Genomic DNA, 53904 nt, shown 5'->3' with positions numbered 1-53904 from the left:
ATGGGCGACAACATCTGGCTCGGCGACCGGGACGCGGTGCGCACGCCGATGCAGTGGACGCCCGACCGCAACGCAGGCTTCTCCTCGTGCGACCCGGGACGGCTGTTCCTGCCCACGATCATGGACCCGGTCTACGGCTACCAGGTCACGAGCGTCGAGGCGTCCATGGCGTCGCCGTCGTCGCTGCTGCACTGGACCCGCCGCATGATCGAGATCCGCAAGCAGAACCCCGCCTTCGGACTCGGCTCGTACACCGAGCTGCCGTCGACGAACCCGGCGGTGCTGGCGTTCCTGCGCGAGTACGAGGACGACCTGGTGCTGTGCGTGAACAACTTCTCGCGCTTCGCTCAGCCCACGGAGCTGGACCTGAGCGCCTTCGAGGGGCGGCACCCGGTGGAGCTCTTCGGCGGGGTCCGCTTCCCGGCGATCGGCGAGCTGCCGTACCTGCTGACCCTCGGGGGGCACGGGTTCTACTGGTTCAGGCTCCGCAAGGAGACCATGTGAGGCCTGAAAAGGCCTGTTGAGGCCCGATCCGCGGGACGGGCGGCAAACCCCCGCGGCGGGGCGTTTCCTCCGCCCCGCCGGGGGCACGCATCAGTAACACCCCGCCCCCGCCCGCGTGAGCCGGAGGGGCGCCGTCCGGAGCCGGCCGCAGGCGCCGGAGGCGCACCGAGAATGGGTGAAAGGACGCGACGCCATGTCGGAAGCCGTCACACGCACCGTCACCACCCCGCCCGGCCTCCTTGCCTCCCTCGATCCACTGCTGCGGGAATGGCTGCCACGGCAGCGCTGGTTCGCGGGCAAGGGACGGCCGGTCACCGGGTTCACGCTCGTCGAGGCCACCGAGCTCCTTCCGGCCACGTCCAAGCTGGGCCTGTACCACCTGCTCGTCCGCGCCCATCAGCCCGTCGTGCCGTCCCACGGGGCGCCCGGTCACCCCGGCGACTGCTACCAGCTGCTGATAGGCGTGCGCGAGGCGCTGCCGCCTCGGCTGGCGCCCGCGCTGATCGGACACGTGCCGACCGGACCGCTGGCCGGCCGGACGGTCTACGACGCCCTGCACGACACCAGGCCCGCCGAGCTGCTCCTGGAGGCACTGCGCACCCGGTCCCGGATCGGCAGGCTGCGCTTCGACCGGGACCCCGGCCAGGACATCCGCTCGGGTCTGGTGCCGCGGGTGGTGACCGCCGAGCAGTCCAACTCGTCGATCGTCTACGGAGATACGTTCATCCTGAAGCTGCTTCGCCGGATCGTGCCCGGGGTCAATCCCGACCTGGAACTGCCGCTCGCGCTGGCCCGCGAGGCCTGCCCCCGGGTGCCCGCGCCGACGGCCTGGATGGTCGCGGACATCGCCCCCACGGCGGACCCGGTCGTCCCGTCGGGCCCGGCGGACCTCGCCGCCCAGCCGTACGTCCTGGGCGTGCTCCAGCCCTTCCTGCAAGGCGCCTCCGACGGCTGGGAACTGGCGCTGCGCGAGCTGGCCAAGGGCGAGGACTTCAGCGCCGAGGCGCGGGCTCTCGGCCGGGCCACCGCCGAGGTGCACACCGCGCTGGCCCGCGCGTTGCCGACCGTCACCCTCGGTCACACGCAGCTCCGGGTCATGGTCGACGGCATGATCGAGCGGCTGGACGCGGCCGTCCAGGCGGTACCCGCGCTGCGGCCCTACGCCGGCGGGCTGCGGTCCGCGTTCACGGCGCTGGGCGATCTGGCCGCCGAGGGCCGCACCTGGACCGCGCAGCGGGTGCACGGCGATCTGCACCTCGGCCAGTGCCTGCGCTCGCCGTCCGGCGAGTGGTGGCTGATCGACTTCGAGGGCGAGCCGGCCCGGCCGCTGGCCGAGCGGCGCATGCCGCAGCCGGCCGTGCGGGACGTCGCCGGCATGCTGCGGTCCTTCGACTACGCGGCCCGCTCCGCCGACCCGCCCCAGGCGGACTGGGCCGAGACCTGCCGCGCCGCGTACTGCTCCGGCTACGCGGAGGCCTCCGGCCGTGATCCGCGCACCGACCCGGTGCTGCTGCGGGCCTACGAGACGGACAAGGCGATCTACGAGGTGGTGTACGAGGCCCGGCACCGCCCCGACTGGCTGCCGGTGCCCCTGGCCGCCATAGACCGGCTCGCCTCGACCGGCCACCTGACCTGACCGACCACCCCTCGTCCTGGAGGCTCCGCCCGTGACCCCCCGCCCTGAGTCCAGCGGTTCGCGTCCCAAGGGGACCGCCGGGGAGAAGATCCCCGAGCAGCCCACGGCCGCCCAGCAGAAGAGCGCCGCGAAGAAGACGGCGGTGCCCAAACAGGCAGCGGCGAAGAAGGCGGCCCCCGCGAAGGCGACCGCCAAGAAGGCCGCAGCCGGCAGGACCACCGTCGGCAAGACGGTGGCCAAGAAGACGGCGGCGAAGAAGGCCGCAGCCGGGAAGACGGCGGTTGAGCGGCCCGCGGCCGAGACGGCGACGGCGAAGAAGGCCGCCGCGAAGAAGACGGCCGCCAAGAAGTCGGCCGCGAAGAAGTCGGCCGCCAAGAAGGCCACGACGGTCAAGGCGACGGCGGCCAAGACCACTGCCGTGAAGACCGCCGCCTCGAAGCCCACGACCGCGGACACCGTCGCCGGCAAGGCGGCCGCCGCGAAGTCCCCCGCGGCGAAGAACACCGCGAAGAAGGCTCCGGCCAAGAAGGCCGGCACCGTCAAGAGCGCCGCTGCCACGACCACGGCCGCCAAGAGCCCGGCGAAGAAGACCACCGCCGGCAAGGCGGTCGCGAAGAAGAGCGCGGTCAAGAAGGCCCCGGCCCGGAAGGCTCCCGCCGCACAGGCGCCCGCCTTGGAGGCCGCTTCCGCGCAGGTCGTACCGCCGGAGATGGAGGTCGCCGTCTCCCCCGCCGTCGACGCGGCGGACCGGGAGCGGCTGCTCGGCGGCACGCACCACGACCCGCACTCCGTGCTCGGCGCGCACCCGGTGCCCGGCGGCATCGCCTTCCGGGCGTTCCGGCCGTACGCCCTGGCGGTGACCGTCGTCGCCGGGGAGCTGCGGGCCGAGCTGCACGACGACGGGGAGGGGTTCTTCTCCGGCCTGCTGCCGCTGCGGGAGATCCCCGCGTACCGGCTGGTCGTGGAGTACGAGGGGACGGTCCTGGAGACCGAGGACGCGTACCGCTTCCTGCCCACACTGGGCGACCTCGACCTGCACCTGATCGGCGAGGGCCGGCACGAGGAGCTGTGGACGGCGCTGGGCGCGCACCCGATGACCCACGAGGGCGTGACCGGCACCCGGTTCGCGGTGTGGGCACCGAACGCGCGCGGCGTGCGCGTGGCCGGCACCTTCAACTTCTGGGACGGGACCGGGCACGTCATGCGGTCGCTCGGCTCGTCCGGGGTGTGGGAGCTGTTCCTGCCGGACGTCGGTGAGGGCGAGCTGTACAAGTTCGAGATCACCCGCCCCGACGGTTCGAGGACGCTGCGCGCCGACCCGCTGGCCCGCCGCACCGAGGTGCCGCCCGCGACCTCGTCGGTCATCACGTCCTCGGCGTACGAGTGGGGCGACGCCGAGTGGCTGGCCCGGCGCGCCGAGGCCCCGGCGCACGAGGCGCCGTTCTCGGTGTACGAGGTCCATCTGGCGTCCTGGCGGCCCGGGCTGACGTATCGGCAACTGGCCGAGCAGCTCCCGGCGTACGTGAAGAACCTGGGGTTCACGCACGTCGAGCTGATGCCGGTCGCGGAGCATCCGTTCGGCGGCTCCTGGGGCTACCAGGTGACCGGCTTCTACGCGCCGACGGCCCGGCTGGGCACGCCGGACGACTTCCGGTACCTGGTCGACAAGCTGCACCAGGCCGGCATCGGCGTCCTCATGGACTGGGTGCCGGCGCACTTCCCGCGCGACGCGTGGGCGCTGGCCGAGTTCGACGGCCGCCCGCTGTACGAGCACGAGGATCCGCTGCGCGCCGCGCACCCCGACTGGGGCACGCTGGAGTTCGACTTCGGTCGCAACGAGGTGCGCAACTTCCTCGTCGCCAACGCGGTGTACTGGTGCGAGGAGTTCCACATCGACGGCCTGCGCGTGGACGCCGTCGCCTCGATGCTCTACCTCGACTACTCGCGCGAGCCGGGCCAGTGGACGCCCAACGAGCACGGCGGCCGGGAGAACCTCGACGCGGTGGCGTTCTTGCAGGAGATGAACGCGACGGTGTACCGCAGGGTGCCCGGCGTGGTCACGATCGCCGAGGAGTCCACCGCCTGGGACGGGGTCACCCGCGCCACCCACCACAAGGGCCCGAGCGGCTTCGGCGGGCTGGGGTTCGGGCTGAAGTGGAACATGGGCTGGATGCACGACTCGTTGCAGTACATGAGCCACGAGCCGGTGCACCGCAAGTACCACCACGGGGAGATGACCTTCTCGATGGTGTACGCGTACAGCGAGAACTACGTGCTGCCGATCTCCCATGACGAGGTCGTGCACGGCAAGCGGTCCCTGGTGTCGAAGATGCCGGGCGACTGGTGGCAGCAGCGCGCCGGGGTGCGGGCCTACCTCGGCTTCATGTGGGCCCACCCGGGCAAGCAACTGCTGTTCATGGGGCAGGAGTTCGCCCAGGGCGCCGAGTGGTCCGAGGCGCACGGCCCCGACTGGTGGCTGCTGGACCCGGGGTACGGGGCGGAGGCCGACCACCGGGGCGTGCGTGACCTGGTCCGCGACCTGAACACCGTCTACCGGGCGACCCCGGCGCTGTGGCGACTGGACACGGACCCGGCCGGCTTCGAGTGGATCGTCGGGGACGCCGCCGACGACAACGTCCTCGCGTTCCTGCGGCTGGACCCGGAGGGCGTGCCGGTCCTGGCGGTGTCCAACTTCGCGCCGGTCACCCGCCAGGACTACCGCCTGGGCGTCCCCGAGGACGTGCCCGCCTGGCACGAGGCCGTCAACACCGACGCGGCCCGCTACGGCGGCAGCGACGTCACCCACCCCGACCCGGTCAAACCGGAGCCCCAGCCCTGGCACGGCCGCCCGGCGAGCATCCGCCTGACCCTGCCGCCGCTGGCGACGGTGTGGCTGCGGCCGGCGTAGGGGGCCCGGACCCCCTGTGACGCGGCTGTGACCGGAGGAGTGGCCTCCACCACAGCCCGGCCGGTCCGGCCCTGGTGGGGTGGTCGCATGGATGTCCATGCCGTTCACCGCGCCGGTCCGGCCGTGCTGACGGGCTGCACGGTCTCGGTGGCCCGTGCGGGCGGTGCGCTCCTCCTGCGGGCCCGCAGGACGGCCGCCGCGTCATGACGCTGCTGCCGGTCTTCGCCGGGCTGGTGGTCGCGGTGGTCGCGGTGCGCGGCTTGCTGACCCATCCGCGGCTGCCGCTGTGGGTGCGCACCTCGGTCTTCTGGACGGTCCCGCTCTCCGCCCTCACCTGGGCCTCCATCATGGCCGCGGACGAGCCCGTGCTGTTCCCGGACACGGCTCCCTGCCCCAGGGAGCCGTACCAGGAGGGCGTCATCGGCGGGGGAAAGGTGGTGGGCGTCTCCACCGCCTTCCCCCCGCGCGCCTACTGCCGGTGGGAGGACGGCACCGTCCACGAGCTCACGCCCGGCGCCGAGTTCCTGTTCTGGGTCCTCTTCGCCCTGTCGGTCGTACCGCTCGGCGCCGGGCTGTGGCATGCGCTGCGGGATCCCACGTCACAGGTGCACTGAACGCGTTCCGCGCCCTACCCGAGCGCCTGTGCCAGGGGGGCGGGCAACGGCCCCGTGTGCAGCACGCCCAGCCGCTGGGTGGCCCGGGTCAGGGCCACGTACAGGTCGCTGGTGCCGTAGCGGCCGGGCTCGACCACGAGGACGGAGTCGAACTCCAGGCCCTTGGCCTGGCGCGGGTCGAGCAGGACGACCGTCCGGGTGAGGTCGGGTTCGGCGTCCGCCGTGACGCCGTCCAGCCGTGCCGCGAGGGAGCGGTGGAGGTCGCGCGGGGCGATCACCGCGAGCCGGCCCTCGGCGGGGGTGAGTTCCCCGACTGCCTTGGCGACGGCGCCGGGCAGGTCGTCGGTGGCGCGGGCCCAGGGGCGTACGCCTGTGGAGCGGACCGAGCTGGGCGGTTCGAACCCCGGCTGCTCGGCGCGCACCACGGCCGCCGCGACGTCCATGATCTCGGCCGGTGTGCGGTAGTTGACGCCCAGCCGGGTGTGCTCCCAGCGGTTCTCGACATACGGGGAGAGGATGTCCGACCAGGAGCCGACCCCGGCCGCCTCCGCCGTCTGGGCCGGGTCGCCGACCAGGGTCATCGATCGGGTCGGGCTGCGCCGCATCAGCAGCCGCCACGCCATCGGCGACAGCTCCTGCGCCTCGTCGACGATGATGTGCCCGAACGCCCAGGTGCGGTCGGCGGCGGCACGTTCGGCGGCGCTGCGGTGGTCGTCCTCCTCGTGCCGCTCGGCGAACCGCTCGGCGTCGATGATGTCGTGCGCCGACAGCACCTCGGAGCTCTCGGGGTCGTCCTCCTCCTTGTCCTCGAACTCGTAGGTGCGGGACGCGTAGGACACGTCGAGCACGCCCTGGGCGTACGCGATCTGCCGCTGCCGCTCGCGCTCCGCGCGGTCGCGGGCCAGCCGGTCGTCGTCGCCGAGGAGTTCGGCGGCCTCGTCGAGCAGCGGCACGTCCGCGACCGTCCAGCGCCGGGTCACCGGGCGGCGTACGGCGTCGGCGTCCTCGGCGGGCAGGAACTCCTCCGGCGCGGCGAGGAAGTCCGCGACGAGCCGCTGCGGGGTCAGCAGTGGCCACAGCCGGTCGACGGCCGACCACACTTCGGGGTTCTCGGCGAGGTCGTCGCGGATCTGGGTGATGTCGCTGGGGTCGAGCAGGCTGGACCCGTCGAAGGGGTCGGTGCCGATCCGCTCGGCGTACAGGTCGGTGAGGGCGTTGAGGATGTGGCCCTCGAAGTGCTCGCGGGCGGCGTTGTGCGGCAGCTTGGCGGCGCGGGTGCGTTCGCGGGCGACGTTGACCAGGCCGTCGTCGAGCATGAGGACCTCACGGTCGTGCTCGACGGTGATCACCGGGTCGGGCAGCGCCTGCCTGCTGCGCACGACCTCGGCCAGCACGTCGGCCATGCCGGCCCGGCCCTTCACGGCGGCGGCCTCGGGCGTGTCGGTCGCGGTCGCCTTCACACCGGGGAACAGCTCGCCGACGGTCGCGAGGAGGACCCCCGTCTCGCCCAGGGAGGGCAGCACCTCGCCGATGTAACCGAGGAACGCCGGGTTGGGACCGACGATCAGCACGGCCCGCTTGGCAAGCAGTTCCCGGTGCTCGTAGAGCAGGTAGGCGGCGCGGTGCAGGGCGACGGCCGTCTTGCCGGTGCCCGGGCCACCCTCCACCACCATGACGCCGCGGTGCGGGGCGCGGATGATGCGGTCCTGGTCGGCCTGGATGGTCTGCACGATGTCGCCCATGCGGCCGGTGCGTGCGGAGTTGAGGGCGGCGAGCAGTACGGCGTCGCCCGTCGGGTCCTCGTGTCCGGTGCGGGTCTCGTCGCCGAGGTCGAGGATCTCGTCGTGCAGGTGGGTGACCGTACGGCCCTCGGTGGCGATGTGCCGGCGGCGCCTGAGGCCCATCGGGGTGTGGCCGGTGGCCAGGTAGAAGGGGCGGGCGACATCGGCCCGCCAGTCGATGAGGACCGGGGTGCGTTCGGCGTCGTCGGTGCGCAGGCCGATGCGGCCGATGCGGTGGGTGACGCCCGAGGTGAGGTCGATGCGGCCGAAGCACAGGGAGCCGTCCACCGCGTTCAGCGCGGCGAGCAGCCCGGAGCGCTCGGCCACGAGGATGTCCCGCTCCAGTCTGGCCTGCATGGGGGTGTTGCCCTGCGCGAGCGCGTCCGTGACGGAGGACTCGGCGTCGCCGCGCAGCGCGTCGACACGCGCGTACAACCCGTCGATGAATTCCTGTTCCTGCCGCAATTCATCGTCCGGAAATTCGGTGTTTGACAATTCCGCTCCCGCCCGGATATACTGTGCTCACTGAACTTCACACGGCTTCAATCCACTTGAAGTCGCGAACAAACAAATATACGCAAGGAAATCCCCCGAGCGCAATTGCTCGGGGGATTTCCTGTTGTCCGGGCGGGTCGCCTGGATCACGTCCGCGAGCTCCTCCAGCAGCTTCCGCTTGGCCCGCGCCCCCACCATGGCCTTCGCGGGCTCGCCACCGCGGAACACCATGAACGTCGGCATCGGCAGCACCTTGCAGGCGTTGGTCGTCGCCGGCGAGCGACGCCGGGCAGGAGTCGCCCTCGGGGTGCCCGGCGCGCAGGCACTCCGCGAAGGGCCCGCGTCTCCTCCGGGCCGAACCCGAAGAGCGTCCGCGTCGTGGTCCCGGCCCGGTGCGGCCGGCTCGCCGATTCGCAGGTGCTCGAACCTAAGCCTTGACCCCGGCGTCAAGGCAACAGCGGTTTCCGCTCCACCGGGGAGGTCAGCACGATCGAGGTCGTGGTGCGGCCCAGCGCGGAGACGGCCTCCAGGACGTCCTCCAGATGGACGGTGTCCCGGACGGCGACCTTGAGGATCCAGCAGTCCTCCCCGACCACGTGGTGCACCTCGGTGATCTCGGGGCGTTCGATCAGCTCCAGCGTCCTCGGGTGCTTCAGGTTGTAACCGCCGTGCGGGTCGACGCGGACGAACGCCTGGATGCCGTAGCCGAGCCGGGCCGGCACGACGTGGGCTCCGTAGCCGCTGATCACGCCCGCCGCCTCCAGCCGCCGCACCCGCTCGGTGACGGCCGCGGGGCTGAGCCGGACCCGGCGGCCCAGCTCGCTGAGCTTGATCCGGCCCTCGGTCTGGAGCAGGTGCAGGATCTGCCGGTCCAGCGCATCGAAGGCCACCGATGTTTCGTCGGCGGCGGTCCGCAGATGCCGTGGTTCTTTCGGTGCGGCGGCCTGAACTCCCATGGTTCCCCCTTCAGGGCGTGGATGTACGCCGGGAGAATTATGGCCATGGAAAAGGCCCTGGAAGTACTGGTCATCGGCGGCAACCGTTACGTCGGAAAGCGTCTCATCGCGCGGCTCCTCGCCGAAGGCCACCGTGTCACCGTGCTGAACCGAGGGTCCTCCCCGCCGCCCCCCGGTGTGGAGCACCTGCGCGCCGACCGGGACGACGAACGGTCACTGACCGACGCGCTCGGCTCCCGCGTCTTCGACGTCGTCGTCGACCAGGTCTGCTACACCCCGCGCCAGGCCGCGATCGCCCGCCGCGTCTTCACCGGACGCACCCGGCGCTATGTGATGACCTCCACGGTCGAGGTGTACGAGTACGAGGACTCCGCCGCCCTGGTCCGGGAAGAGGCCGTCGACCCGTCCACCGTCCCGGTCGACGCCGGGCTGCCCTGGGAGGATCCCGCGTTCCTGGAGGCCCACTACGGGGAGGGCAAGCGGCAGGCGGAGGCGGTCCTCGCGACCGGACCGGGGTTCGCGTCCACGGTGGTGCGGGTGGCCCATGTGCTGGGCGGGGACGACGACTTCACGGGCCGGCTGGCCCACTACGCCGAGCGGATACGCGCCGGCGAGCCGATCGCCGTGCCGACGGTGAACCGGCCGGCCACGTACGTGTACGTCGAGGAGATCGCCCGCTTCCTGGCCTGGGCGGCGGGCGAGGACTTCACCGGGCCGGTGAACGCCGCCTCCTCCGGGACTCTGAGCACGGAGGAGCTGTGCGCGGCGGTGTCCGCTCATGTCCCGGGCGGCCGGACCGAGTTCCGGCCGGTCGAGGTCGGCGAGGTCTCGCCGTTCTCCTTCCGCCGCTCCTACGGCATGGACAACGCCCGGGCCGCCCGGCTCGGCTTCACCTTCGGCGAGGCCCGGCAGTGGCTGCCGCGTGCCGTCGCGGAGACGCTCGGGAAGGGCGACTGACGTGCGCTACAGGACTCTCGGCGGGCTACGGGTGAGTGCGATCGGGCTGGGCGCGATGCCGCTGTCCATCGAGGGACGGCCGGACGAGGAGGGTGCCGTGGCCACCGTGCACGCCGCGCTCGACGCGGGGGTGACCCTCCTGGACACGGCCGACTCGTATCACCTGCCGGGCGCGGAGCCCGGGCACAACGAACGTCTGGTGGCCCGGGCGCTGGCCGCCTATGGCGGTGACACCTCAGGTGTCCTGGTGGCGACGAAGGGCGGCCGCGGCCGCCCGGCGGGCACCGACTGGACGGTGAACGGCCACCCGCAGCACCTCAGGGCCGCCGCCGAGGCCTCACGCAAGCGGCTGGGCGTCGAGGCGATCGGCCTCTACCAACTGCACAAGCCCGACCCCGCCGTGCCCTTCGAGGAGTCGGTCGGCGCGCTGCGCGACCTGCTCGACGCGGGCACGATCCGGCTGGCGGGTGTGTCCAACGCGGACGCGGACCAGATCCGCCGGGCGCACGACATCCTCGGCGACCGGCTGGTGTCGGTGCAGAACCGGTACTCCCCTGCCGTCCGGGACAGTGAGCCGGAACTGCGGCTGTGCGGGGAACTGGGGCTGGCGTTCCTGCCGTGGAGCCCGCTGGGCGGGCTGGCCCGCAGCTCCCTGGACGGGCCGTCGCGCACGGAAGGGCAGCAGCGCTTCGCCGCCTTCCACGCGGTGGCGGCGGAGCGCGGGGTCAGTCCCCAGCAGGTCGGACTGGCCTGGCTGCTGGCCCGGTCCCCGGTGGTTGTGCCGATCCCGGGGGCGAGCCGGCCGCGGACGATCAGGGACTCGGCAGCCGCGGCGGACCTGCTGCTCGCCCCGGAGGAGCGGGCCCGCCTGGACGAGTCCGCCGGCCTGGTTCGCGCCTAGACCGTGTCCGCACCGTCCCGTCGTCCGCCCGGGAGGCGGGGCCCATGGTGTCCGGTGCGGCGAGAGTGGTGTGCCGACGCCGTGGGGCAGGCGGGATGTGCGGATACGGCCCAGGGGGTCTCGGCACAGGCCGGCTGCCGCCGTGCGGGGCCGCTCGTCCGGCCCGCCGGACGCGTCGCCCGGGCCGCGATCGCCCGGGCCGCCCGGCTGCCGGCCGCGACCTGAGCGTCGGGGAGGGTCAGGGCGGGCCTGTCGATCGGTCACGCCATGGACGCCTGGGGTCCGGCACACGCGTCCGCCGCATCGTCGCCGACCGCATCGTCGCCGACCGCCGGGACTCCCGAACTCCGGGCTCCGGGGCTTCCGGATTCCGGGACACCGAGACACTGGGGCTCCGAGGCTCCCGGACTCCGGGGCTCTAGGACTCCGGGACTCCGGGACTCCGGGACCCGAAGCTCCGTGACTCCGAGGCTCCGGAGCCCCGCACGGCAAACGTGCCGCGCGGAACGTGCCGTTGCCGGGACGCCCTGCGCGGTTCCCGCACTGCTCCAGGCCGCTGGAGGCACCGGCCGACCCCGGGACACTCTCGGGGCGGACCACACCCCCGGCCGGGCAGGTCCCCCGAGGCGGGCCATGCCTCCCAGGCACGCCACGCCTCCGAGGGGGCCACGCCTGCCAGCCGGGCGCCCCTCCCGCCTGAGTCATCCGACGCACGGGCACTCCCGGCCCCGGGCCCCGGGCCCCAGGTCCCGGCCCCCGGGCACTCCCGCCCCGGGCGCGTGCGTGGCGCCTGCCGCCCTTCGGCGGAGGCGCCACTCCCGCAACCGGCCCTAGCGGGTCCCGGCCGACTCCAGCTCCTTGTCCTTCCCCGCCGGCTCGTCCACCGGCTTCGCCCTGCCGGGCAGCAGCAGCGCCACGACCACCGTGCCGACGCCCAGGATCACGGCCCCGATCAGACTGGTGTGCGCGACCGCGTCGGAGAAGGCGGACCCCACCGCGTCGGCCATCTGCCGGGCCCCGTCGCCGAGCTGCCCGGCCTGCGCGCGCAGTCGCTCCGCCTGCTGCGGGTCGCCGGTGTGGGCGGCCTGCTCGGTCAGCTGCCGGGCCTTGTCGCCGAGGCCCCGGGCGACGGCGTATCCGGCACCGACGGAGTCCTGGGCCGTGGACAGGGCGTCGGCGGGGAGCTTGCTGCCGGCCGCGGCGTCCGCGAGGTGGCCCGAGTAGGACGTGGCCAGCAGCGAACCGAGGATGGCGATGCCCAGCGAGCCTCCGAGCTCGAGCGACGTGTCGTTCACCGCGCCGCCGACGCCCAGCTCCGACTCCGGGAACGCCCCCATGATCGCGTCCGTGCAGGGCGACAGGGCGAGCCCGATCGAGAGGCCGAGGACGACCAGGGGCGCGACGAAGTCGCCGTACGACGAACCGGAGCCGACCTGGGTGAGCAGCGCCAGGGCCGCCGTGCCGCCGACCATGCCGGCCGTGACGGTCCACTTCATGCCGACCCGGGGCGTGAGGAGACCGGTGAGGGCCGCCCCGACGAACACGGCGCCCGCCAGCGGCAGCATGCGCACGCCGGTGTCCAGGGCGTCGTAGCCGAGGACGAACTGGAGGTGCTGCGTCAGGTAGTAGAAGGCCCCGAAGACCGCCAGGAAGAACAGGGCGACGGCGAGGTTGGAGCCGGCGAAGCCGCGGTTGGTGAAGCGGCGGACATCGAGGAGCGGGCGCGGGTGACGCAACTCCCAGAGGACGAAGGCGACGAACCCGGCTCCGGCGACGACCGCCGCCGTGACGGCCTTGACGCCCCAGCCGAAGTGCGGCCCTTCGATGATCATGTAGACCAGCGCGGCGATCCACACCACCGAGAGCAGTCCGCCGCCGTAGTCGATGCGCCCGCGGTCCGCGGCCCGGGACGGCGGTACGAGGACGAGGGCGCCGACGAGACCCAGGAGTGCGACGGGGACGTTGATGAGGAACGTCGAGGACCAGCCGTGGTCCTCCAGCAGCGCCCCGGCGACCAGCGGTCCGGCCGCGATGGCGAGTCCGGCCGTGGCGGTCCACAGGGTGATGGCCTTGGCGCGTTCGGCGCGCGGGAAGGTCGCGGCGAGCAGCGACAGCGTGGCGGGCATGATCATCGCGGCGCCGGCGCCCATCACGGCCCGTGCGGCGATGACCGTCGTGGAGCTGTCGGCGAGGTAGCCGAAGACGGAGCCGCCCGCGAACACGACCAGCCCGAGGACGAGCGCGCCCCGACGGCTGTACTTGTCGCCTGTCGCACCGAGCAGCAGCATCAGCGCGGCATAGGGAACGGTGTAGCCGTCGATCACCCATTGCAGGTCGGCGCTGGTCAGGCCGAGGTCCTGGGTCATGTCGGGCGCGGCGACGGTGAGGGCGGTGTTGGCCATCACGATGATCAGCAGGCTGAGGCAGAGCACGAGGAGCGCCCACCAGCGGCGTGCGTAGGGGCGGTCCATCCTCTCGGCCGGTTCGTTCATGACGAGTCGCATGGCAGGGGTTGCCTTCCTCGCTGTCTTGCACATGGGTGTGCATTTACACAACGCTGTGCAATCTACGCCGTTGCACAGCACTGTGCAAATCGCTGCGGGAAGGGGCACAATGACGACCATGACCACGGGAACCAGCCGCGCCGACGCCAACCGCCGCCGCATCCTCGACGTCGCCCTCGCCGAGCTGCTGCGTGACCCCGACGCGTCCATGGACCAGATCGCACGGGCCGCGGGCGTCGTCCGGCGGACGGTGTACGGGCACTTCCCGAGCCGTGAGGCGCTGATCAGCACGCTCGTCGACGAGGCGGTGGAGGCGCTGTCGGCCGCGCACGCGGCGGGCCGCGAGGGCGTGCGGGAACCGGCGGAGGCGGTGGCGCGCTCGGTGCTGGCGGTGTGGGCGATCGCCGACCGCTACCGGCTGCTGGTCGCCCTCGCCCAGCGCACGGTCACCATGCAGGGCATCAGGGAACGGCTCGCTCCGGTCCGGGAAGCGAGCATCGGGCTGTTGCAGCAGGGCCTGGACGAGGACGTCTTCAGCTCGCCGCTGCCGGCTCCGGCGCTGGCGTACGTGCACGAGCAGACGCTGTTCGCCGTGATGGAGGCCGTGAACGACGGACTGCTGACAGCGCAAGAGGCGGGCCGCTGCGCCGCGGTCACCGTACTGACCGCGGCGGGCGTGCCCGCCTCGAAGGCCACCGGGCTGGTGGCGAAGCTGAACGCGTGAACTTCTCGATGGATGAACCGGGCGGCTGAGCGACGGGGGGACACCCAGCCGCCCGGATTCTGTGGGGGCGGCGCGGCCGTCAGGCCTTCGCCAGCTCCTTCTCGCCGCCCTTCTCGGGCGCCTCGACGTGGTCCTCGGCCGGGCCGTCGTGGCCCTCGTCGAGCAGCGTCTTCTCGTCGAAGGGCAGCTGACCGGCGAGGACCTGGTTCACCCGCTCCTTGTCGATCTCCTTCGTCCAGGTGCCGATCAGCACGGTGGCCACGGCGTTGCCGGCGAAGTTGGTCAGGGCGCGGGCCTCGCTCATGAAGCGGTCGATGCCGACGATGAGGCCGATGCCGTCCACCAGGGCCGGCTTGTGCGACTGCAGACCGCCGGCCAGGGTCGCGAGACCGGCGCCGGTGACACCGGCGGCGCCCTTGGAGGCGACCAGCAGGAAGAGCAGCAGCGGGATCTGCTCGCCGATGGACATCGGGGTGCCCAGGGCGTCGGCGATGAACAGCGACGCCATGGTCATGTAGATCATGGTGCCGTCGAGGTTGAAGGAGTAGCCGGTCGGGACGGTGATGCCGACCACCGGCTTGCTGACGCCCAGGTGCTCCATCTTCGCGATGAGCCGCGGCAGCGCGGACTCGGAGGAGGAGGTGGACAGGATCAGCAGGAACTCACGGCCCAGGTACTTGAAGAGCGTGAAGACGTTCAGGCCGGAGACGACGCGCAGCAGGATGCCGAGCACGATGAAGACGAAGAGGAAGCAGGTGACGTAGAAGCCGAGCATCAGCACGGCGAGGCTCTTGAGCGCGTCGAGGCCGGCGGAACCGGTGACGGCGGCGATGGCGCCGAAGGCACCGATCGGGGCGGCCCACATCACCATGGCGAGGATGCGGAAGACGAGCCGCTGGATGTGCTCGATGCCGCGCAGGATCGGCTGGCCGGCCGAGCCCATGCCCTGGAGTGCGAAGCCCGCGAGGAGCGCGATCAGCAGCGTCTGGAGGACCGACTCGTTGGTGAAGGCCGAGACGATCGTGGTCGGGATGATCCCGAGCAGGAACTCCGTGGTGTCCTTGGCCTCGGAGTCGACCTGCGCGTGACCGGCGTCCTTGACCGCGTCGGTCACCGCGAGCCCGGTGCCCGGCTCCAGGATGTTGCCGACGACCAGGCCGATGCCCAGCGCGACCAGCGACATCACCATGAAGTAGCTCAGGGCGATACCGCCGACGGCACCGACCTTGGCGGCCTTCCGCACCGAGCCGATGCCCAGGACGATCGTGCAGAAGATGATCGGCGAGATCATCATCTTGATCAGGGCCACGAAGCCGGTTCCGATGGGCTTCAGCCCGACCGCGAAGTCGGGTGCGGCCAGGCCCACCGCGATACCGGCGGCGACCGCGATGATCACCGCGATGTAGAGATAGTGCGTGCGGTCCCGCTTGGCCTTGGGTGCGGCAGGTGCCGTATCGGCTGCGCTGGTCACGGCGGCCCTCCTTGACGACGTCGTCGGCATCACCGGCGTGCGGCTCACGTCCGGGGGAAGAGGGAGCGGGGAGCTCCCGGAGATGCGTTATGGGGAATGCCGTGACTATGTCCTTCTCTGTGAGCGCGGTCACCCTTCCGTTCATTTAGTTCACAATCAGCCACGAGGCAGACTGACGGCATGCGTCTCTCCGTCCCCGGCCCCCGCAGTCTGGCGGGCCAGCTCTTCGCCATGCAGGCCGTCCTGATAGCGGTCGTCGTGGCCGGATACGCGCTGTTCTCCTACGTCAGCGACCGCAGCCAGGCCGAGGAGGCCGCGACGCGCCAGGCCAGGGCGGTGGCGCGGTCCGTCGCGGACTCCCCGTCCGTGCTGGCGGCGACCCGCACCGCCGACCCGTCGGCCGAGCTCCAGCCGTACGCGCTGAAGGTGATGCGGGACACCGAGGTCGACTTCATCACGATCATGGATCCGCGGGGCATCCGCTGGACGCATCCCGACCCGCAGCAGATCGGCCAGACCTTCCGGGGCCACACCGAGCAGGCGCTGCGCGGCCGGACGTTCACCGAGACCTACACGGGCACGCTCGGCCCGTCGGTGCGCGCGGTCACCCCGATCAAGGACGGCCCGCGGGTGGTCGGCCTGGTCAGCGCGGGCATCAGGGTCGAGGAGATCACCCAGCGGGTGCAGGACCAGCTGACGGCCCTGCTCGGCGTCGCGGCCGGCGCGCTGGTGCTGGGCGCGGTCGGCACGTACGTCATCAACGCCCGGCTGCGCCGCCACACCCACGGCATGAACGCCGCCGAGCTGAGCCGGATGCACGACTACCACCAGGCCGCCCTGCACGCCGTACGCGAGGGGCTGCTGATGCTGGACGGGCAGTACCGTGTGGCGCTGATCAACGACGGAGGACGCGAATTGCTCGGCGTGGCCGGGGACGTGGTGGGCCGGTCGGTCGCGGAGCTGGGGCTGCCGGCCCCGCTGACGGGTGCCCTGCTGGCGTCGGAGCCGCGGGTGGACGAGGTGCATCTGACGGCGTCCCGGGTCCTGGTGATCAACACCTCGCCGGTGTCGGGCGGCGAGCGGCGCGGTACGGTCGTCACCCTGCGTGATGTCACCGAACTCCAGTCACTGATGGGCGAGTTGGACTCCGAGCGTGGATTCACCCAGGCGCTGCGCTCACAGGCTCACGAGGCGGCGAACCGGCTGCACACGGTCGTCTCGCTGATCGAGCTGGGCCGGGCGGAGGAAGCGGTGGAGTTCGCGACGGCCGAGCTGGAGCTGGCGCAGGCCCTGACGGACCAGGTCGTGGCGGCGGTGAGCGAGCCGGTGCTGGCGGCCCTGCTGCTGGGCAAGACGGCCCAGGCGAACGAGCGGGGCGTGGAGCTGATGGTCTCGGAGGAGAGCAGCCTGGACGACGGCCTGCTGCCCGAGTCGCTGCCGGCCCGGGACCTGGTGACGATCCTCGGCAATCTGATCGACAACGCCGTGGACGCGGCGCAGGGCAGCGTACGGGCCCGGGTGACGGTGGCCGCGTACACCGAGGCCTCCGACGACACCCCGGAGCTGGTGCTGCGGGTCTCGGACACGGGCCCGGGCGTGGACCCCGAGCACGCCGAGGCGGTCTTCCAGCGCGGCTTCTCGACGAAGCCGGCGGGCCCGGGTGGCCGGGGCCTCGGACTGGCGCTGGTACGGCAGACGAGTCAGCGGCACGGGGGTTCCCTGACGGTGGCCGAGGCCGCCGGGGGCGGGGCGGAGTTCGAGGTGCGGCTGCCGCTGCGGGAGCCCGGGACGGCGGCCGAGGACCGGCCCTTCGGGGTTCCGGCGGCCAGAGGCGCTGGAGGCGACGCATGACGAGCAGCGAGAAGGCCATCCGCGTCCTGGTGGTGGAGGACGACCCGGTCGCCGCCGACGCCCACGTCCTGTACGTCGGCCGGGTGCCCGGGTTCGTGGCCGTGGGCAAGGCGCACACGGGCGCGGAGGCCCGCCGGGCCCTGGAACGCACGCCGGTGGACCTGCTGCTGCTCGATCTGCACCTGCCGGACGTGCACGGACTGCACCTGGCCCGGTCGCTGCGGGCGGCCGGTCACCATGCGGACGTGATAGCGGTGACGTCGGCGCGCGATCTGGCCGTCGTCCGCGAGGGCGTCTCGCTCGGGGTCGTCCAGTACGTCCTGAAGCCCTTCACCTTCGCGACCCTGCGCGACCGCCTCGTGCGCTACGCCGAGTTCCACGCGGCGGTCGGCGAGGCGAGCGGCCAGGACGAGGTGGACCGGGCACTCGCGGCCTTGCGCGCGCCGGGCCCGGCCGCACTGCCCAAGGGCCTGAGCGCACCGACGCTGGAGCGGGTGACGGTGGCCCTGCGCGACAGCGCGGAGGGCCTCACCGCAGCCGGAGTCGCGGAGTCCGTGGGCATCTCCCGCATCACGGCCCGCCGTTACCTGGAGCATCTGGTCGACGCGGGCCGCGCGGCCCGCCGCCCTCAGTACGGCACGGTGGGGCGCCCGGAATTGCAGTACCGCTGGGTCACGGGCCAGTGACGGCCCATCAGCCATGAGGTCGTGCCCGTGCGCCCCGGCACGGCCAAGGGCGCCCGGGCCGGGGTTCAGTCCGCCCTGTCCCGCGGCAGCACGCCCGCCCGGAACGGCTCGACTCCCTCCAGCCGCCGCACCCGCGTCGGCTCGATCAGCAGCACCACCCGGCGCTCTCCCGGCAGCAGCCACGGGTAGCGGTCCGCGCCGAGGTACTTCCGCGCCAGCCGGTCCATCGACCGCTCCGCGGCCTCCCCCTCCACGAACCGCACGACCTTCCCGCGGATCTCGGCGCGGTCGTAGGGGTTCGCGGGGTCGTGGTGCGACAGCGAAACGTACGGATTGCGCCGCAGGTTCTCCTCCTTCACCCGCCCCATGGAGGTGTTGACCATGACGTACTCCCCTTCGATGTCCGCCCACATGGGCGACACCTGAGGCGCCCCGTCCGCCCCCACCGTCGCGAGATGCCAGAAGTTCGGCGCGGGAAGACGCTTGCGCATATGCCCGTTGAGCTTGCCGTTCCTCTGCGTCACCGCCTTTCCGGGCCGGCGATCACCGGGCCCGGCGACATCCTCGCCCCGCTTCCATCCCGGCCGGAAGACGATCTCCAGCCCCGGTCGAACCCGCCAGTAGCCGTAGCTTCCTACAATCCGTGATCCTGGCCGAACAGACCGTAGTCAGCCCACCTTCGCCGCCCTAGCTTGTGGGCCGTGCGCCGACCTTCAGCCCGCCCCAGCCCGTCCCCTCCTTCTCCCCCGGCCGCGTCCGCCCCCACGGCCCCGCCCTTCAACGCCCCCGCCGCCCGCCGACTGCGCGCCGCCCTCGGGATGGCACCCGAGCACGTCGCCCACGGCATGCGCGTCTCGTACGGACATCCCCACATCACCCCGGACCACGTGATGGCCTGGGAACGCGGGGCCGCCGCCCCGACCAACTCCGAACTCACCGCACTCGCGGGCGTGCTGTGGTGCTCGCCCGCCGACCTCATCGGCAGACCGCGCACCCTGCGCGAACACCGCATCGCCCGCTGCCTCGCCCCGGAGGACGTGGCCCGGGCCGTGGGACACGAGGTGCAGACGTACCTGCGCATGGAGGAGACCGACAGCTGGCGCGGCACGGACCGCCAGTCCGCCGCCCTCGCCGATCTGCTCGGGCTCGGCCTGCCGGACTTCGTCAGCGTCACGGGCCGCGACGCCAAGCTCGGCGACCTGCTGCGCAGCGCCGTCACCACCCGCTGGCAGGCCTACGTACGCCCGGTGGCCCGGCTCGTGCCCCTGGACCGGCGGTTCCTGCAGGGGGCCCTCCAGGGCCTGCACGAGGACTACCAGGGGCACATGGCCGCCACCCTGAGCTGGGGCGGCGGCAGCGGTGACGCGGGCGGTGCCGGCCAGGACTTCCTCAACCGGATCGTGGAGCACTTCTGGACGAAGCTCCAGGACGACACCGACCTGGAGGCCGGCTAGAAGAACTGGGCCGCGGAGGACCGGGTTCTGGAAGACCGGGTCCTGGAAGACGGGGCCCTGGAAGACGGGGCCCGGAGGACCGGTTCCTAGAAGACCGACTCCGCCTCGTCCATCCGGTCCTTCGGCACCGTCTTCAGCTCGGTCACGGCCTCCGCCAGCGGGACCATCACGATGTCCGTCCCGCGCAGGGCGGTCATCCTGCCGAACCGGCCCTGATGCGCCGCCTCCACCGCGTGCCAGCCGAACCGCGTGGCGAGGACCCGGTCGTAGGCGGTCGGCACGCCGCCGCGCTGGATGTGGCCGAGGATGACCGGCTTGGCCTCCTTGCCGAGGCGCCGCTCCAGCTCGTGCGCGAGGGCGGCGCCGATGCCCTGGAAGCGCTCGTGGCCGAACTTGTCTATGGCGCCCTTGCCGTAGTCCATGGTGCCGTCGGCGGGGTGGGCGCCCTCGGCGACGCAGACCACCGCGAACTTCTTGCCGCGGGAGAACCGCGCCTCGACCATCTTCACGAGGTCGGCGGGGTCGAAGGCCCGCTCCGGCAGGCAGATGCCGTGCGCACCGGCCGCCATGCCGGACTCCAGGGCGATCCAGCCGGCGTGCCGGCCCATGACCTCCACCACCATCACCCGCTGGTGGGACTCGGCGGTGGTCTTCAGCCGGTCCATCGCCTCGGTGGCGACGCCCACCGCGGTGTCGAAGCCGAAGGTGCGGTCCGTGGAGGAGATGTCGTTGTCGATCGTCTTCGGGACGCCCACGACGGGCAGGCCCGCGTCGCTCAGCATGCGCGCGGCCGTCAGCGTGCCCTCGCCGCCGATCGGGATCAGCGCGTCGATGCCGAACTGGTGGATCATGTCGGAGGCGTTCTCGCAGGCCTCACGGAGCCGGTCGCGCTCCAGGCGGGACGACCCGAGGATGGTGCCGCCGCGGGCGAGGATGCCGCTGACGGACTCCAGGTCGAGGTTGCGGTAGCGGCCGTCGAGCAGGCCCGCGTAGCCGTCCTCGAAGCCGATGACCTCGTCGCCGTAGTTGTCGACCGCCCGGTGCACGACCGACCGGATCACGGCGTTCAGGCCGGGGCAGTCGCCGCCTGCGGTGAGAACTCCGATACGCATCGTGCTGTGTCTCCTGCTCGCTGTTGACACCGGTGAGCCACTGCCGATTGTTTCACGCTCCACAGTGCACTGCGGCACCCGGCTCCGATGGGCGCCTTATATACCGGCAGAGGTATTGTCAAGAGGGTTCTGCTCACCTCGGTGGGCGATTTTTGTGCCCCCGGCTGGATAGCAGTGGGGCGAGAGGCGTACCCCCACCCGAGACGAAACGGAGAGCGCGCGTGACCCGCAGCGTGTACGTGACCGGCATCGACCGAGGCGACGGGCGCCAGGTCGTCGAACTGGGGGTCATGGAGCTCCTCACCCGGCAGGTCGACCGGGTGGGCGTCTTCCGCCCCCTGGTCCACGACGGGCCCGACCGCCTCTTCGAGCTGCTGCGCGCCCGCTACCGGCTCACCCAGGACCCGGCGACCGTCTACGGCATGGACTACCACGAGGCGTCCGCCCTCCAGGCCGAGGCCGGAACCGACGAGCTGGTGTCCACCCTCGTCGACCGTTTCCACCTGGTCGCCCGGGACTACGACGTCGTCCTGGTCCTCGGCACGGACTACGCCGGCACCCAGCTCCCCGACGAGCTGGCGCTCAACGCGCGGCTGGCCAACGAGTTCGGCGCGTCCGTGATCCCGGTCGTCGGGGGCCGCAAGCAGACCGTCGAGTCGGTGCTCGCCGAGACGCGCAACGCCTACCGCGCCTACGACACCCTCGGCTGCGACGTCCTGGCCATGGTCGCCAACCGGGTGGCCCGCGAGGACCGCGACGAGATCGCCGGTCGGCTCGGCTCCAGGCTGCCCGTGCCCTGTTACGTCCTGCCCGACGAACCCGCGCTGTCCGCGCCGACCGTCTCGCAGATCGGTCACGCGCTCGGCGCCAAGGTCGTGCTCGGCGACGACTCGGGGCTCGCCCGGGACGTGCTCGGTTTCGTCTTCGGCGGCGCGATGCTGCCGAACTTCCTGGGCGCCCTGACGCCCGGCTGTCTCGTCGTCACTCCGGGCGACCGCGCCGACCTGGTCGTCGGCTCCCTCGCCGCGCACAGCGCCGGCACCCCGCCGATAGCCGGCGTGCTGCTCACCCTGGACGAGGTGCCCGGCGATCACATCCTCACCCTCGCCGACCGCCTCGCGCCCGGCACGCCGGTGCTGTCGGTGGCCGGCACCAGCTTCCCCACCGCCGAGCAGCTGTTCTCGCTGGAGGGCAAGCTGAACGCGGCCACCCCGCGCAAGGCCGAGCGGGCCCTCGGCCTGTTCGAGCGGTACGCCGACACCGCCGACCTGGCGCGCCGGGTCTCCGCGCCGAGCAGCGACCGCGTCACGCCGATGATGTTCGAGCACAAGCTGCTGGAGCAGGCCCGCTCCGACCTGCGCCGGGTCGTCCTGCCCGAGGGCACCGAGGAGCGCGTGCTGCACGCCGCCGAGGTGCTGCTGCGCCGGGGTGTGTGCGACCTGACCCTGCTCGGCCCGGTCGACCGGATCCGCAAGAAGGCCGCCGACCTCGGCGTCGACCTCGGCGAGTCCCAGCTGATCGACCCGGCGACCTCCGAGCTGCGGGACGGCTTCGCCGAGAAGTACGCGGCCCTGCGCGCCCACCGGGGCGTCACCGTGGAGCTGGCCTACGACGTCGTCTCGGACGTGAACTACTTCGGCACGCTGATGGTCCAGGAGGGTCTCGCCGACGGCATGGTGTCGGGCTCGGTGCACTCCACGGCCGCGACCATCCGCCCGGCCTTCGAGATCATCAAGACCAAGCCGGACGCCGACATCGTCTCGTCGGTGTTCTTCATGTGCCTGGCCGACAAGGTCCTGGTCTACGGCGACTGCGCGGTCAACCCGGACCCGAACGCCGAGCAGCTCGCCGACATCGCCATCCAGTCGGCGACCACGGCCGAGCGGTTCGGCGTGGAGCCGCGGATCGCGATGCTGTCGTACTCCACCGGCACCTCCGGCTCCGGCGCCGACGTGGACAAGGTGCGTGAGGCCACCGAGCTGGTCCGCGCGCGCCGGCCCGACCTGAAGATCGAGGGCCCGATCCAGTACGACGCCGCCGTGGAGCCGTCGGTCGCGGCGACCAAGCTGCCCGGTTCCGAGGTCGCCGGGCAGGCGAGCGTGCTGATCTTCCCCGACCTGAACACCGGCAACAACACCTACAAGGCCGTGCAGCGCTCGGCCGGCGCGATCGCCGTCGGCCCGGTGCTCCAGGGCCTGCGCAAGCCGGTCAACGACCTGTCCCGGGGCGCCATGGTCTCGGACATCGTCAACACCGTCGCCATCACGGCGATCCAGGCCCAGACCCCCGCACCGTCCCCGAGCGAGAAGGCGACCGCCCAGTGAGCAGCCCGACCCGTGTCCTCGTCCTCAACTCCGGCTCCTCGTCGGTGAAGTACCAGCTGCTCGACATGCGCGACAGCAGCCGGCTGGCGGTGGGCCTGGTCGAGCGCATCGGCGAGCAGACGTCCCGGCTGAAGCACACCCCGGCGGGTGGTGAGAGCAGGGAGCGCGGCGGTGCGATCGCCGACCACGACGCCGCCCTGAAGGCCGTGGCCGAGGAGCTCGCCAAGGACGGACTGGGCCTGGACTCGCCCGAACTGGCCGCGATCGGGCACCGGGTGGTGCACGGCGGCAAGACCTTCACCGAGCCGACGGTGATCGACGGCGCGGTGCTCGCCGAGATCGAGCGGCTCATCCCGGTGGCCCCGCTGCACAACCCGGCCAACCTCACCGGCATCCGCACGGCCCAGGTGCTGCGTCCCGACCTGCCGCAGGTCGCCGTGTTCGACACCGCGTTCCACACGACCATGCCGGAGTCGGCCGCCCGTTACGCGATCGACGTGAAGACGGCCGACGAGCACCGGGTGCGGCGCTACGGCTTCCACGGCACCTCGCACGCCTACGTCTCCCGGGCCACCGCCGAGCTGCTCGGCAAGGACCCCGCCGAGACCAACGTGATCGTGCTGCACCTGGGCAACGGGGCGTCCGCCTCGGCCGTGCGGGGCGGCCGCTGCGTGGACACCTCCATGGGTCTTACGCCTTTGGAGGGGCTCGTGATGGGTACGCGCTCCGGAGACCTGGACCCGGCCGTCATCTTCCATTTGATGCGTGTTGGTGGAATGTCCGCCGACGAGATCGACACTCTTCTCAACAAGAAGAGCGGGCTGATCGGTCTGTGCGGTGACAACGACATGAGGGAGATCCGCCGCCGCGTCGACGAGGGCGACGAGCAGGCGGAGCTGGCGTTCGACATCTACATTCACCGGCTGAAGAAGTACATCGGCGCCTATTACGCCGTGCTCGGTCGGGTGGACGCGGTCGCCTTCACCGCCGGTGTCGGCGAGAACGCGGCTCCCGTGCGGGCGGCCGCCCTGGCGGGTCTGGAGGAGCTGGGCCTGGCGGTGGACGACGAGCGCAACGCCGTGCGCGGCGACGAGGCCCGGCTGATCTCGCCGGAGGGAGCCCGGGTCGCGGTGGCGGTGGTGCCCACCGACGAGGAATTGGAGATCGCGACACAGACCTACGCGCTGGTAATTGGTTCGGGGAATCACACCTGAGCGGCATCCCGCCCTTTTGTATTTTCCGCCAGACGGAATATTCCGTTGCGAAACAAACCGATAGGATCGCCCCCATGCGCCGTTCGAAAATCGTCTGTACTCTCGGCCCCGCGGTCGACTCCCACGATCAGCTTGTCGCGTTGATCGAAGCCGGCATGAACGTGGCCCGCTTCAACTTCAGCCACGGCTCGCACGCCGAGCACCAGGGCCGGTACGACCGCGTTCGTGCCGCCGCCAAGGAGACCGGCCGGGCCATCGGTGTCCTCGCCGACCTCCAGGGCCCGAAGATCCGTCTGGAGACCTTCGCCGAGGGTCCCGTGGAGCTGGTGCGCGGTGACGAGTTCACCATCACCACCGAGGACGTCCCGGGCGACAAGACGATCTGCGGGACGACCTACAAGGGTCTGCCCGGCGACGTCACCAAGGGCGACCAGGTCCTCATCAACGACGGCAACGTCGAGCTGAAGGTCACCGCGGTCGAGGGCCACCGGGTGAAGACGATCGTCATCGAGGGCGGCGTCATCTCCGACCACAAGGGCATCAACCTGCCCGGCGCGGCCGTCAACGTGCCCGCGCTGTCCGAGAAGGACGTCGAGGACCTCCGTTTCGCGCTGCGCATGGGCTGCGACCTGGTCGCGCTGTCCTTCGTCCGCGACGCCAAGGACGTCCAGGACGTGCACCGCGTCATGGACGAGGAGGGCCGCCGCGTCCCGGTCATCGCCAAGGTGGAGAAGCCGCAGGCGGTGCAGAACATGGAGGACGTCGTGATGGCGTTCGACGGCGTGATGGTCGCCCGTGGTGACCTCGCCGTCGAGTACCCGCTCGAGAAGGTCCCCATGGTGCAGAAGCGCCTCATCGAGCTGTGCCGGCGCAACGCCAAGCCGGTGATCGTGGCGACCCAGATGATGGAGTCGATGATCACCAACTCCCGTCCGACCCGCGCCGAGGCCTCCGACGTGGCCAACGCGATCCTGGACGGTGCCGACGCGGTCATGCTGTCCGCCGAGTCGAGCGTGGGCGCGTACCCGATCGAGACCGTGAAGACGATGTCGAAGATCGTCGCGGCGGCCGAGCAGGAGCTGATGTCGAAGGGCCTCCAGCCGCTGGTGCCGGGCAAGAAGCCGCGCACGCAGGGCGGTTCGGTGGCCCGTGCGGCGTGCGAGATCGCCGACTTCCTCGGCGGCCGCGGCCTGGTGGCGTTCACCCAGTCCGGCGACACCGCCCGCCGTCTGTCGCGCTACCGCGCGGTCCAGCCGATCATCGCGTTCACCACCGACGAGGGCACCCGCAACCAGATGGCGCTGAGCTGGGGCGTGGAGCCCCACGTGGTGCCGTTCGTGAACAGCACCGACGAGATGGTCGACCTGGTCGAGCAGGAGCTGGTGAAGCTGAACCGCTTCAACGAGGGCGACATCGTGGTCATCACGGCCGGTTCGCCCCCCGGCGTGCCCGGCACCACCAACATGGTGCGGGTCCACCACCTGGGCGAGGCCAAGGGCTGATCCGCGAAGGGCCGTGAGGGCCCGTACACGCCACTGAGGGCGCCCCCTGGGATTCAGGGGCGCCCTCGGCGTGTGCGGCTCCCGAACGGGCTCTGAGGGGCGCTCAGTCGGTGATGAAGTTGTGCAGCCCCGGCACGTGCAGGGTCCCGCCGAACTGGCCGGCCTGCTGCACCTTCACGTTGGTGAAGTAGATCAGCGGGATGTTCAGCGGCGGCGGGTGCTCCGGGTCGAACGTGATCGGGATCAGCCCGAGCAGGTTGCCGGAGATGCTCTCCGTGTACATCACGGTGTCGCCGTCGCGGATCGTGGACGTCGAGCCCTTGGCCGCCTGCACGTGGTAGGTCTTGCCGGACTGCTTGTCCTTGACGGTCTGGTGCAGGTCACCGATGTCGGTGCCGCCCGAGATGACGTACTTCAGGACCTTCTTGACGGTGCCGTTGGCGGTGCGCACCTCGACGACACCCTTGTAGTCGGCGCCCTTCAGCGTCAGCGAGCTGGCGTTGAGGAACCACGGGTCGTCCGGCAGCGGCACCTTGTTGTCGACGCCGCCCTCGGCGTCGGTGGCGGCCGGGCAGTCGTCGGGGTCCGTGCCGGCGCTCTGGGAGGGGCTCGGGGAGGCGGTGGCCTCCTTCGCCTCCTTCGCCTTCTCCGCCGCGGCCTCGGCGGCCTTCTCGACGGCCTTGGAGGTGTCCTCCACCGTCTTGCCGGTGTCCTTCACCGCGTCGGACGCCTTGCCGGTGGTGTCCCTGACGGTGTCCTCGACCGTGCCGGCGGCCTTCTCGGCCGTGTCCTGCTCGGCGCCGGAGGGTTCCCCGGCCGGCTTCTCGGTGCTCTCCGAAGCCGAGGCGGACGGGGTCGGGGCGGGGCTCGCCTCGTCCTTGTCCTCGCCGCTTCCGCCGTCGAAGATGCCGCCGATCGCGTCGCCGATGTCCTCCAGCACGTTGCCGCGGCTCTCGGACGGCGAGGGGGACGGCGTGGCCGCCGTGTCGTCGCCGCCCGTGGCGGGCGCGCTCGTGGACGGGCTCGGCTCCGGCTCGGGCTTGTCGCCGGCACCCGGATCCGAGGAAGAGGAACCGCCGTTGTTGGCGTCCGTGCCGCCCGAGGGGGACGGCTCCGGGGCCGCGTCGCCCTGGTCGTCCTTCTCGTCCGTGGCACCGTCGCTCGCCGAGGGGGACGGCGTCGGCGAGGCCGACTCGTCGTCCTTGGAGTCCTTCTCGGAGTCCTCCAGGGCCGCCACACAGTCCTTGTACTCGTCGGCCGTCAGGCTCTTCGACGTCGGCGCGGCCGGAGAGTCGCTGTCGGCGATGGCGAGCGTCGACGTGAAGCCCATGCCCATGAGCACCGCCGTCGGCATCGCCGCCATGGCTATCGCCTTGCCGGTCGGCCTGCTGAACCTGGTGAACAGCGGCTTCTTGGGTGCCGCGTGGCGCGGCCCGGTTCTCACACGGGACGCCCCCACATCAGCCCCGTGAGTCACCTCGTCAGCCGGCACTGTGCCTCCCGTTCGCCCCGTTGGCCGGGTTCGTTCCTGACAGATCGTTCGGCTCGTCCACCCCGTCCACGGGCCGCAGCATCGTGGTGTCGTGGTCCGTTGCCTCGGGAGCCTCGCCCGTGCCGGTGCCGGCCATGGCGGCGGGCTGTCCCGCGGGACGTGCGCCCGGTGCCCAGGCCACGGCCATCGCCCCGCCCACGAGGGCGAGGAGGAAGCCGATGAGGAAGCCACCGATGTTCGACACGGGGATGGAGACCAGTGCCAGCAGGATGGCCGCGACTCCCGCGAAGACGCGGACGTGCTTCTGGAACCAGAGGCTCACGCCCAGTACGACGAGCAGCACGCCGATGATCAGGGATCCGGCACCCGCGGTGGTCGCCATCGCCAGCGTCAGGTGACCGATCTGGAGGTTCGCGTACGGGAAGTAGGCGATGGGCAGTCCACTGAGGAGGACGAACAGCCCGGCCCAGAACGGCCGCTCACCCCGCCAGGCGCGGAACTGCTGCCTCCGGACGGTGAACTGGCCGGTGGCGGCAGGGGTCTCGGCGCTCATGGAAAAACAGCTCCCTGGTACAGCGTTGCTGTGGTGGTGATGTGGGCCCCGCGTGAAGGCGCGGCCGGAAGGTGGACGGGCGGGGGCGCCACCGGCTCCCCCGCCCGTCATCGAGTGCTTAGTAGCACTCCTTGACACCCGTCGACAGCGACATCTTCAGGCCGCTGAGCTTGAAGGTTCCGGCGGTGGTCGCCCACGCCGTCTGCTTCACGTCGGTCAGGGTCGCCTTGTCGGCCTGCTGGGCGAAGCCGTACGGGTTCGCCGTCTCGCCCTTCCTCATGGCCGGACCCTTGTTGGCGTCCTTGGCGGCCACACCGATGTCGATGTTCTCGAACGTCGCGTCGGCACTGAGGTCGGCGACGTCGATGTAGAGGTTCTGAGCCTCGACCGGCTTCGCACCCTGACCCGCACGCAGGATCAGGCTGACGTTCCCGAGCACCGGAATGTTCGGGGTGACGACCGACTGGCACAGGTTCTTGATCGTCGCCTGCTTGAACGACGAGACCGCGACCGGGTGCACCGACTTCTTGCCGTCGAGCGTGTATCCCTCATCGAGGGCGCCGTACTGCGAGAAGCCCGTGCCGACGAGCTGGTCGGTCGTGACCTTGAACGACTGGCCGGAGACGCTGAACGACGCGGCGAGAGCGCCCTGCGCGAGGGCGACACCTATCGCAGCCGTGGCGGCGACGCTGGGCACCATGACCACAGCGAACCGCTTCCATCTGGTCCCGCCACGCACCTGGGACTCCATATTTCCTCCTTCTCGGACGTACATCTCCTGTCCTGGCTCGCCCCGATTGGCGGCTCAGCCGGGCAGGGATGGGAGAAGTGCTACGTCCTCGGGAAGGAGAGCGCCTGCACTCGGCGGCGCAACTGCGCCCGAATCACCGGCGATCACCCCCGAGCGACAACCACTGGTCGCGCCTGACACGCATCACGCACAACCCTGCTGGACAGGCTTCGCCGGAAGGGCGAAGACCCCCCTGTCCAAGAGCCGGCGCCACTGCCGCCGGCTCTGCTCGGTGGGGACCCAGGACGTCCCGTGACCCAACCGGCTGCCGGGGTACGGGATTGGACCGAGCGTGGCCGATCGTGGTGCATTCTCGCCGCCCGCACAAGGGGGTTCGTTACTCGCTAGTAACGGCCGGATAACCGAACAACGACCCATCGGTCTCGGCCGACGACACAGGGTGGTCTCCGGCGGCAGTACAAAGCTGTTGATCGCTGGACAGAATCCGACAGATCAACGCCGATGACTTACTCGTAGTAACAGCGGCCGCGATTACCAAGATTTGGTAAAGCGCGGCCGCAGTGACCCTCTATCGGCAAACTTTTCACGCGGGCACCACAGGCCCGCATGTTTAACGACTGGTCAGAACAGGGCGCGCGCCAGGGCCCTGCGCGCCGCGATCACCCGGGGATCGTCGGGCCCGACGACCTCGAACAGCTCCAGCAGCCGCATCCGTACGGTGTCCCGGTCGTCACCGACCGTGCGCTGCACCGTCTCGATGAGCCGGCCGAACGCGTCCTCGACGTGACCGCCCACCAGATCCAGGTCGGCGGCGGCGATCTGCGCCTGCACATCGGCCGGCTTGTCGGCCGCGTCCCGGCGTACCTGCTGCGGGTCGACGCCCTGCACCCGCTGGAGCAACTCGGCCTGGGCGAGGCCCAGCTTGGCCTCCTCGTTGCCCGGGTCCTCGTTCAGTACGTTCTTGTACGCCTGGACGGCGCCGGACAGGTCGCCCGAGTCGAGCGCCTGCACGGCGGCTTCCAGGAGCCCGTCGTGCGGGCCGGCCGGCCGCTCGGCAGCCTCCGGGGCACCCCCCGGCTCGGCGTCGGGGTCGACGGTGAGACCGGTCAGGCCGAAGCGCTGCTCGCCGACCTGCACCAGCTGGTCGAGGGTCTGCCGGATCTGGGCCTCGCCCGCCGCTCCCTGGAAGAGCGGCAGCGCCTGACCCGCGACGACCGCGAACACCGCGGGGATTCCCTGGATGCCGAACTGCTGCATCAGCATCTGGTTGGCGTCGACGTCGATCTTGGCGAGCAGGAAGCGGCCGTTGTACTCGACGGCCAGCCGCTCCAGGACGGGGCTGAGCTGCTTGCAGGGCTCACACCACTCGGCCCAGAAGTCGATGACGACGGGCACCTCGGCGGAACGCTGCAGGACGTCCCTCTCGAACCCCGCCTCGTCGACGTCGATGACGAGATCGGCCGGGGAGATCGCCCCCGTCCCGCCCTCCCGGGCGGACTGCGCGCGCGCCTGCTCCGCCTTCGCCTTGGCCTCCTGGGCCGCCTTCACCGCGGCGAGGTCGACGACTCCGCTCATGGACATGTTCCGTGGCTGCATGCGCCTATCCTCCCCCGTCCTGCGCGCGCGTGTGAAAAACGGTGTGAAAGCCGGGCCGGTCCGGTGCCTTTCGGCGCCGGGTCCCCACCCACGCCGGGTGTGCGAGGCCCGTGTACGTCCATCACGTGCTTTCGCTACGAGTCGTAGCGTAATGCCCGGCCGGGGCGACGGAACACCACCCCCCGGTGATCTCCCTCACGACGGCGACGGGAACCGCCGGGTCTATGGTCGAAAGATGCAGAGCCGCAGTCCAGCCAGCCGCACCGGGCGCCCGCGCAGCGCCACGGCGGACGCCGCGATCCTGGCCGCGACCCGCGAGGCTCTGGTGGACCTTGGCTGGTCCAAGCTCACCCTGGGGGACGTCGCGACGCGCGCCGGGGTTGCGAAGACCACCCTCTACCGGCGCTGGGCGGGCAAGAACGAACTGGTCGTCGACGCGGTCGCGGAACTCTTCGACGAGCTGGAACTCCCCGACCGGGGCTCCCTGGCCGCCGACATCCAGGGCGTGGTCCTGCAACTCGCCTCGATCCTGGCCCTCCCCGAGGCGAGGAGCGGCCTGATGGCGGTGGTGGCGGAGGCCACCCGGGACGAGGCCCTGCGGGAGCGCATCCGGGCGTCGGTCGTCGACCGCCAGAAGCGGCTGGTCCTGGAGGGCCGCTCGCGGGCCCAGGCCCGGGGCGAACTCCCCGCGGAACCGGACCCGGCCACGTCCGCCCGCACGGTCGACCTGATCTTCGACATGGTGGCGGGCGCGGTGGTCCACCGCACGCTGGTGAGCGCGGAACCGGCGGACGAGGAATGGGTCAACCGCTTCACGGGCGTGCTGCTGCGGGGGCTGGCGGGAGAGGCCGCCCACCCGCCCGACGGCTGAGCCGCGCCCCCGCCCGGCGGCCCGTTCAGGAAGGGCGGCCGCCGATGGTGATGTCGCCGTGGATGTCCCGGCTCTGGATCACCGTGGTCTGGGTGCCGCCGGAGATCTCGTTGTGGACGTCACCGGAAGGTGGGGCGACCTCCGCCTCCGCCCGCCGCCGCCAGATCTCCAGCGCCGCGGCGAACTCGGGGTCCTGCCCGGCGCGTTCGTTGAGCAGCGCCGCGAGCCGCCCGGCCCGCTCCCCGGTACGCGGGGGTTCGGCGGGCACCGCCGGCTCCTCGTCGCCGGCCCGCGAACCCCTCCGGGTGACGAGCTCGCGCAGGGACGCCCAGATCTGCTCTCCGGCCGCACCTGCCGTCCCCGAGGCGAGAGCCACGAGCAGTCCTGCCGTGATGGGCTCCACGAAGGTCCTCCAGTCGTCAGCGGATCGTGCACTGCTGCGTATGGTGCCGCACGACGGTCCGTGCTCACGGCGGCACGGCGGATCCGCCCTCCGACGACCGGCGGCATCGCCCCGGCCCGGGCGGCCGCGGCCCCGCGCGTGCGCTGGAACGAGCTGTCCGGGGACGGTCGGTTCCGGGCGTCCCCGCCGCGGACGGCAAGGCGCTCCCGGCCGCGTCCCGGTCGTGCTCCGGTGGTGCTCCGGCCGCGTCCCGGTCGCCGGAGGAGCCGCCCGCCCCGGCGGAGCCGAGGACCGGCACCGGTACCGGCACCTGCCCCCGCTCCGGATGCGACCTCAGAACCCCGCGGGCTCGGTGTACACCCCCCACTCGTCCCGCAGCACCCCGCAGATCTCTCCGAGCGTGGCCTCCGCCCGCACGGCGTCCAGCATCGGCTCGATCATGTTGGCGCCGCTGCGGGCGGCGGCCAGCATGGCGTCGAGCGCGGTGCGCACCGCGGCGTCGTCACGGGCCGACTTGCGGCCGCCCAGCGCCCGGACCTGCTCGCGCTCCACCTCGTGGCTGACCCGCAGGATCTCCAGGTCCCCGGTGACCGACCCGTCGTGACAGTTCACGCCGACGACCCTCTTGTCGCCCTTCTCCAGCGCCTGCTGGTACCGGAACGCCGACTCGGCGATCTCCCCGGTGAACCAGCCGTCCTCTATGCCGCGCAGGATTCCGGAGGTGATCGGGCCGATGGGGTGCCGCCCGTCGGGGTGCGCCCGCAGTCCGCGCTCCTTGATCTGCTCGAAGATCTTCTCGGCGTCCGCCTCGATGCGGTCCGTCAGCTGCTCGACGTACCAGGAACCGCCCAGCGGGTCGGCCACGTTGGCGACGCCGGTCTCCTCCATCAGCACCTGCTGCGTGCGCAGCGCGATCTCCGCGGCCTGCTCGCTCGGCAGGGCGAGGGTCTCGTCGAGCGCGTTGGTGTGCAGCGAGTTGGTGCCGCCCAGCACGGCCGCCAGGGCTTCCACGGCGGTGCGTACGACGTTGTTGTACGGCTGCTGCGCGGTGAGGGAGACGCCGGCCGTCTGCGTGTGGAAGCGCAGCCACTGGGCCTTCTCGGACGTGGCGCCGTAGACGTCGCGCATCCAGCGGGCCCAGATGCGCCGCGCCGCGCGGAACTTGGCGATCTCCTCGAAGAAGTCGACGTGCGCGTCGAAGAAGAAGGACAGGCCGGGGGCGAAGACGTCGACGTCCAGTCCGCGCGAGAGGCCCAGCTCGACGTACCCGAAGCCGTCCGCGAGCGTGTAGGCCAGCTCCTGCGCGGCCGTCGACCCGGCCTCGCGGATGTGGTAGCCGGAGACGGACAGCGGCTTGTACGCGGGAATGCCGGCCGCGCAGTGCTCCATGAGGTCGCCGATGAGCCGCAGGTGGGGCTCGGGCTGGAAGAGCCACTCCTTCTGGGCGATGTACTCCTTGAAGATGTCCGTCTGGAGCGTGCCGTTGAGGACGGACGGGTCGACGCCCTGCCGTTCGGCGGCGACCAGGTACATGCAGAAGACGGGGACGGCCGGGCCGCTGATGGTCATCGACGTCGTGACGTCGCCCAGCGGGATGTCCTTGAACAGGACCTCCATGTCGGCCGCCGAGTCGATGGCGACGCCGCAGTGACCGACCTCGCCCAGCGAGCGGGGGTCGTCGGAGTCGCGGCCCATGAGCGTCGGCATGTCGAAGGCGACCGAGAGCCCGCCGCCGCCGTTGCGGAGGATCATCTTGTAGCGCTCGTTGGTCTGCTCGGCGTTGCCGAACCCGGCGAACTGCCGGATGGTCCACGTGCGCCCTCGGTAGCCGGTCGCGTACAGACCGCGGGTGAAGGGGTACTCACCCGGCCAGCCGATCCGCTCGAACCCGTCGTAGGCGTCTCCGGGCCGCGGCCCGTACACCGGCTCCACGGGGTCGCCGGAGAGCGTGGTGAAGTCGGCCTCGCGCTTGCGCGCGGCGTCGTACCGGGCCTGCCAGCGGCGGCGGCCCTCCTCGATGGCGTCAGTGTCCATACCCCCGAATTTACTTGGACGTCCTAGTAAATGTCGATGGCTGACGGGAGTGACCTGGCGAACGGGTGAGAACGGCCGCCGCACGCGTGCGTGCGGCGGCGGTGACGCCTGCCGGGGCTACGCCTTGACGGGCGCGGGCGCGTCCCCGGCGATCCGGCCCTCCAGCTCGCGGCTGATCCGGCGCTCCACGAAGAACGCGGCCGTCGGAACCGTCCCCGCGAGCAGCACCCACAGCTGCTTGCCCACCGGCCACTTCGCCTTGGAGCCCAGGTCGAAGGCGAAGATCAGGTACACGACGTACAGCCAGCCGTGCGCGATGCTGACGACGCGCGTGAAGTCGGCCGCGCCGTTCAGGTCGAGCACATACTTGCCGATCATGCCGAAGGTCAGCAGGACCAGCAGCACGCCGGTGACGTAGGCCATCACGCGGTAGCGAGTCAGCACGCTCTTTTTCATGACGTCGAGCGTAACCACCCGTTCCGGCAGATCTTGCCCCGGGTCACTCCTCCTGGAAGTCGCCCGCCGACAGGCGCAGCGGCCGCAGCATCGCGAAGATCTCCGCGCACTCCTCCGCGTCGTACGCGCCGAGCCCGAAGTCCATCGCCATCAGGTCGCGGGTGGCCGACTCGACGACCTCACGGCCCTTGCCGGTGATGCCGGCGAGGGTGCCGCGACCGTCGTTCGGGTTGGGCCGTTTGGCGACCAGACCCGACTTCACCAGCCGGTCCACGGTGTTCGTCACGGACGTGGGGTGCACCATGAGGCGCTCGCCGATCTTGGACATCGGCAGCTCGCCGGACTTGGAGAAGGTGAGCAGCACCAGCGCCTCGTACCGCGCGAACGTCAGCCCGTACGGCCTGACCACCGCGTCGACCTCGGCGAGGAGGATCTGCTGGGCGCGCATGATCGAGGTGATCGCGGCCATGGACGGCACGTTCCCCCAGCGCTGCTTCCAGCGTTCGTCGGCGCGCGCGATCGGATCGAAGGAGAGACTGAGCGGCTTCGGCACGCACCCGACCCTACCGGCCGGTCACATGGCGGTCAGCCCTGTCTCGCCCTTCGGGCGGGCGGCGTCGATTCCCGCAGTGCCGTGCAGACGTCCTGTCCTTTCCAGGACGCCCCATTGCCGTGTGTAACGATTGGCGCCCTCTTCGTCACTGCACGTCACCTTCTCCAGGGAGCGGCATGCCCCGGCTGGTCCACGCCTTCGCGGCGCTCGCGGTGCTCGGTCTCGCCGCCGGCTGCTCGTCCCGCGCCGCGACGACGTCCGGCCTCGACGCCGGAAAGGCCGCCTACGCGGCCGCCTCCTCCCCCTTCTGGACCGACCCCGAGAGCCCTGCGGCCCGGCAGGCCCGGCTCTGGCAGCGGCAGGGCCGCGGACAGGACGCCGAGCTGATCCGGCGGATCGCCGACCAGCCGGTCGCGCTGTGGCCCGCGGGCGGGACGGACCCGGCGCCGACGGTGAGGGCGGCGGCCTCGGCCGCGGGCCGGGAGGGGAAGACCGCGGTCCTCGTCGCGTACAACATCCCGCACCGGGACTGCGGCGGTCACTCGGCGGGCGGGGCGGCGGACGCACACGCCTACCGGGAGTGGATCGGGCGGTTCGCCGGCGCCCTCGGCGAGGCCGAGGCCCTGGTCGTCCTGGAGCCCGACGCGCTCGCGCACGTCGTGGACGGCTGCACCCCGGGCGAGTACCACACCGAGCGCGAGGAGCTGCTCGGCGAGGCGGTCGCCCGGCTCAAGCGGCAGCCCGGCACCAAGGTGTACCTGGACGCGGGCAACGCGGGCTGGATCCCGGAGCCGGCCAAGCTGGTGGAGCCGCTGAAGCGGGCCGGGATCGAGCAGGCCGACGGCTTCGCGCTGAACGTCTCCAACTTCCACACGACCGAGGTGACCACGCAGTACGGAGTACGGCTCGCCGGGGCCCTCGGCGGCAAGCACTTCGTCATCGACACCAGCCGCAACGGCAACGGGCCCCTGCCCGGGGTGTGGTGCAATCCGCCGGGCCGGGCGCTCGGCACCCCGCCGACGACCGGCACCGGCGAACCCATCGTGGACGCCTTCCTGTGGATCAAGCGGCCCGGGGAGTCGGACGGAACCTGCGGGGGCGGCCCGGCCGCCGGGCGCTGGTGGCCGGAGTACGCCCTGGAACTGGCCCGCAACGCCACCGGCTGACCCCGGCCGCCCGGGCGGCTACTCGGCGAGGTGCCGCTCCACCGTCTCCACCTTGGACGTGAGGCCGTCCGTCACACCGGGGCGGATGTCCGCCTTGAGGACGAGGGAGACCCGGGGTGCCCGCTGCTCGACGGCGGCGACCGCGCGCCGGACGACGTCCATGACCTCGTCCCACTCCCCTTCGACGGAGGTGAACATCGCGTCGGTACGGTTCGGCAGCCCCGACTCGCGCACCACCCGCACGGCGTCGGCGACGTACTCCCCCACGTCCTCACCGACCCCGAGCGGCGTCACGGAGAAGGCGACGATCACGCGCCGACCACGCCTTCCTTGCGGGCCCGCGTCGCGATGACCGCGTCCTCGGCCTCACGCCGCAGCATGCGCTCGGCGAAGAACCCGCCGGCGGGCAGCACGGAGAGGACGAAGTACAGCCCGGCGGTCTTCAGCGACCACTTCGTCCGGTTCCACGCGTCGGCCCAGAAGATCACGTACAGGACGAAGAGCGCACCGTGCACCGCGCCCATCACCGGCACGGCGTTGAAGTCCGTGGTCCGCTTCAGCACGGAGCAGACCAGCAGGAGGAGGAAGGAGATCGCCTCGGGCGCCGATACCAGGCGGAGGCGGCGGATGGCGGTGGCGGTCTTGAGGTCCACGGGTCACCTTCGGTGGGAATAACGCGGCGGTCGGGTCGGTCTGGACGGCATGCGCGGGCCCGACGGTTTGTGAACGCGCGCACAAGCGTCCCGCCCATTGTGGCAAACCACTGCGGGCCCTCCGGCCCGGGGTCCGCCCCGCGCCCGGCGGGCCCCAGGGGTGCGGTCAGGGTCGTTCTCCACCCACGGGCTCTGTCCGCGGGGCCCGGCCTGCGGTTACCTTCCAGTCGTGGCGATGTTCCGACTTCAGAGCAGCAAGGTGCTCGCCGTCGACATGACCGGGGATGCCGTGAAGGCGAAGAACGGCTCGATGGTCGCGTACGACGGGGAGATGGCCTTCAAGAAGCTCAGCGGCGGCGGCGAGGGCATCCGGGGCATGGTGACCCGGCGGCTGACCGGTGAGCAGATGACGTTGATGGAGGTGAAGGGGCGCGGGACCTGCTGGTTCGCGGACCGGGCCTCCGAGATCAACCTGGTCAGCATCCAGGGCGACAAGCTCTACGTCGAGTCGAGCAACCTGCTCGCGACCGACGGCGGGCTGCGCACGGGCACGGAGTTCACGGGCCTGCGCGGCGCCTCGCAGGGCAACGGGCTGTTCACGACGACCGTCGAGGGCCACGGCCAGGCGGCGATCATGTCGGACGGCCCGGCGGTGGTGCTGCGGGTGAGCGCTCAGTACCCGCTGACCGTCGACCCGGGGGCGTACGTGGCGCACCAGGGCAATCTGCGGCAGTCCTTCCAGTCCGGTGTGACGTTCCGCACGTTGCTCGGGGAGGGCGGCGGCGAGGCCTTCCAGATGCGGTTCGAGGGGGACGGTCTGGTGTACGTGCAGCCGAGCGAGCGGAACACGATCGCGGGAGACGTGTGAGATGGCCTTCCGTGAGATCAACGCGAAGATGATCGAAGCGACGGTCGCGCCCGGTCAGCGGCTGTTCAGTCAGCGCGGCGCGATGCTCGCGTACCGCGGCGAGGTGTCGTTCACGCCCAACACGGCGGGCGGCCAGGGCGGGATCATGTCGATGATCGGCCGCCGGGTCGCCGACGAGGACACCCCCCTGATGACCGTCGAGGGCAGCGGCACGGTCCTGTTCGGGCACGGCGGGCACCACATCCAGGTGATCCGGCTGACCGGCGACACGCTGTACGTGGAGGCGGACCGCCTCCTGGCCTTCGAGGGCTCGCTCCAGCAGGGCACGATGTTCCTGGGCTCGCAGGGCGGCGTCATGGGCATGGTGCGCGGACAGGTCAGCGGCCAGGGGCTGTTCACGACGACGCTGAAGGGGCAGGGGGCCGTCGCGGTCATGGCCCACGGCGGCGTCATCGAGATCCCGATCACCCCGCAGCGCCCGGTCCACGTGGACCCGCAGGCCTACGTCGCCCACCACGGCGACGTCCGCAACAAGCTGTCCACGGCCCTTAGCTGGCGGGACATGGTGGGCCGCGGCTCGGGCGAGGCGTTCCAGCTGGAGCTCAGCGGCAGCGGTGCGGTGTACGTCCAGGCGTCGGAGGAGAAGCTGTGAGCACGTACGGAAGCCCCGGCGCCGGTCCCGCGGTCTTCGACCCGGCGACGCTGCCGCCCGACGACAACGTCAACGCGTACACCTTCTGCGTGGAGCTCAAGGGGAGCCAGTGGTTCCTTCAGAAGGGGAAGATGATCGCCTACTACGGGTCGATCGACTTCAACGGCGTCGGACACGGCCGGCTGGACCGTCTCGTCCGTACGTCGTTCCATTCGCCACTGCACGCGAGCGACTGGGTCGTGGCGGAGGGCTCGGGCAAGACGCTCCTCGCCGACCGGGCCTTCGACGTCAATTCGTACGACCTCGAAGACGGCAACCTGACCATTCGCTCGGGCAACCTCCTCGCTTTTCAGCCAACTCTGTCACTGAAGCAATCAATCGTGCCGGGTTTTCTGACCCTCATCGGAACCGGAAAGTTCGTGGCCGCGTCGAACGGACCGGTGGTGTTCATGGAGCCCCCGATCCGGGTCGACCCCCAGGCCCTGGTCGGCTGGGCCGACTGCCCCTCCCCGTGCCACCACTACGACCACGGGTACATGACCGGCGTCATGGGCGGTCTACGTGCACTGACGGGCCTGGGCGGGGCCTCCGGCGAGGAGCACCAGTTCGAGTTCGTCGGCGCCGGGACGGTGCTGCTCCAGTCGTCGGAGACCCTGATGGCGGAGCACGCCACGGGGGCCGTTCCGCATCAGGCCGGCGTGCCCGGCGGCGGGGCGCACAGCCCGCAGGCGGGACAGTCCGGCGCACCGCGTCTTCCCGGACAGCTGGGGGACCTCCAGCGTCGCTTCGGGCTGTGAGCGGTAGTCTGCGGAGTGTGACATCGAACGCCTGCGCACTGCTGTTCGCCAGGCGGGCGCCGTCACACGCCACCCCTCACTAGTTCGCCTTTCAACCTTTTAGGTAGACTTCATTCATGGAGACCGAGACGGCCACCCGCTGGCTGACCGATGCGGAGCAGTGCGCCTGGCGCACCCACCTGGAGGTCAACAGGCTGTTGACGTACCAGCTCGAAAAAGACCTGCAGCCGTTCGGCCTGACAATGAACGACTACGAGATCCTGGTGAATCTCTCCGAGTCCGAGGGCCAGAGGATGCGGATGAGCGACCTCGCCTCCGCCACCCTCCAGTCCAAGAGCCGCCTCTCGCACCAGATCACGCGCATGGAGAACGCGGACCTGGTCCGGCGGGAGAACTGCGAGTCGGACCGCCGGGGGCTCTACGCGGTCCTCACCGACCACGGCATGGCGACGATGCAGAAGGTCGCGCCCCACCACGTGGCGTCCGTGCGCAGGCACTTCATCGACCTGCTGTCCCCCGAGGCCCTGACCGAACTCGACAAGGCACTCAAGCCCATCGCGGAGCACCTGCGCGGCCATCGCGGACGCCCGTAGCCGGACGCCTCCTAGGCCAGCGGCAGGCGGAGTTCGAACAGGGCTCCGCCTGCGGGCCCCCGCCCGGCGGTGAGCGTGCCTCCGTGCCGGACGGCCACGTCGCGGGCGATCGCGAGCCCCAGCCCGGCTCCGCCGTCGTCGCGGCTGCGGGCCGCGTCCAGCCGGACGAACCGTTCGAAGATCCGCTCCCGGTCGCCGTCGGGCACGCCGTCGCCGTCGTCGGCCACGCCGACCACAGCCCGGTCTCCCTCGCGCCGCACGTGCACGGTCACGGCCGACCGGGCGTGCCGCTGGGCGTTGTCGAGCAGATTGGCGAGCACCCGGCCCAGCTGCCCCCGCGAGCCGGCCACGTCCACCGGCTCCGCGTCCACGGTCACACCCGTCCGTCCCTCGGCCTCCTCCCGGGCGAGCCCGGCGAGGTCGACCTTCGCGTCGTTCGGCCGCTCCCCCGCGTCCAGCCGGGCGAGCAGGAGCAGATCGGCGGCCAGCCGCTGGAGCCGGACGGTGTCCTCCACGGCCCCGTCGAGGTCCAGCAGCTCGGGGTGCGCGGCGGCCACCTCCAGCTGTGTCCGCAGCGAGGCGATCGGGCTGCGCAGTTCGTGGGAGGCGTCGGCGACGAACCGCCGCTGCCGCTCCACGGACGTCTCCAGCGCCGCGAGCGTCTCGTTGGTGGTGCTGGCGAGCCGGGCGATCTCGTCGTGCGTGTCCGGCTCCGGAACGCGCCGCGCGAGATCCTCCGACTGGGTGATCGCGGCCATCTCGCGCCGGATCCCCTCCACGGGCCGCAGGGCCCGCCGGGTCACCAGCCAGGTCACGGCCGCGACGACACCGAGCAGCAGCGGGAACCCGATCAGCATCACCGTCAGCGCGGTGCGCACCGCCCCGTGCTCGGCGGCCAGCGGGGAACCGGCGTAGACCGTGAGGTGCCCCCGGTCGTGGGTCTCGACCTCGACGGCTGCGAACCGGTAGTCCTGCGCCTGTCCGTCGATGGTCGCGGAGCCGTTGCTGAAGACGCTCTCCCCGGAGATCTCACCGGGCTCCAGGGCCTCGCCCGCCTCCTCGGGGTCGTCATCGTCGCCCCCGGGCGGTGTCGCCGCCGGCTGCGGCTTCACCCGGTCGCTGTCCGTCCCGCTGATCCGCTCCAGGTCCTCGCTGGCCGCGACCAGCCGCTTGTGCTCGTCCAGGACCTGCACCGGGCCGTCGTCGCCGTCCAGCCCGGAGAGCTTGTCGTACGGCGTTCCGGCGGCGAGCTCGGAGGCGACGGCCCGCGCGGAGCGCTCCGCCTGCGTGCCGGCCTCGCCGATCAGATTGGACCGCAGGGACAGCAGCACGGCGGCCCCGGCCGCGACGAGCGCCACCGCGACCACGAGCGTGGCTCCCAGCGTGGCCCGTGCCCGGACGGACCCGAACAGCCGCCTCACGGCGATGTCTCCAGCCGGTAGCCGGCCCCGCGCACGGTCCGGATCAGCCCGGCGCGCAGCTTCCGCCGCAGCGTGCTCACGTACACCTCGACGATGTTCGGATCGCCGTCGTACGCGAAGTCCCAGACGTGCTCCAGGATCTCGGACTTGGACACCACCTCGCCGGGCCGCAGCACGAGCTGCTCCAGTACGGAGAACTCCTTGGCGGTGAGGGCGATCTCGTCCTCACCCAGGAACACCCGCCGGGCGGCCGTGTCCAGCTTCAGATCACCGTGCACGTGCACGGGCGAGGCCCCGGCCCCCTGCCCGCGCCGCCGCAGCAGCGCCTTGACCCGGGCGACCAGCACGACGTACGAGAACGGCTTGGTCAGGTAGTCGTCCGCACCCGTGTCGAGCCCCTCGGCCTCGTCGTACTCGCCGTCCTTGGCGGTCAGCATCAGGATCGGCACCTCGTGCCCGGCGGCGCGCAGGGCGGCGCAGACCCGGTAGCCGTTCAGGCCGGGCAGCATGATGTCGAGGATGACCAGGTCGTACGTGCCCTCCGATGCCTGGTGCAGCCCTTCCCGTCCGTCGTGGACGACGTCCACGGCGTACCCCTCGGCCGTCAGGCCCCTGGCGAGCGACAGGGCCAGCCGCTTCTCGTCCTCCACGATCAACAGGCGCATGCGTAAAGAGTGGCAAAGGGAACCTGAAGATCACTTCAGGGGTCTTCAGGTTCCTCTCAGCCTCCGTCAGCCAGAGTCGAAGACATCGAAAACGAAACGACTCGGGAGGAACCCGCATGAAGCGCAACATCGTGATCGCCGCTGTGACCGCCGCCGCTCTGATCGGAGGCGGGACGGCCACGGCCATCGCGACCACGGGAGACGACCATGGCTCGGCGCGGCAGGCGGCGAACACGAAGCTGTCGGACGACGGCAACCGTGACGACCAGGAGGACCGCGACGACCGCGACGACCGCGACGACGCCGCCAGGCTCTCCTCCTCCGACGTCACCGCGCCCGAGGCCATCGCCTCCGCGCTGAAGCACACGTCGGGCACGGTCGTCTCCGCCGAGCTGGACGACGAGGACGACAGCGGCAAGCTGGTGTGGAACGTCGACGTCCTGTCGGGCGACAACGCCTGGCACAGCGTGAGCGTCGACCCGTCCAACGGCAAGGTGCTCGGTGCGCAGGCCGACGACGAGGACGACACGGCACAGGTGCGGGCCGCGCTGAAGGGCTCCTCGGTGACGGCCGAGGAGGCCGCGAAGGCCGCCGCCGGCAAGGGCGTGGTGACGTCCGTCGGCCTCGACGAGGACGGCAAGGACAAGTCCTGGGAGGCCGAGACCCGTACGTCCGGCGGCGCCGAGCAGGACTGGAAGATCGACCTGAAGTCGGGCAAGGTCACGGCGGACCGCGCCGACCGGAACGACCAGGACGACGACGCGGACGACCAGGACTGACCAACCGCGCTGCCGTATCCCCGACCGCCCCGGCGTCCACGTGACGCCGGGGCGTCGTGCGGCTCGGCGCGGTGCGCTGTACAGACCTTGCGCCGTGTCAACCGGACCGCGTGGCGGGAGAGCACGCCCCGAACCACTGCTCGGCGCCGAACTCCTCGAATCGCTCCACCTCGGTGAACCCCAGCTTGGCGGCGAGACGCATCGAGCGACGGTTCGCGGTCTGCGTGCAGAGCACCACCGGCTCACCGGGGAGTGCGCCGGCGCACCAGTCGAGCGCCGCCGCGCACGCCTCGGCGGCGTACCCGCGTCCCCACGCCTCCGGCAGGAACATGTAGCCGAGCTCGATCTCCCCGGCATCCGGGCTCAGACGCCCCGGGCGCTCTGGGACGCGCCGTTCGAGCGTGACCGTGCCGATCATCGCTCCGCCGAGATCGGCCACGAAAAGGCCGGGCCGCTGCCCGGGGATCTCTGGAATCACACGTTCGAGCTCATCGCGCGGCCGGGGGCCGCCGAGGTGGGCCCGCACCTCCGGCGACGCGAGCAGTTCGACGAACTCCGGACGGTCCCGGGCCTCGGACGCCCGGAGCGTGAGCCGTCCGGTCCGTATCGGGGCAGGTGGCCATGCCACGAGCGCTAACCCAGTCATGGCGGGCAACCTATCGCGCGCCCGTGCGAGCGACCGGTGAAGAAGACCAGGCGGCCCACGGGGCGCGCGGCCCGGGCTCAACGGTCCGTCCTGCCGGGCGACGCGGCCCGACCACCACCGGCGAGGAGGTGCCGGACTCCCGCGCCCGCCCCCGGCCCCAACCGACGAAGACGCCGGCGCCTCAGCCCTCCGTCAACCCCGCCACCAGTTCGTCAGCCGCCCGGTACGGATCCAGCTCGCCCGCCACGATCCGCTCCGCAAGCGCCCCGAGCCGCCGGTCGCCGTGCAGGTCTCCGATCCGCTCCCGCAGGGCCGTCACCGCGATCGACTCGACCTCGTGCGAAGCCCGGGCCGCCCGCCGTTCCGCCAGTACGCCCCGCTCCTCCATCCACGCCCGGTGCTTCTCCAGCGCCTCGACGACCTCGTCGACGCCCTCGCCCCGCGCGGCCACCGTCTTCACGATCGGCGGACGCCAGTCGCCCGGCCCCCGGGACTCCCCCAGCCCCAGCATGTGGTTCAGCTCGCGAGCCGTCGCGTCCGCCCCGTCCCGGTCGGCCTTGTTCACGACGTACACGTCGCCGATCTCCAGGATCCCGGCCTTGGCCGCCTGGATCCCGTCCCCCATCCCCGGCGCGAGCAGCACCACGGACGTGTCGGCCTGCGAGGCGATCTCCACCTCGGACTGCCCCACGCCCACCGTCTCCACCAGGATCACGTCACAGCCGGCGGCGTCGAGGACCCGGATCGCCTGCGGGGCCGCCCAGGCCAGCCCGCCCAGATGCCCGCGCGTCGCCATCGACCGGATGTACACGCCCGGGTCGGACGCGTGCTCCGACATCCGCACCCGGTCCCCGAGCAGCGCACCGCCCGAGAAGGGGGACGACGGGTCGACGGCGAGCACGCCGACCCGCTTGTCCTGCTTACGGTACGCCGAGACCAGCGCCGAGGTCGACGTCGACTTGCCGACCCCGGGCGACCCGGTCAGCCCGACCACGTACGCCCCGCCCGTCAGCGGCGCGAGCGCCGCCATGACCTCCCGCAGCTGCGGGGACGCCCCCTCCACCAGGGAGATCAGCCGGGCCACGGCCCGCGGCCGGCCTTCCCTGGCCTGGGCCACCAGGGTGGAGACGTCCTGCATCACAGCTCCGTTCAGATAGGGGACGTACCGAAACTCAGGCCTGGGCCTTGGGCACCCGCACGATCAGCGCGTCGCCCTGCCCACCGCCACCGCACAGCGCGGCCGCACCCACGCCACCGCCGCGCCGCTTCAACTCCAGCGCGAGATGCAGCACGAGCCGCGCACCGGACATCCCGATCGGGTGACCCAGGGCAATGGCGCCACCGTTGACATTCACCTTTTCGGTGGACACGCCGAGGTCCTTCATGGACTGCACGGCCACAGCCGCGAACGCCTCGTTGATCTCGATGAGGTCGAGGTCCGCGACCTCCAGGCCCTCCTTCTTCAGCGCGTGCAGGATCGCGTTGGACGGCTGCGACTGGAGCGAGTTGTCCGGCCCGGCCACGTTGCCGTGCGCCCCGATCTCGGCGATCCACTCCAGGCCGAGCTCCTGGGCCTTGGCCTTGCTCATCACGACGACGGCGGCGGCACCGTCGGAGATCTGCGAGGCGGAACCGGCCGTGATCGTGCCGTCCTTGGAGAACGCCGGACGCAGCTTCCCGAGCGACTCCGCGGTCGTGTCACCGCGGATGCCCTCGTCCTTGCTGAACAGCACCGGGTCGCCCTTGCGCTGCGGGATCTCCACGGGCGTGATCTCGGCCTCGAACAGGCCGTTCTTCTGCGCGGCGGCGGCCCGCTGGTGCGACAGCGCGGCGATCTCGTCCTGCTCGGGCCGCGCGATGCCCAGACGGGTGTTGTGCTTCTCCGTCGACTCGCCCATGGCGACGCCGTCGAAGGAGTCGGTCAGACCGTCGTATGCCATGGCGTCGAGCATCTCGACGGCGCCGTACTTGAAGCCCTCGCGGGACTTCGGCAGCAGGTGCGGGGCGTTCGTCATGGACTCCTGGCCGCCGGCGACGACCACGTCGAACTCGCCCGCGCGGATGAGCTGGTCGGCGAGCGCGATGGCGTCGAGGCCCGACAGACACACCTTGTTGATGGTCAGCGCCGGCACGTTCATCGGGATGCCGGCCTTGACCGCGGCCTGGCGGGCCGGGATCTGCCCCGCCCCGGCCTGGAGCACCTGGCCCATGATCACGTACTGGACCTGGTCGCCGCCGATCCCCGCACGGTCGAGGGCGGCCTTGATCGCGAAGCCGCCGAGGTCGGCTCCGGAGAAGGACTTCAGCGATCCGAGCAACCGCCCCATGGGCGTACGCGCTCCCGCGACGATCACCGAGCTGTTCGCTTCGGAAGTTCCAGAAGACATGAGCTGCGATCCCCTTACCGGCTGCACAGCCGAGGAGTGAACGAGGGTTTACTTCGAATGTACTGAGTGGCACTCCGTGCCGTCATCGGGCTGTCGGTGTGATCGCGCGCACGTTGCGTAACCACCTCCGGGGCGTTGCACTGAATCCATGCTGACGCGAATCGACCACATCGGAATCGCCTGTTTCGACCTCGACAAGACCGTCGAGTTCTACCGTGCCACCTACGGCTTCGAGGTGTTCCACTCCGAGGTCAACGAGGAGCAGGGTGTACGCGAGGCCATGCTCAAGATCAACGAGACGTCCGACGGCGGTGCCTCCTACTTGCAGCTCCTGGAGCCGACCCGCGAGGACTCCACCGTCGCCAAGTGGCTCGCGAAGAACGGCGAGGGCGTCCACCACATCGCTTTCGGTACGGCAGACGTCGACGGCGACGCCGAGGAGATCAAGGGCAAGGGCGTACGCGTGCTGTACGAAGAGCCGCGAATCGGTTCCATGGGGTCACGGATCACCTTCCTGCACCCCAAGGACTGTCATGGCGTACTGACAGAACTGGTCACTTCGGCGCCTGTTGAGTCACCTGAGCACTGACCCTCGTACATAGGGGCCGGTAGGGTTGGGGGCGGTCGCCGCTCAGTCCAGGGTGACCGCGGTCCCGCCGTGCTGCGGCAGGACCACCGGGGTCCGGGTTTCGGGGGACGAGCGTCGGGGCAGCAGCCTCTGCTCCGCCGATGATCTGACACCATTCCCCGGGGGCCCCGTTCGGCGGATGGACGGAGCTCGTTTGGAGAGTGTTGCGACCAGGGGACGGATGGGACCGCGCAGTGCGGGGCTACGAGAGCCAGGAGCGAGAGCCGGCGGCTGACGTCGACCACCTCTCTCGGTTCGAAGCCGAGATGAAGCGGCTGAAGACCGAGCGGGAAAAGGCGATCCAGCACGCCGAGGACCTCGGCTACCAGGTCGAGGTGCTGCGCGCCAAGCTGCACGAGGCGCGGCGCACCATCATGTCCCGGCCCTCCTTCGAGGGGGGCGACATCGGCTGGCAGGCCGAGCAGTTGCTGCGCAACGCGCAGGTGCAGGCCGACCAGATCCGCGCGGACGCCGACCGCGAGCTGAGCGAGGCGCGGGCGCAGACCCAGCGGATCCTCCAGGAGCACGCCGAGCAGGCCGCCCGGCTCCAGGCCGAGCTGCACCAGGAGGCGGTGACCCGCCGCCAGCAGCTGGACCAGGAACTGGCCGAGCGCCGCCAGACGGTCGAGTCGCACGTCAACGAGAACGTGGCCTGGGCCGAGCAGCTGCGGGCCCGCACCGAGCAGCAGGCCCGCCGGCTGCTGGAGGAGTCCCGCGCCGAGGCCGAGCAGGCCCTGGCCTCCGCCCGGGCGGAGGCCGAGCGGCTGGCGACAGAGGCCCGGCAGCGGCTGACGGGTGCGGCCGAGGAGGCCCGCGCCGAGGCCGAGCAGATCCTGCGCCGCGCCCGCACGGACGCCGAGCGCCTGCTGAACGCCGCCTCCACGCAGGCCCAGGAGGCCACCGACCACGCCGAGCAGCTGCGGACCTCGACCGCCACCGAGTCGGAGTCCGCGCGTCGCGAGGCCCAGGAGCTGAGCAAGGCCGCCGAGCAGCGGATGGCCGAGGCCGAGGAGGCGCTGCGCAAGGCGCAGACCGAGTCGGAGAAGCTGGTCGCGGAGGCCAAGGAGGCCGCCGCCAAGGCCCTGGCGAGTGCCGAGTCCGCGAACGAGACGCGCACGCGCACGGCCAAGGAGCAGGTCGCCCGGCTGGTCGAGGAGGCCACAAAGGAGGCCGAGAACACCAAGTCCGAGGCCGAGCAGCTGGTCGCCGACGCCCGTGCCGAGGCCGAGAAGATCGTCGCGGAGGCCTCCGAGAAGGCCCGCACGCTCACCGCCGAGGAGACCGCGACCCAGCTGTCCAAGGCGGCCAGGACCGCCGAGGAGGTCCTCAACAAGGCGTCGGAGGACGCCAAGAAGACCACGAAGGCGGCGGCCGAGGAGGCCGAGCGGATCCGCTCGGAGGCCGAGGCCGAGGCGGACCGGCTGCGGGCCGAGGCGCACGACATCGCCGAGCAGCTCAAGGGTGCGGCGAAGGACGACACCAAGGAGTACCGCGCCAAGACGGTCGAGTTGCAGGAGGAGGCCCGCCGGCTGCGCGGCGAGGCCGAGCAGCTGCGGGCGGACGCGGTCGACGAGGGCGAGAAGATCCGCGCCGAGGCCCGCAAGGAGGCCGTGGCGCAGATCGAGGAGGCGGCGAAGTCCGCCGAGGAGCTGCTCGCCAAGGCCAAGGCGGACGCGGACGAGCTGCGGACGACGGCCCAGACGGACAGCGAGAGGGTCCGTACCGAGGCCATCGAGCGGGCGACGACGCTGCGCCGGCAGGCCGAGGAGACCCTCCAGCGCACCCGGCAGGAGGCCGAGCGGCACCGCGAGGAGGTCGTCGAGCAGGCCGAGGCGCTCCGGGAGGAAGCCGAGCGCAGGGCGCGGGAGCTGCACGAGGAGACCGAGCGGGCCATAGAGGTCCGCCGGGCGGAGGCCGCCGAGGAGCTGACGCGGCTCCAGACGGAGGCGGAGGAGCGGCTGACGGCCGCCGAGCAGGCGCTGTCGGACGCCCGTGAGGAGGCCGCGCGGATCCGCCGCGAGGCCACCGAGGAGAACGAGCGGCTGCGCGCCGAGGCCGCCGAGCGGATCCGGACGCTCCGGCAGCAGGCCGAGGCGGAGGCCGAGCGGCTGCGTGACGAGGCCGCGTCCGACGCGTCCGCGGCGCGGGCCGAGGGCGAGGCCGTCGCCGTACGGCTGCGTTCGGAGGCGGCGAGCGAGGCCGAGCGGCTGAAGTCGGAGGCGCAGGAGAGCGCCGACCGGATGCGCGCGGAGGCCCAGTCCGCCGCCGAGCGGCTCGCCGCGGAGGCTTCGGAGACGCTGGCCGCAGCCCAGGAGGAGGCCAACCGGCGCCGCCGCGAGGCCGAGGAGCTTCTCGGCAGCGCCCGGCAGGAGGCCGACCAGGAGCGCGAGCGGGCCCGCGAGCAGAGCGAGGAGCTGCTGGCCTCGGCGCGCAAGCGCGTCGAGGATGCGCAGACCGAGGCCGTACGACTGGTCGAGGAGGCCGACCGCCGGGCCACGGAGATGGTGTCGGCGGCCGAGCAGCACGCCCAGCAGGTCCGGGACTCCGTCGCCGGACTGCACGAGCAGGCCCAGGAGGAGATCACCGGTCTGCGTTCCGCCGCCGAGCACGCGGCGGACCGGACGCGCCGCGAGGCCCAGGAGGAGGCGGACCGGGTCCGCTCCGACGCCTATGCCGAGCGGGAGCGGGCGAGCGAGGACGCGGGCCGGCTGCGGCGCGAGGCGCACGAGGAGTCCGAGGCCGCCAAGGCGCTCGCCGAGCGGACGATGTCCGAGGCGATCTCGGAGGCGGAGCGGATCCGCGCGGACGTCGCCGAGCACGCCCAGCGGGTGCGCACGGAGGCATCGGACGCGATCGCCGAGGCCGAGCAGAGCGCCTCGCGCACCCGGGCGGACGCCCGGGAGGACGCCAACCGCATCCGCTCGGACGCGGCGACGCAGGCGGACACCCTCATCACCGAGGCCCGCAACGAGGCGGAGCGGCTGACGACGGAGACGCTCCAGGAGACCGACCGGCTGCGCATGGACACGGTCGCCGAGGCCGAGCGGGTCCGTACGGAGGCGGTCGCCGAGGCCGAGCGCGTCCGTTCCGAGGCGGCCACCGAGGCCGAGCGGGTGCGCTCGGAGTCGGTCGCCAAGGCCGAGCAGCTCGTCGGGGAGGCCACGAGCGAGGCGGAGCGGCTGCGGGCCGAGGCCGCCGAGACGGTCGGTTCGGCGCAGAGCCACGCGGAGCGGATCCGCGCCGAGGCCGGACGGGTCAAGACCGACGCGGAGGCGGAGGCGGAGCGGCTGGTCAGCGCCGCGCGCGAGGAGGCCGACCGCACGCTGGACGAGGCCCGCAAGGACGCCAACAAGCGGCGCTCCGAGGCGGCCGAGCAGGTCGACAAGCTCATCACGGAGACCACGGCCGAGGCGGACAAGCTGCTGACCGAGGCGCAGCAGCAGGCGCACAAGACCACCGCGGAGGCCGAGTCGCGGGCCGACACCATGGTGGGCGCGGCCCGCAAGGAGGCCGACCGGCTCGTCTCCGAGGCGACGGTCGAGGGCAACTCGCGGGTGGAGAAGGCCCGTACGGACGCGGACGAGCTGCTGGTCGGCGCGCGCCGGGACGCCACGCAGATAAGGGAGCGCGCCGAGGAGCTGCGCGACCGCATCACCTCCGAGATCGAGGAGCTGCACGAGCGGGCCCGCCGGGAGTCGGCCGAGACGATGAAGTCGGCGGGCGACCGCTGCGACGCGCTCGTCAAGGCGGCCGAGGAGCAGCTGGCGAAGGCGCAGGCGAAGGCCAAGGAGATCGTCTCGGAGGCCAACTCCGAGGCGGGCAAGGTCCGTATCGCCGCGGTGAAGAAGGCGGAGGGGCTGCTCAAGGAGGCCGAGCAGAAGAAGTCCACGCTGGTCCGGGAGGCCGAGGAGCTCAAGGCCGAGGCGATCCGCGAGGCCAAGCGCACGGTCGAGGAGGGCAAGCGCGAGCTGGAGGTGCTGGTCCGGCGCCGCGAGGACATCAACGCCGAGATCTCCCGTGTCCAGGACGTCCTGGAGGCGTTGGAGTCCTTCGAGGCCCCCGCCACGGGCAAGGACAACGGAGTCAAGGCGGGCGCGACGGTCGGCGCACCCCGTTCGGGTGGCAAGGGCTCGGATAGCTAGCCAAATGGGGCGAATCCGGTGTGTGCTGGGGCCTTTGACCAAGTCTTTGGCAAGCGGTCCGGGGGTTAGCCACCCAAAAGGGGTGTCATTTTCCAGATCAAACGCGCATCCGCTCGATGACACACCGTTTCGGCCCCTAGGATTCCACCTATCACCTCACCGGTCTCATTCGACAGGAACCCCATGAGCGACACTTCCCCCTACGGCTTCGAGCTTGTGCGGCGTGGGTACGACCGCGCTCAGGTGGACGAACGTATCTCCAAGCTCGTCTCCGACCGTGACAGCGCTCTCGCCCGCATCACCGCTCTGGAAAAGCGCATCGAAGAGCTCCACCTCGAGACGCAGAACGCCCAGGCCCAGATCACCGACGCCGAGCCGTCGTACGCGGGTCTCGGTGCGCGCGTGGAGAAGATCCTCCGCCTCGCCGAGGAAGAGGCGAAGGACCTGCGCGAGGAGGCCCGGCGCGCGGCCGAGCAGCACCGCGAGCTCGCCGAGTCGGCGGCCCAGCAGGTGCGCAACGACGCCGAGTCGTACTCGGCGGAGCGCAAGGCGAAGGCCGAGGACGAGGGCCTGCGGATCGTCGAGAAGGCCAAGAGTGACGCGTCCCAGCTGCGTGCCGAGGCGCAGAAGGACGCGCAGTCCAAGCGCGAGGAGGCGGACGCCCTCTTCGAGGAGACCCGCGCGAAGGCCGCGCAGGCCGCCGCCGACTTCGAGACGAACCTCGCCAAGCGGCGCGAGCAGTCCGAGCGCGACCTGGCCTCCCGTCAGGCCAAGGCCGAGAAGCGCCTCGCCGAGATCGAGCACCGCGCCGAGCAGCTGCGCCTGGAGGCCGAGAAGCTGCGCACGGACGCCGAGCGCCGCGCCCGCCAGACGGTGGAGACGGCCCAGCGCCAGGCCGAGGACATCGTGGCCGACGCCAACGCCAAGGCCGACCGCATCCGTTCGGAATCCGAGCGCGAGCTGGCCGCTCTCACCAACCGCCGCGACAGCATCAACGCCCAGCTGACGAACGTCCGCGAGATGCTCGCGACGCTCACGGGCGCCGCGGTGGCCGCCGCCGGCACGCCGGCCGAGGACGAGCCGATCTCCCGTGGGGTCCCGGCCCAGCAGTCCCGGTAACACGCGGGCATACGGAGGCTGAATCTCCGCAAAGCCCTCTGCCGCTCGGGTGGCAGAGGGCTTTGTTGCGTTCTAGCGTGGCGGGCATGATTGAGCTGGAGGGGCTGACCAAGCGGTACGGCGAGAAGGTGGCGGTCAACAACCTGTCGTTCACCGTGAGACCGGGCATCGTCACCGGCTTCCTCGGGCCGAACGGCGCCGGCAAGTCGACGACCATGCGGATGATCCTGGGGCTCGACCACCCGACCGCGGGCGACGTCCGTATCGACGGCAAGCACTACCAGCAGCTCAAGGATCCGCTGACGTACATCGGCGCCCTGCTGGAGGCCAAGGCGTGGCACGGCGGGCGCACCGCCTACAACCATCTGCTGTGTCTCGCGCAGAGCAACGGCATTCCGAGCGGCCGGGTGCGGGACGTGCTGGAGACGGTCGGTCTGACGGCGGTCGCGAGGAAGAAGACCAAGGGCTTCTCGATGGGCATGGGGCAGCGACTCGGCATCGCCGCGGCACTGCTCGGCGATCCGCGGATCCTGATGTTCGACGAGCCGGTCAACGGTCTCGACCCCGAGGGCATCCACTGGATCCGCACCCTGATGAAGTCGCTCGCCGCGCAGGGCCGGACCGTGTTCGTCTCCTCCCATCTGATGAGCGAGATGGCCCTGACGGCCGAGCACCTCGTCGTCATCGGGCAGGGGCGGCTGCTCGCGGACACCTCCATGGCGGACTTCATCGCCCGCAACTCACGCTCGTATGTCCGGGTCCGCAGTCCGCAGCGGGAGCGGCTGCTCGACGTGCTGCACCAGGCCGGGATCGTGGCGGCGGAGAGCGGGGACGGGGTGCTGGAGGTGGACGGCGGCAAGGCCGAGCAGATCGGTGAGCTGGCGACCCAGCACCGGATCACGCTGCACGAGCTGAGCCCTCAACAGGCCTCGCTGGAGGAGGCGTTCATGCAGCTGACCGCGGAGTCGGTGGAGTACCACGCACACAGCGGGACGAGCGCGACGGGCCCCGAGCCGGCGCGGCAGCAGTGGGGCGACGGCTGGAAGAGGGGCTGAGCATGGCGGTGACACAGGTCGTACGGTCGGAGTGGACCAAGATCCGGTCGGTGGCGTCCACGGTGTGGACCCTCTCGCTGGTGGTGGTCGTGACGGTCGCCCTCGGCATGCTGATCTCGGCACTGTCGAAGAACGAGTTCGACTCGATGAACGCGCAGGACCGGGCCGACTTCGACCCCACGTTCATCAGCTTCGCGGGGATGAGCCTGGGGCAGCTCGCGATGATCGTCTTCGGGGTGCTGGTGGTGTCGAACGAGTACAGCACCGGCATGATCCGCACCTCGCTGGCCGCGGTGCCGCAGCGCGGCGCCTTCCTGTTCAGCAAGATCGCAGTCGCCAGTGGGCTCGCCCTGCTGGTCGGGCTCGTCACCAGCTTCGCCGCCTTCTTCCTGGGACAGGCGATGCTGGGCTCGCACCGGGCGGAGATCGGGGACCCCGGGGTGCTGCGGGCCGTGCTCGGCGGCGGCCTCTACATGGCGCTGATCGCGATGTTCTCCATGGGCGTCGCCGCGATGCTGCGCTCGCCGATGCTGTCGCTGGGCATCCTGATGCCGTTCTTCTTCCTGATCTCCAACATCCTGGGCAATGTCGACGCGACGAAGAAGGTCGGCCGGTTCCTTCCCGACCAGGCCGGCAGCAAGATCATGCAGGTGGTCACGCCGATCGACGACGACACGCCGTACGGGCCGTGGGGCGGCCTCGGGATCATGGGGCTGTGGGTGCTCGCGGCGCTCGTCGGCGGTTACGTGCTGCTGAAGAAGCGCGATGCCTAGAGGACGGGCTCGGCCATACCTTTACCTCCTCTTGGGCGGAACCGTCAGCGCCTCGATATCCTCCTAACCCTTACGGGGGCGTGTGCCCCGCTGTCCTGAACCTTGCGATGGGTGCGGAGCATGATCGAAGCAGTCGGCCTGACGAAGCGCTACGGCGACAAGACCGCTGTGTACAACCTTTCCTTCCAGGTGCGGCCCGGGGCCGTCACCGGCTTCCTCGGACCGAACGGCTCGGGCAAGTCCACGACGATGCGGATGATCCTCGGTGTGGACAACCCGACGGCCGGGCAGGTGACGATCGGCGGCTATCCGTACCGCAGGCTGCCCAACGCCGCCCGCCAGGTCGGTGCCCTGCTGGACGCCAAGGCGGTGCACGGCGGCCGGTCCGCCCGCAACCACCTGCTCTCCCTGGCCCAGGTGTCGGGCATCCCGGCCCGGCGGGTGGACGAGGTGCTCGGGGTCGTCGGTCTGCAGGACGTGGCCAGGAAGCGGTCCAAGGGCTTCTCCCTCGGCATGGGGCAGCGGCTCGGCATCGCCGCCGCGCTGCTCGGTGACCCGCAGGTGCTGCTGTTCGACGAGCCGGTCAACGGCCTCGACCCCGAGGGCATCCTCTGGGTCCGCAACCTGATGAAGGCGCTGGCGGCGGAAGGCCGTACGGTCTTCGTCTCCTCCCACCTGATGAGCGAGATGGCGCTGACCGCCGACCACCTCATCGTCATCGGGCGCGGTCAGCTGCTCGCCGACATGAGCGTGAGCGACTTCATCTCGGCGAACTCCGCGGACTTCGCCCGGGTGCGCACGCCCGACACCGAGCCGCAGCAGCGCGAGAAGCTGTCGGCCGCGCTGACCGAGTCGGGCGGCCATGTGCTGCCCGAGCAGGACGGCGCGCTGCGCGTGACGGGGCTGGCCCTGCCGCGCATCAGCGACATCGCACACGACCACGACGTACGGCTGTGGGAACTGTCGCCGCACCAGGCCTCCCTGGAGGAGGCGTACATGCGGATGACGCAGGGCGCCGTCGACTACCGCTCGACGATCGACCAGAAGGAAGGGCTCCAGCAGCCGCTGCCGCCCGGCGCGCAGCCGCCGATGCCGGTGCCCGGGCAGGGCCAGCCGGGGTGGTACGCCCCGCCGCCGCCCCAGCAGGGCGGCCAGCCGTTCCCGGCTCCGCCGCAGGGCGCACCGGGCCAGGCCCCGGCAGGCCCGTACGGCGCCCCGGCGGTTCCCGGCGCCGCTCCGAGCGCCCCCGGCGCCCCC

Annotated in this window: 47 protein-coding genes and 1 pseudogene; 26 read left to right on the top strand and 22 right to left on the bottom strand. The window is 71.5% G+C overall.

The window, feature by feature from the left end; all coding sequences use genetic code 11:
• The 4 genes from GTY56_RS18665 to GTY56_RS18650 form a co-directional block, all read left to right on the top strand.
• A partial coding sequence (locus GTY56_RS18665) for an alpha-glucosidase C-terminal domain-containing protein (protein WP_161366488.1) occupies window positions 1-504 on the top strand: 504 nt, incomplete at its 5' end.
• A 193-nt stretch (window positions 505-697) separates the two neighbouring features.
• Window positions 698-2140, top strand: a complete 1443-nt coding sequence (locus GTY56_RS18660) for a maltokinase N-terminal cap-like domain-containing protein (protein ID WP_161366487.1) — start codon at window positions 698-700, stop codon at window positions 2138-2140.
• A 31-nt stretch (window positions 2141-2171) separates the two neighbouring features.
• Entirely contained in the window at window positions 2172-5048 is a 2877-nt protein-coding gene (gene glgB, locus GTY56_RS18655) for a 1,4-alpha-glucan branching enzyme (protein ID WP_161366486.1), read from the top strand.
• Between the two features lie 203 nt (window positions 5049-5251).
• Window positions 5252-5662 (top strand): hypothetical protein, encoded by a 411-nt coding sequence (locus GTY56_RS18650; protein ID WP_161366485.1) that lies wholly within the window; start codon window positions 5252-5254, stop codon window positions 5660-5662.
• Window positions 5663-5676: 14 nt separating this feature from the next.
• On the opposite strand, the gene GTY56_RS18645 is transcribed toward GTY56_RS18650, so the two are convergent.
• The 3 genes and pseudogenes from GTY56_RS18645 to GTY56_RS18630 all read right to left on the bottom strand — a co-directional run bounded on the left by GTY56_RS18645 (window position 5677) and on the right by GTY56_RS18630 (window position 8894).
• Window positions 5677-7908, bottom strand: a complete 2232-nt coding sequence (locus tag GTY56_RS18645) for a HelD family protein (RefSeq protein WP_202510395.1) — start codon at window positions 7906-7908, stop codon at window positions 5677-5679.
• 174 nt (window positions 7909-8082) lie between these two features.
• Window positions 8083-8217, bottom strand: a pseudogene (locus GTY56_RS41355) (thioredoxin family protein); the annotation flags it as partial.
• 167 nt (window positions 8218-8384) lie between these two features.
• Entirely contained in the window at window positions 8385-8894 is a 510-nt protein-coding gene (locus GTY56_RS18630; protein WP_202510394.1) for an Lrp/AsnC family transcriptional regulator, read from the bottom strand.
• Between the two features lie 45 nt (window positions 8895-8939).
• Between GTY56_RS18630 and GTY56_RS18625 the strand changes: the two genes are divergently transcribed.
• Window positions 8940-9851, top strand: coding sequence for an NAD-dependent epimerase/dehydratase family protein (locus tag GTY56_RS18625; RefSeq protein WP_161366484.1), 912 nt, complete (start codon window positions 8940-8942; stop codon window positions 9849-9851).
• A 1-nt stretch (window position 9852) separates the two neighbouring features.
• Entirely contained in the window at window positions 9853-10752 is a 900-nt protein-coding gene (locus tag GTY56_RS18620; RefSeq protein WP_161366483.1) for an aldo/keto reductase, read from the top strand.
• A gap of 830 nt (window positions 10753-11582) precedes the next feature.
• On the opposite strand, the gene GTY56_RS18615 is transcribed toward GTY56_RS18620, so the two are convergent.
• Window positions 11583-13256 (bottom strand): DHA2 family efflux MFS transporter permease subunit, encoded by a 1674-nt coding sequence (locus tag GTY56_RS18615; RefSeq protein WP_161366482.1) that lies wholly within the window; start codon window positions 13254-13256, stop codon window positions 11583-11585.
• Window positions 13257-13365: 109 nt separating this feature from the next.
• Between GTY56_RS18615 and GTY56_RS18610 the strand changes: the two genes are divergently transcribed.
• Window positions 13366-13980: a TetR/AcrR family transcriptional regulator gene (locus GTY56_RS18610; protein WP_161366481.1), complete on the top strand. Its 615-nt coding sequence runs from the start codon at window positions 13366-13368 to the stop codon at window positions 13978-13980.
• A gap of 79 nt (window positions 13981-14059) precedes the next feature.
• Here GTY56_RS18610 and GTY56_RS18605 read toward each other — a convergent pair whose 3' ends face one another.
• Window positions 14060-15451 (bottom strand): cation:dicarboxylate symporter family transporter, encoded by a 1392-nt coding sequence (locus GTY56_RS18605; RefSeq protein WP_161366480.1) that lies wholly within the window; start codon window positions 15449-15451, stop codon window positions 14060-14062.
• A 180-nt stretch (window positions 15452-15631) separates the two neighbouring features.
• Here GTY56_RS18605 and GTY56_RS18600 point away from each other — a divergent pair, with 180 nt between their 5' ends.
• Together GTY56_RS18600 and GTY56_RS18595 are read left to right on the top strand one after the other, a co-directional pair.
• Window positions 15632-17302: an ATP-binding protein gene (locus tag GTY56_RS18600; RefSeq protein WP_161366479.1), complete on the top strand. Its 1671-nt coding sequence runs from the start codon at window positions 15632-15634 to the stop codon at window positions 17300-17302.
• Window positions 17299-17988 carry a response regulator gene (locus tag GTY56_RS18595; RefSeq protein WP_161366478.1) on the top strand — a complete coding sequence of 230 codons (690 nt, stop codon included), beginning with the start codon at window positions 17299-17301 and terminating at the stop codon, window positions 17986-17988. The genes GTY56_RS18600 and GTY56_RS18595 overlap by 4 nt, the downstream gene beginning before the upstream one ends.
• 65 nt (window positions 17989-18053) lie before the next feature.
• Here GTY56_RS18595 and GTY56_RS18590 read toward each other — a convergent pair whose 3' ends face one another.
• The gene (locus tag GTY56_RS18590; protein ID WP_161366489.1) at window positions 18054-18479 is read right to left on the bottom strand and encodes a PPOX class F420-dependent oxidoreductase; all 426 of its coding nucleotides are present in this window, start codon (window positions 18477-18479) and stop codon (window positions 18054-18056) included.
• Window positions 18480-18680: 201 nt separating this feature from the next.
• Here GTY56_RS18590 and GTY56_RS18585 point away from each other — a divergent pair, with 201 nt between their 5' ends.
• The gene (locus GTY56_RS18585; protein ID WP_161366477.1) at window positions 18681-19442 is read left to right on the top strand and encodes an XRE family transcriptional regulator; all 762 of its coding nucleotides are present in this window, start codon (window positions 18681-18683) and stop codon (window positions 19440-19442) included.
• 86 nt (window positions 19443-19528) lie between these two features.
• On the opposite strand, the gene GTY56_RS18580 is transcribed toward GTY56_RS18585, so the two are convergent.
• The gene (locus tag GTY56_RS18580; protein ID WP_161366476.1) at window positions 19529-20554 is read right to left on the bottom strand and encodes an ATP-dependent 6-phosphofructokinase; all 1026 of its coding nucleotides are present in this window, start codon (window positions 20552-20554) and stop codon (window positions 19529-19531) included.
• Window positions 20555-20775: 221 nt separating this feature from the next.
• Between GTY56_RS18580 and pta the strand changes: the two genes are divergently transcribed.
• From pta to pyk, 3 genes are all read left to right on the top strand, one after another.
• Window positions 20776-22878, top strand: coding sequence for a phosphate acetyltransferase (pta, locus tag GTY56_RS18575; protein WP_161366475.1), 2103 nt, complete (start codon window positions 20776-20778; stop codon window positions 22876-22878).
• Window positions 22875-24092: an acetate/propionate family kinase gene (locus GTY56_RS18570; RefSeq protein ID WP_161366474.1), complete on the top strand. Its 1218-nt coding sequence runs from the start codon at window positions 22875-22877 to the stop codon at window positions 24090-24092. Before pta ends, GTY56_RS18570 begins: the two co-directional genes overlap by 4 nt.
• 74 nt (window positions 24093-24166) lie before the next feature.
• Window positions 24167-25594: a pyruvate kinase gene (gene pyk / locus GTY56_RS18565; RefSeq protein WP_161366473.1), complete on the top strand. Its 1428-nt coding sequence runs from the start codon at window positions 24167-24169 to the stop codon at window positions 25592-25594.
• Window positions 25595-25697: 103 nt separating this feature from the next.
• On the opposite strand, the gene GTY56_RS18560 is transcribed toward pyk, so the two are convergent.
• The 4 genes from GTY56_RS18560 to GTY56_RS18545 all read right to left on the bottom strand — a co-directional run bounded on the left by GTY56_RS18560 (window position 25698) and on the right by GTY56_RS18545 (window position 29986).
• Window positions 25698-27086: a hypothetical protein gene (locus tag GTY56_RS18560; protein WP_161366472.1), complete on the bottom strand. Its 1389-nt coding sequence runs from the start codon at window positions 27084-27086 to the stop codon at window positions 25698-25700.
• Complete coding sequence (locus tag GTY56_RS18555) at window positions 27076-27639, bottom strand: DUF6114 domain-containing protein (protein ID WP_161366471.1); 564 nt, start codon at window positions 27637-27639, stop codon at window positions 27076-27078. Before GTY56_RS18555 ends, GTY56_RS18560 begins: the two co-directional genes overlap by 11 nt.
• 118 nt (window positions 27640-27757) lie before the next feature.
• A complete protein-coding gene (locus GTY56_RS18550; protein ID WP_033312948.1) occupies window positions 27758-28390 on the bottom strand; it encodes a DUF6230 family protein in 633 nt (210 codons plus the stop codon).
• A 621-nt stretch (window positions 28391-29011) separates the two neighbouring features.
• Entirely contained in the window at window positions 29012-29986 is a 975-nt protein-coding gene (locus tag GTY56_RS18545; protein ID WP_161366470.1) for a tetratricopeptide repeat protein, read from the bottom strand.
• 235 nt (window positions 29987-30221) lie between these two features.
• On the opposite strand from GTY56_RS18545, the gene GTY56_RS18540 reads away from it, so the two are divergent.
• Window positions 30222-30857, top strand: a complete 636-nt coding sequence (locus tag GTY56_RS18540; RefSeq protein ID WP_161366469.1) for a TetR/AcrR family transcriptional regulator — start codon at window positions 30222-30224, stop codon at window positions 30855-30857.
• A gap of 25 nt (window positions 30858-30882) precedes the next feature.
• Here the strand turns inward: GTY56_RS18540 and GTY56_RS18535 are convergent, their stop codons facing one another.
• The 4 genes from GTY56_RS18535 to GTY56_RS18520 all read right to left on the bottom strand — a co-directional run bounded on the left by GTY56_RS18535 (window position 30883) and on the right by GTY56_RS18520 (window position 34303).
• On the bottom strand, window positions 30883-31260 hold the full coding sequence (locus tag GTY56_RS18535; protein ID WP_161366468.1) for a hypothetical protein: 378 nt from the start codon (window positions 31258-31260) through the stop codon (window positions 30883-30885).
• A 333-nt stretch (window positions 31261-31593) separates the two neighbouring features.
• Entirely contained in the window at window positions 31594-33294 is a 1701-nt protein-coding gene (icmA, locus tag GTY56_RS18530; RefSeq protein ID WP_161366467.1) for a coenzyme B12-dependent isobutyryl-CoA mutase large subunit, read from the bottom strand.
• A 117-nt stretch (window positions 33295-33411) separates the two neighbouring features.
• Window positions 33412-33750 carry a DUF3817 domain-containing protein gene (locus tag GTY56_RS18525; RefSeq protein WP_161366466.1) on the bottom strand — a complete coding sequence of 113 codons (339 nt, stop codon included), beginning with the start codon at window positions 33748-33750 and terminating at the stop codon, window positions 33412-33414.
• A 43-nt stretch (window positions 33751-33793) separates the two neighbouring features.
• On the bottom strand, window positions 33794-34303 hold the full coding sequence (locus tag GTY56_RS18520) for a MarR family transcriptional regulator (protein ID WP_161366465.1): 510 nt from the start codon (window positions 34301-34303) through the stop codon (window positions 33794-33796).
• A 176-nt stretch (window positions 34304-34479) separates the two neighbouring features.
• Between GTY56_RS18520 and GTY56_RS18515 the strand changes: the two genes are divergently transcribed.
• Entirely contained in the window at window positions 34480-35469 is a 990-nt protein-coding gene (locus GTY56_RS18515) for a glycoside hydrolase family 6 protein (protein WP_161366464.1), read from the top strand.
• Window positions 35470-35487: 18 nt separating this feature from the next.
• Here GTY56_RS18515 and GTY56_RS18510 read toward each other — a convergent pair whose 3' ends face one another.
• Complete coding sequence (locus GTY56_RS18510; RefSeq protein WP_033312953.1) at window positions 35488-35781, bottom strand: MTH1187 family thiamine-binding protein; 294 nt, start codon at window positions 35779-35781, stop codon at window positions 35488-35490.
• Window positions 35778-36122 (bottom strand): DUF3817 domain-containing protein, encoded by a 345-nt coding sequence (locus GTY56_RS18505; RefSeq protein ID WP_161366463.1) that lies wholly within the window; start codon window positions 36120-36122, stop codon window positions 35778-35780. Before GTY56_RS18505 ends, GTY56_RS18510 begins: the two co-directional genes overlap by 4 nt.
• A 235-nt stretch (window positions 36123-36357) precedes the next feature.
• Between GTY56_RS18505 and GTY56_RS18500 the strand changes: the two genes are divergently transcribed.
• From GTY56_RS18500 to GTY56_RS18485, 4 genes are all read left to right on the top strand, one after another.
• The gene (locus GTY56_RS18500; RefSeq protein WP_031105041.1) at window positions 36358-36990 is read left to right on the top strand and encodes an AIM24 family protein; all 633 of its coding nucleotides are present in this window, start codon (window positions 36358-36360) and stop codon (window positions 36988-36990) included.
• A gap of 1 nt (window position 36991) precedes the next feature.
• Window positions 36992-37642, top strand: a complete 651-nt coding sequence (locus tag GTY56_RS18495) for an AIM24 family protein (RefSeq protein ID WP_161366462.1) — start codon at window positions 36992-36994, stop codon at window positions 37640-37642.
• The gene (locus GTY56_RS18490; protein ID WP_161366461.1) at window positions 37639-38439 is read left to right on the top strand and encodes an AIM24 family protein; all 801 of its coding nucleotides are present in this window, start codon (window positions 37639-37641) and stop codon (window positions 38437-38439) included. Before GTY56_RS18495 ends, GTY56_RS18490 begins: the two co-directional genes overlap by 4 nt.
• A gap of 116 nt (window positions 38440-38555) precedes the next feature.
• Window positions 38556-39032 (top strand): MarR family winged helix-turn-helix transcriptional regulator, encoded by a 477-nt coding sequence (locus GTY56_RS18485; protein WP_161366460.1) that lies wholly within the window; start codon window positions 38556-38558, stop codon window positions 39030-39032.
• Between the two features lie 11 nt (window positions 39033-39043).
• On the opposite strand, the gene GTY56_RS18480 is transcribed toward GTY56_RS18485, so the two are convergent.
• Together GTY56_RS18480 and GTY56_RS18475 are read right to left on the bottom strand one after the other, a co-directional pair.
• Window positions 39044-40453, bottom strand: a complete 1410-nt coding sequence (locus GTY56_RS18480; RefSeq protein ID WP_161366459.1) for an ATP-binding protein — start codon at window positions 40451-40453, stop codon at window positions 39044-39046.
• On the bottom strand, window positions 40450-41118 hold the full coding sequence (locus GTY56_RS18475) for a response regulator transcription factor (protein WP_161366458.1): 669 nt from the start codon (window positions 41116-41118) through the stop codon (window positions 40450-40452). The genes GTY56_RS18480 and GTY56_RS18475 overlap by 4 nt, the downstream gene beginning before the upstream one ends.
• Before the next feature lie 116 nt (window positions 41119-41234).
• On the opposite strand from GTY56_RS18475, the gene GTY56_RS18470 reads away from it, so the two are divergent.
• Window positions 41235-41897 carry a PepSY domain-containing protein gene (locus GTY56_RS18470; protein ID WP_161366457.1) on the top strand — a complete coding sequence of 221 codons (663 nt, stop codon included), beginning with the start codon at window positions 41235-41237 and terminating at the stop codon, window positions 41895-41897.
• 97 nt (window positions 41898-41994) lie between these two features.
• Here GTY56_RS18470 and GTY56_RS18465 read toward each other — a convergent pair whose 3' ends face one another.
• The 3 genes from GTY56_RS18465 to GTY56_RS18455 all read right to left on the bottom strand — a co-directional run bounded on the left by GTY56_RS18465 (window position 41995) and on the right by GTY56_RS18455 (window position 44930).
• Window positions 41995-42543, bottom strand: a complete 549-nt coding sequence (locus GTY56_RS18465) for a GNAT family N-acetyltransferase (protein ID WP_161366456.1) — start codon at window positions 42541-42543, stop codon at window positions 41995-41997.
• Window positions 42544-42724: 181 nt separating this feature from the next.
• Entirely contained in the window at window positions 42725-43681 is a 957-nt protein-coding gene (gene meaB, locus GTY56_RS18460; RefSeq protein ID WP_161366455.1) for a methylmalonyl Co-A mutase-associated GTPase MeaB, read from the bottom strand.
• 34 nt (window positions 43682-43715) lie between these two features.
• A complete protein-coding gene (locus GTY56_RS18455) occupies window positions 43716-44930 on the bottom strand; it encodes an acetyl-CoA C-acetyltransferase (RefSeq protein ID WP_161366454.1) in 1215 nt (404 codons plus the stop codon).
• A gap of 148 nt (window positions 44931-45078) precedes the next feature.
• On the opposite strand from GTY56_RS18455, the gene mce reads away from it, so the two are divergent.
• The 6 genes from mce to GTY56_RS18425 all read left to right on the top strand — a co-directional run.
• Window positions 45079-45519, top strand: coding sequence for a methylmalonyl-CoA epimerase (mce, locus tag GTY56_RS18450; RefSeq protein ID WP_161366453.1), 441 nt, complete (start codon window positions 45079-45081; stop codon window positions 45517-45519).
• 233 nt (window positions 45520-45752) lie between these two features.
• The gene (gene scy / locus GTY56_RS18445; RefSeq protein ID WP_161366452.1) at window positions 45753-49700 is read left to right on the top strand and encodes a polarized growth protein Scy; all 3948 of its coding nucleotides are present in this window, start codon (window positions 45753-45755) and stop codon (window positions 49698-49700) included.
• Between the two features lie 183 nt (window positions 49701-49883).
• Window positions 49884-50819 (top strand): coiled-coil domain-containing protein, encoded by a 936-nt coding sequence (locus tag GTY56_RS18440; RefSeq protein WP_031107949.1) that lies wholly within the window; start codon window positions 49884-49886, stop codon window positions 50817-50819.
• 86 nt (window positions 50820-50905) lie between these two features.
• Window positions 50906-51874, top strand: a complete 969-nt coding sequence (locus tag GTY56_RS18435) for an ATP-binding cassette domain-containing protein (RefSeq protein WP_161366451.1) — start codon at window positions 50906-50908, stop codon at window positions 51872-51874.
• A 2-nt stretch (window positions 51875-51876) separates the two neighbouring features.
• On the top strand, window positions 51877-52647 hold the full coding sequence (locus GTY56_RS18430; protein ID WP_033312967.1) for an ABC transporter permease: 771 nt from the start codon (window positions 51877-51879) through the stop codon (window positions 52645-52647).
• A gap of 120 nt (window positions 52648-52767) precedes the next feature.
• Window positions 52768-53904, top strand: a 1137-nt coding sequence (locus GTY56_RS18425) for an ABC transporter ATP-binding protein (RefSeq protein ID WP_161366450.1), incomplete at its 3' end; no start/stop codon positions are given.

It is taken from the genome of Streptomyces sp. SID5643, assembly GCF_009872555.1.
Lineage (GTDB): Bacteria > Actinomycetota > Actinomycetes > Streptomycetales > Streptomycetaceae > Streptomyces > Streptomyces iakyrus.
Note: the sequence above shows the minus strand (reverse complement) of the source record. Positions and strands in the feature narration are given on the sequence as shown.

Excerpts from the sequence above, each read along its gene's own strand:
- GTY56_RS18660 (WP_161366487.1), top strand. The coding sequence starts at position 698 with ATGTCGGAAGCCGTCACACGCACCGTCACCACCCCGCCCGGCCTCCTT.
- GTY56_RS18650 (WP_161366485.1), top strand. The coding sequence starts at position 5,252 with ATGACGCTGCTGCCGGTCTTCGCCGGGCTGGTGGTCGCGGTGGTCGCG.
- GTY56_RS18630 (WP_202510394.1), bottom strand. The coding sequence starts at position 8,894 with ATGGGAGTTCAGGCCGCCGCACCGAAAGAACCACGGCATCTGCGGACC.
- GTY56_RS18625 (WP_161366484.1), top strand. The coding sequence starts at position 8,940 with ATGGAAAAGGCCCTGGAAGTACTGGTCATCGGCGGCAACCGTTACGTC.
- GTY56_RS18615 (WP_161366482.1), bottom strand. The coding sequence starts at position 13,256 with ATGCGACTCGTCATGAACGAACCGGCCGAGAGGATGGACCGCCCCTAC.
- GTY56_RS18610 (WP_161366481.1), top strand. The coding sequence starts at position 13,366 with ATGACGACCATGACCACGGGAACCAGCCGCGCCGACGCCAACCGCCGC.
- GTY56_RS18600 (WP_161366479.1), top strand. The coding sequence starts at position 15,632 with ATGCGTCTCTCCGTCCCCGGCCCCCGCAGTCTGGCGGGCCAGCTCTTC.
- GTY56_RS18595 (WP_161366478.1), top strand. The coding sequence starts at position 17,299 with ATGACGAGCAGCGAGAAGGCCATCCGCGTCCTGGTGGTGGAGGACGAC.
- GTY56_RS18590 (WP_161366489.1), bottom strand. The coding sequence starts at position 18,479 with ATGCGCAAGCGTCTTCCCGCGCCGAACTTCTGGCATCTCGCGACGGTG.
- GTY56_RS18580 (WP_161366476.1), bottom strand. The coding sequence starts at position 20,554 with ATGCGTATCGGAGTTCTCACCGCAGGCGGCGACTGCCCCGGCCTGAAC.
- pyk (WP_161366473.1), top strand. The coding sequence starts at position 24,167 with ATGCGCCGTTCGAAAATCGTCTGTACTCTCGGCCCCGCGGTCGACTCC.
- GTY56_RS18555 (WP_161366471.1), bottom strand. The coding sequence starts at position 27,639 with ATGAGCGCCGAGACCCCTGCCGCCACCGGCCAGTTCACCGTCCGGAGG.
- GTY56_RS18550 (WP_033312948.1), bottom strand. The coding sequence starts at position 28,390 with ATGGAGTCCCAGGTGCGTGGCGGGACCAGATGGAAGCGGTTCGCTGTG.
- GTY56_RS18545 (WP_161366470.1), bottom strand. The coding sequence starts at position 29,986 with ATGCAGCCACGGAACATGTCCATGAGCGGAGTCGTCGACCTCGCCGCG.
- GTY56_RS18540 (WP_161366469.1), top strand. The coding sequence starts at position 30,222 with ATGCAGAGCCGCAGTCCAGCCAGCCGCACCGGGCGCCCGCGCAGCGCC.
- icmA (WP_161366467.1), bottom strand. The coding sequence starts at position 33,294 with ATGGACACTGACGCCATCGAGGAGGGCCGCCGCCGCTGGCAGGCCCGG.
- GTY56_RS18525 (WP_161366466.1), bottom strand. The coding sequence starts at position 33,750 with ATGAAAAAGAGCGTGCTGACTCGCTACCGCGTGATGGCCTACGTCACC.
- GTY56_RS18515 (WP_161366464.1), top strand. The coding sequence starts at position 34,480 with ATGCCCCGGCTGGTCCACGCCTTCGCGGCGCTCGCGGTGCTCGGTCTC.
- GTY56_RS18500 (WP_031105041.1), top strand. The coding sequence starts at position 36,358 with ATGTTCCGACTTCAGAGCAGCAAGGTGCTCGCCGTCGACATGACCGGG.
- GTY56_RS18495 (WP_161366462.1), top strand. The coding sequence starts at position 36,992 with ATGGCCTTCCGTGAGATCAACGCGAAGATGATCGAAGCGACGGTCGCG.
- GTY56_RS18485 (WP_161366460.1), top strand. The coding sequence starts at position 38,556 with ATGGAGACCGAGACGGCCACCCGCTGGCTGACCGATGCGGAGCAGTGC.
- GTY56_RS18475 (WP_161366458.1), bottom strand. The coding sequence starts at position 41,118 with ATGCGCCTGTTGATCGTGGAGGACGAGAAGCGGCTGGCCCTGTCGCTC.
- GTY56_RS18470 (WP_161366457.1), top strand. The coding sequence starts at position 41,235 with ATGAAGCGCAACATCGTGATCGCCGCTGTGACCGCCGCCGCTCTGATC.
- GTY56_RS18465 (WP_161366456.1), bottom strand. The coding sequence starts at position 42,543 with ATGACTGGGTTAGCGCTCGTGGCATGGCCACCTGCCCCGATACGGACC.
- meaB (WP_161366455.1), bottom strand. The coding sequence starts at position 43,681 with ATGCAGGACGTCTCCACCCTGGTGGCCCAGGCCAGGGAAGGCCGGCCG.
- GTY56_RS18455 (WP_161366454.1), bottom strand. The coding sequence starts at position 44,930 with ATGTCTTCTGGAACTTCCGAAGCGAACAGCTCGGTGATCGTCGCGGGA.
- mce (WP_161366453.1), top strand. The coding sequence starts at position 45,079 with ATGCTGACGCGAATCGACCACATCGGAATCGCCTGTTTCGACCTCGAC.
- GTY56_RS18440 (WP_031107949.1), top strand. The coding sequence starts at position 49,884 with ATGAGCGACACTTCCCCCTACGGCTTCGAGCTTGTGCGGCGTGGGTAC.
- GTY56_RS18435 (WP_161366451.1), top strand. The coding sequence starts at position 50,906 with ATGATTGAGCTGGAGGGGCTGACCAAGCGGTACGGCGAGAAGGTGGCG.
- GTY56_RS18430 (WP_033312967.1), top strand. The coding sequence starts at position 51,877 with ATGGCGGTGACACAGGTCGTACGGTCGGAGTGGACCAAGATCCGGTCG.